The sequence below is a fragment of the Amycolatopsis thailandensis genome, assembly GCF_042723255.1.
Classification (GTDB): Bacteria; Actinomycetota; Actinomycetes; order Mycobacteriales; family Pseudonocardiaceae; genus Amycolatopsis; species Amycolatopsis thailandensis.
Window position 1 is genome coordinate 33827 of sequence record NZ_JBHXJK010000012.1, and the last position, 57671, is coordinate 91497.

A 57671-nucleotide genomic window follows, 5' to 3' on the forward strand; every position below is an offset into this window, starting at 1 on the left:
CTCGCTTTCTTCTTCTTTCTCTTTGTTTTTTTTTTGTTGGTGGGTGTGTTGTGGGGGGGGGGGGGGGGTGTTGGTTATTTGGGTACCTCTCCCCAAAAATCTACCACCCCACCCCGCACTCTGGGGGATAGACTGTGCCCCCGGAGGCCACTTCGTCCCGACACCTTTGCGTTACCCCTCAACAATCACGTTGCTCAAGGGAACGCAAGTGCTCGAGGTATGAGGTCACTTCCGGCTCGCCGGCGAAGCGCGCGCTGAGAATGCCGGAGAGGTCGCGTGCGACCGACATGAGCGATGGAAGCGACTTCCGCTCGCCGCTGAGAGCGCGACGGCCCCGCATGACAGCTTCGTCGAGATCACCTTCACGGGCGGCGACCACGCCGAGGGTGATGCTTGGGTCCAACCTCGCGCTTCGCGCATCGAGCGGACGCGTCCGGCCCATGACGGAAGGTCGTCTGTCATCGAGTTCGGCTCCCCTCGGTGGTCCTGCTCCAGTGTGGCTCAGGTCCGGCGGAACCACGGAAAGAATCGCCCCTACTGAATGTTAGAGGGCCCTGACTGTGAGCCAGCAAAAGGAAAGCCGCTTCAGTAAGAGTCCATTGTGGACCAGTCAAGAAGCCACTGCCGATGTAGGTAATTTTGCCGCGCTGCGATACGAATTCCTGATCGACTGACCGGTATTACGCCCGAAAGGGAAGCACTTCGGGGCGGATCGCTGCGTCGTTGGGCTGATTCCGTGCCGCCATTCGGGCCAATCCCCTTTTCCTGTGGGCTAGATCACTCCCAGATATGAACATGCCCCTTGCTCGGGTGGTGGGGCCCAGGTAATCATTGCTTCGATAGTTCGAGGAACCTAAGACTATCGAAACCTCGTTTGGGGCGAGGTTTCCATCTGGGGATGGGGGAAAATTGTCATTGGATGAAGCTGTGCCGCGCCTGCTCGACGGGCCGCCGCCGACCGGTGAAATTCAGGAATGGCTGGCGAAGGTCGACAAGATCGCACCCATTGTCGAGAAGTACAGAAATGACAACGAAGATCGGCGCGTGACGTCGGCCGAGACGCTCGACGCCGTTCGCGAAGCGGGCCTGCACAGAATGTGGGTCTCCCGGAAATTCGGTGGGGGGCAGGTGGACATCGCCACCGGCTCGGCCGTCATCCAGGCACTGGCGCGCCTCGACGCGTCGGTGGCCTGGCAGGTCGGCGTCCAGGGCGCGATCGGCAGGCTTTCGGACTACCTTCCCGAGGCGACCTCTCGCAAGCTCTTCGCCGAGAGCGACAAGCTGGTCGTCGGAGGGGTCAACCCCTCCGGGACGGCCGAAGCCGTCGAAGGCGGTTTCCGGCTCAGCGGGAAATGGTCCTTCGCCAGCGGTTCGGCGCACGCCGACTGGCTGGTGTGCGCGGCCCGCGTCACCGACGACGGGAAGCCGCGGCTCGGGGAAGCCGGTCCGGTCATCCGGATGCTGTTCCTGCCGCGGACCAGCGTCACCTTCGTCGACGACTGGCACACGCTCGGCCTGCGGGGCACCGGAAGCGTCAGTTACCTGGTCGACGACGTGTTCGTCGGCGAGGACCACACGGTGGACGGAGCCGCCATGCACGCGGCGCCGCTTCCGCGTGATTCCCGTGCCTACGCGATCAGCTACTACGACTTCGGGCCGTTCACGTCCTCGTCCACCGCCCTGGGAATCGCCCAGGACGCGTTGCGCACGTTCAAGGAGATCGCGCTCCGCAAGACGCCGACGGGCGCGTCGGGCACCCTGGCGGGCAGCCACGTGGTCCAGGACAAACTGGCCAGGATGGAAATGGCCGTGCACAGCAGCCGTCTCGTCCTGGCGCACGCGGCCCGGCAGGCGACCGAACACGGCGCGGACGGCGGCGACGAACTGACGTCGCTGATCCGGCTGACGGTCGCGACCGTCGCCGAGAACGCGTGCCAGGTGGTCGACACCGCCCATCAGTACGCGGGCACGAGTTCGCTGTACACGACGAGCAGGCTCGAGCGGAGTCTCCGGGACGTGCGTTCGGCGGTCAAGCACATCACGCTCTCGCATTCGCATTTCGAGATGGTGGGCCAGTACCTGTTGACCGGGAAATTGCTCATGCGCCGCTGACGCGCCTTTCCCGAGCTCGCTTGTTTCCTTTTACTTTTCCTGAGGGGATTGACGATGACCACCTCCGTGTCCACGACCACGGGCCGTTCGGGCATTCCGCTTCCGGCCACCATGAAAGCTTTTCATCTGACCGCGCCGAGGAAGACCGAATTGGCGACGGTGCCCGTTCCGGCCACGCCGGAGGACGGCCTGCTGCTGAAGACGCGCTGCGTCTCGATCTGCTCGACGGACATCTCGGTGTTCGAGGGGCACCTGTTCCCGCCGCAGTACCCCGTCGTCCTCGGCCACGAATACCTCGGCGAGGTCGTCGAGATCGGCTCGGACTTCGACCACGAAAGCGTCGGCCTGGAGATCGGCGACAGGGTCGTCTACTGGGGCCAGACGGACTTCGAGGGGCTGGCCGAGTACCGCTCGGTCCGGCCGATCTTCTCCGGACAGGTCAAACGCGACGTCTTCTGGACCGACCGGAACTTCCTCGACGACCGCCGGGCGGCCGCGGTGAAGATCCCGGCCGAGATGAGCGATCTGGAGTGCTCGTTCATCGAGCCGACCACGGGCGCGTTGCGGTCCATCCTGAGCAACCCGCCCCACATCGGGGACAAGGTGCTGATCCTCGGCACCGGGCCCATCGGGGTCATCGCCGGCCGGATCATCAAGCAGCTCTTCGCCCCCAATTCGGTGGTGTCGGTGGACCTCAACCCGAACCGGAACGTGTTCGCCGCGGAGAACTTCTCCGATCACGCGTACCTGCCGGACGAGCTCGACACGGCGATCAACGAAGGCACTTTCGACTACGTCTTCGACACGTTGCCCACCATCAAGAACGTCGACGAAGACCGTGACCCGCGGCGGATGGCGATGCGCAAGCTCAAGCCGCGCGGTCGTTATGTGCTCTACGGCGCTTCGCAGGAGATGCAGAAGTTCGACACGTGGCTGATGCTCGCCAAGGGCATCAACATCATGTCGGCGCCCTTCGACGTGTCCAGTTTCCCCATGCACCACAGCGCCAACGTCATCTACTCCGCGATGCAGATCCTGATGAGCGGTGTCGTCGACGGCGCGCGGCTCCTGTCGTCGGTCTGCCGGTTCGAGGACTACGACCAGCTGGTGTCGATCTTCGAGAACTACCGCAGCACCACCGACCTGAAGACCATCGTGGACTTCAGGGGGTGATTTCCCCGGGAGGGGGACAGCGGCGTCCCCCTCCCGGCGGCTCTGCTTCCTTGGTCGCCCTCATCGGGAGAGGTTCATGACCGATCGTTCGGAATTCGTAGTCGTCGCCAATCGTTTGCCGGCGAGCGTGCACCGCACCGGGACCGGGGCCGAGACCTGGCGCCGCAGCCCCGGAGGTCTGGTCAACGCGCTGGAGCCGTTGCTGCGCAAGCGGAGCGGCACCTGGGTCGGCTGGCCGGGTATCCCGGGCACGGTGACCCCGCCGGAATCCGTCGGCGGGATCCGGCTTTCACCCGTCTCGCTCGACGAACACGCCGTCGCCTCGTTCTACGAAGGATTCTCCAATTCCACGTTGTGGCCGCTGTACCACGACGTCGTGATGCCGCCCGCTTATCAACAGAGCTGGTGGGAAAGCTACGTCGAGGTCAACCGGCGCTTCGCCGAAGCCGCCGCGGAGGTCAGCGCGCCCGGTGCCACCGTGTGGATCCACGACTACCAGCTGCAGCTGGCCCCGGCGATGGTGCGCGAACTGCGCCCCGACGTCCGCATCGGCTTCTTCCTGCACATCCCGTTTCCGCCGGTCGAGCTGTTCATGCGCCTGCCCTGGCGGACCGAGATCGTGCGCGGGCTGCTGGGAGCGGACCTGATCGGTTTCCAGCGGCCGGGTGGCGCCCAGAACTTCCTCTGGCTCAGCCGCACGCTGACCGGGGCGGCGCAGGTGCCGAAACAGGTCGGCGCGGGTCCGCTGGGCGGCGCGATCGACCTGGGTCACCGGTCGGTGTCGGTGGGCTCGTTCCCGATCTCCGTCGACGCGGGCGCCTGGGACGCGCTGTCGAGGGATCCGCGAGTGCGGGACCGCGCGGAGCAGATCCGGGCCACACTCGGGAATCCGCGGCGGGTGCTGCTGGGGGTGGATCGCCTCGACTACACCAAGGGCATCGACGTCCGTCTCCACGCGCTGGGGGAGTTGCTCCGCGAGAAGCGGCTCCACGCCCGCGACACCGTCATGGTGCAGATCGCCATTCCCAGCCGGGAGCGGGTCGAGCACTACCGCCTGATGCGCCGCGAGGTGGAGCGTGAGGTCGGCAGGCTCAACGGCGAATTCGGCGCGGTGGGCCATCCGGCTGTGCACTATCTGCATTCTTCGATCGATCAGCGCGAACTGGCGGCGTTCTACCTCGCCGCCGACGTGGCGGTGGTGACTCCGCTCCGGGACGGCATGAACCTGGTGTGCAAGGAGTACGTCGCCAGCCGTCACGACCTGACCGGCGCGCTGGTGCTGAGTGAATTCGCCGGCGCCGCCGGGGAACTCACGGATTCGTTCCTGGTCAATCCGTACCACGTCGACGAGGTCAAAGAAGCGATCATGCAGGCCGTGAGCCTGCCCGCGGCCGACACGCGAAGCCGGATGCGACGGCTGCGGGACCACGTGCTCGACCACGACATCGATCATTGGGCTTCGTCGTTCCTCGACGAACTGGCGGCCGGGCACGTCAAGGTCGCTTCCTAGGCCTGCGCCTAGCCATCCGAACAGCAACTGGGGGAAAGATGCCTGTTCTCGCGGAAGACTTCACCCGCGCCATGACCCGCGTTCCCGGCCCGGTCACCGTGGTCACCACGGCCGACGAATCGGGGCGGCGCTGGGGTTTCACCGGAACCTCGTTCAGTTCCCTGTCCCTGGCCCCGCCGCTCGTGCTGGTGTGCCTCGCCAAGAAGGCCAGCACCCATCGCGCGTTCACGACGTCGGCCAGATTCCTGATCAACGTGCTGGGCCGGTTCCAGGAAGACGTGGCGTCGCGCTTCGCCACCTCGGGCGTCGATCGGTTCAGCGCCGGTGACGCGATCCCCGTCGAGCACGGGTTGCCCGGTCTGCCGCAGGCGGTGGCCCGGTTGTCGTGCTCCACTCATTCCATTCAGGACGGTGGGGATCACAGCATCCTCATCGGTCTCGTGGAGGCCGTGCACGTGGGCGACGGTGATCCCCTGGTGTACGTCGACCGGTCGTTCACCCGGCCGGAGCCCCGGTGACCCCGGTGCGGGTCGCGATCCTCGGGACCGCGCACCCGCACCTGGCGGACCACCGGGAGGCGATCCGGCGCGATCCCCGCGCCACCGCGGCTTCCGGACTGGATGACGCCGACGCCGTCATCATCGACTCCGTGACCGCTGATCATCCGCGGTTGCTGCGTGCGGCGATCGAAGCGGGAAAGCCCGCGCTGGTGGAAAAACCTCTCGCCGCGACGGTCCAGGAAACCGGCGAACTCACGTCGCTGATCGACGCCGCCGCGGTCCCGGTGACCACCGCGATGTTCCTCAGGTGCGCACCCGCTTTACGCGGGCTGCGCACCTTTCTTTCGGCGGGATCCGGCGGGCCGGTGACGTCGGTGCGGGCCCGGTTCTCCCATCCGGGGCTGCTCGACGGCTGGTTCCGCGGCCGGACCGCGTGGATGCTGGACCCCCGCCAGGGCGGTGTCGGTGGTCTCGCCGACCTCGGGATCCATCTGCTCGACCTGCTGCTGTGGCTGCGCCCGGACGCGGGCCTTCGTGTCGTCTCCGCGGTCAAGGACCGGGCTCCGGGCATCGCCATGGACGTCGGCGGAACGGCCCGGCTGGACTGGGACGGTGTGCCGGTGACGCTCCACTGTGGATGGACGTCGCGCCCCGGCGGCTTCGACGTCCGTGTCGACCGCGCCGGGGGATCGTGCACGGTGAGCGGTGGGCGGCTCGTGATCGCCACCGGTACCGGGCACCAGGCCGAGACGCACCCGCCACCCGACGCGGCCGCCGTCGTACCCGCCTGGCTCGACCAGCTCCACGGCGTCGCGACCTGGGAACCGCCCACCAGCGACGACATCGCCCGGTGCGCGCTGCTGCTCCAGGAGATCGACGCGGCAGCCGGCTGAGGGGCGGGGTCGCGGTGGGCCGGTCGCTCCGATCCGGCTCACCGCGACCCCAGGAGCGGCTACGGGACTCGCGCGGTCGCGGGCTCGCTCTCGCCGGACTTTTGGTCGCCCCCGGGGGCGGGCGACTCGGAAGTCCTGGGGTGGACGAGAGTGATCAGCAATCCCAGCAGCATTCCCGCGGCCGCGAGCAGAACGGCGACGAAGCCGCCGTCGGCCGAGGCGATCCGCGCTTCTTCACCGGAAAGTCCGGTGGTTCCGGCGTTGGCGACGGCGATCAGGACCGCGAGGCCGATCGCGTAGCCCAGGTTCAGTGTCGTGGTGGCCATCCCGTTGGCGACGCCCTGTTCCTCCGGTGCCACGCCGGACGACGCGGCGATGAACATGGCTGTCCACACGAGACCCTGGCCCACGCCGGAGATGACCAGGCCGGGCACCGCGACCAGGTAGGAGCTGTTCGCGTCGAAGCCGACGGCCAGCGCCGCGGTGCCGACGATGCCGATCCCGAAACCGATCCACAACGTCGGGCGGACCCCCAGCCGGGTCGCGATCTTGCCACCGAGCTGGGTGCCGGTCGCGATGGCGAGCGACGGGACCAGGAAGGCGAGCCCGGTTTCCAGCGCGGAGAACCGGTGGACGCCCTGGAACAGGGTCGTCAGGAAGTACGGCAGCGCGCCGAAGGTCCCCATGTAGATGAAGGTGACCGTGATGCCGACGAGGAGACTGCGGTTGCTGAACAGCCGCAACGGCATCAGCGGGTCCGAGCTGCGCGCCTCGATGACGGCGAAGGCGATCAGCAGGAGAACCGCCAGTACGGCCGCGACGACGATGCCGATGGAGTTCCAGCCGTCTTCGGGACCCTGGACCAGGACGTACACCAGGAGTGTCGCACCGATGGTGACCGTCAGGGCGCCCGGGAAGTCGAATTTGCGGGAGTCGGTCCGGCGCTCGTCACGCGGGATGAAGTACAGCGCGGCGAGGGCGACGATCCCCGCGAGCGGGACGTTGACGTAGAAGACGGCGGGCCAGCCGAATCCTTCGGTGAGGAGCCCGCCCAGCAGCGCTCCCACCGTGAGCCCGCTCGCCCCCGCGCCACCCCAGACGGCGAGGGCCTTGTTCCGGCGGGGGCCCTCTTCGAACAGGGTGTTGATCAGCGACAGCGTGGACGGCAGTAGCAGCGCGCCGCCGATGCCCTGTACGGCGCGGGCGACGATGATCATCGTCGGACTGGTGGCGAGGCCGCCGGCGAGCGACGAAAGCGCGTAGAGCGTCAACGCGATCACGAAGACCCGGCGGCGCCCGAACAGGTCCGCCGCCCGGCCGCCGAACAGCAGGAAACCACCGGCGAAGACCGCGTAGGCGCCGACGACCCACTGCAGGGTCTGATCGGTGAAGCCCAGGTCCGCGCCGATCTCGGGCAGCGCGACGAAGACGATGTTCAGATCGAGGGAGAAGATCAGCTGCGCCAGCGCGAGCAGCGCCAGGGTCCAGCCGAGCGAGCGGTGGCCCGCCGCTGTAGAGGGTGACGACATGGCACGCGACTCCAAGTTCAGGTCAGCAGAAGTACGACTGTACGAAATTTAACGTACTATCGAGCAAAGCGGAACCTGGACCCCGTGATCAGTTCGTGAGTCGACGTACTGTAGTCGGATGGCGACCGTACGATAGTGCGCGTCCGGCCGCACAATCGTCTACACTTTTCGGCATGATCGCCCAGCACCCCGAACGTGACCAGATCCGGCTGGAGAACGTGCTCGCGGCCTTGGGCAACCCCATCCGGCTCAACATCGTCCGGATCCTTGCCCAGCGCGGCGAGCAGGCCTGCGGGACCGTCGGCGCCGACCTCGACGCCACGATGTCGAAATCCACCCTGACCCACCACTGGCGGGTGCTGCGGGATTCCGGCGTGATCTGGCAGCGCCCGGCGGGCCGCGAGAACCTGCTCTCGTTGCGCACCGAAGACCTCGCCGAGCGCTACCCGGGCCTGCTGGCGTCGATTCTCGGCTGCGAACAGGAGACCGAGAAGACTTCGCTGGCCGCCACGGCGGGCTGAGGTGGTCGTGAGTGGCGACCACTCACGACCACCGAGGACACACCGGTCCTATCCGCTCACCAGGTCACCCGCAACGAGCGCACGCCGTACACGAGACTGAAGACGCGGAAGTCCACCTGGTCGTCAGTATCCGCCAGCGCGAGATCGGGGAAGCGCCGCAGCAGCGCCGGGAGGGCGATGCGCAGTTCCATCCGCGCCAGCGGCGCCCCGAGGCAATGGTGCGCGCCATGTCCGAAGGCGACGTGGCCGGTGGTGCCCCGGGTGATGTCGAGGATCTCCGGATCGCCGATCAGGGTGGGGTCGCGGTTGGCCGCCGGAAGAGAACAGAGCACGAGCGATCCCGCGGGGATGGTGTGCCCGGCGATCTCCACCTCCGTCGTGGTCGTCCGAGGTGGCGGCGTCTGCACGATGGACAACCAGCGCAACAATTCCTCGACGGCGGGTTCGACCAGTACCGGATCGTCGCGAAGCATCGCCAGCTGGTCCGGGTGCCACAACAGGGCCAGCGTGCCGAGACCGAGCATGTTCGAGGTCGTGTCGTGCCCGGCCAGCAGGAGAAGCCCCGCGATACCGGTCAGCTCGGCGGACGTCAGCTCCCGGCCGTGCTCGCGCACCAGCATGCCCAGCAGGTCCTCGCCCGGATCCGCCTGGGCGCGGGCCACCAGTCCCGCCATGTAGTCGTGGTCTTCCCGCTGCGCCGCGACGCGATCCTCGACCGGCAAAGAGGTGTCCAGGATGCGCACGGCGCGTTCGTGGAATCCGGCGCGGTCGGCGTAGGGGACACCCAGCAGCTCGCAGATCACCAGCGAGGGGACAGGCAACGCGAAGTGCGCCACCAGGTCGGCAGGCTTACCGGCGCGCTCCAGATCGTCCAGGGCCGTTTCGACGATCTCGGTGATCCGCGGCTGGAGCCTGCTCATGCGCCGGACGGTGAACTCCGGGGTGAGCAGCCGGCGCAGCCGCGTGTGTTCGGGAGGGTCGAGCGTGATCAGCTGCCCCGCCACACCGGCGTTTCCTTGCCCCGCGGCGGAGAACGGCGTCCCGGCGCTGCTGAACCGGGCCGTGTCCGCCAGCACCTGGCGGACGTCCTCGTGCCGGGAGACCAGGTACGCCGGTGGCCCGGCGGGCGTCTCCACCCGCACCACGCGCTCGTCGTCGCGAGCTTTCGCCAGTTCCCCGACCGGATCGATGCCGGTCCGCCGCAGATGAAGCGGCACTTCCCAGGTTTCGGTCATTTCGCGCCTTCCCGGGTGTCGAGCCACTCCGAGAACGTGGGACCCGCGAGCCTGGCGTGTGGTCCGGGCAGGAAACCGCCGGCCGCGGCGATCTCCGCGTCCGGTATGCCGCCGCCTTCGATGCCGACGACCTGGATGCCCCGGCGGGCACCGAGGAGCCTGGCCGCCTCGGCCATGTTCTCCTTGCGGGGTCCCGCGATCTCGGGGATCGGTGTCTCCGGCGCCTCGGGGGCCAAGGCGAGGTCGACCAGTTCCTCCGCGACGGTTCGGCAGGCCACGAGCTGAGTGGGCAGGGACGGGAGATGGGCGACGCCGCCCTGCTGCCAGTCCAGCAGCTGCCCGACGAACTCGTGGAACTGCGCGGCCCGCAGGATACGGACGGGGAGAGGGCCGGCCAGGAGGAGTTCCTCGTGCACCTTCTTGGCGGCGAGGAAACCGGCGGTGGCCCTGTCGACGCCGATGATGGACGCCGCGGTGATCCGGGCCGCCCCCGCCCGGCGGCCCGCGTCGTGCAGATTGCGTGCCGACGTCCGGAAGAACTCCGTCGCCGCTTCCTGTTCGGAGCCGTGCCACGAGGCCACGTCGATGATCACTTCGACACCGTCGAGGGCCTCGTCGAGACCTTCACCGGTGATGATGTCCACGCCGGTCGCCCGGGAGACGGGCACGATTCGATGGCCTCGTTCGGCGAGGACGTCGACGACGTGGACGCCCAGTCGCCCGGTGGCGCCCGCCACCGCGATCTTGCCGGTGCTCATGTTCTTTGCCTTTCGAGAGAGGATCGTCAGTCGGTGTAGTTCTGGCCGGGAGGCATCCCGGGGATCGGCTTGGCGATGAGCGCGGCGGGGGCGAAGAAGCCGATGTGGGCGATCGCCATGACGAGCGTCCACAGTGCTTTGGCGTCGTAGCACGCGGATGCCTTGGCGTACAACGAATCGGGGACACGCTCGCCGGACGGATTCGGGGTGAGGACGGCCTCGGTCAGTTGCAGCGCGACCCGTTCCGCGTCGGTGAAGCAGGTGGCGTCCCGCCAGGTCGCCACGGCGGTGATGCGTTCCTCGGGTTCCCCGGCCTCGCGAAGATTGCGGGTTTCGCGGATGGTGAAGTACGTGCTGCCGAGGATCTGCCCGGCACGGAGCTGTAGCAGGTGCACGGTCGTCAGGGGGATCGCGCCGTTCCTGAGAACCTTGTGCAGGCCGCCGGCGACTTCGGCCATTTCGGGCACGAAGGGGATCGGGTTGGGCATGCGTGACCGCGGACCCGTCGTCGTCATGGACATGGGTGGACTTCCTTCCTGTCGGCATCGCGTCGTCGTGCCCAAGAGATCCCGGCGATCCGCTCGGCGTGACAGGCAGGTCTTGTGACACAGGCCACGGGCTGCGGGTGTCACAAGGGGAGGGCGGCCGGGGTCGTATGGATCTGACACGTTCGCGGACGAGAGGACGGAACCGGCGATGAGCGAACGGGACGAACACGAGACGGACACCGCCACCGAGGCGTTCGTGACCCATCGCAACCTGCTCTTCACCGTGGCCTACGAGATGCTCGGCTCGGCCACCGACGCGGAGGACGTCCTTCAGGAGACCTGGTTGCGATGGGTGGGCGTGGACTTCGAAACGGTGCTGTCCCCGCGCGCGTTCCTGGTCCGGATCATTACCCGGCAGGCGCTCAAACGGTTGCGGACGCTCGGCAGGCGCAAGGAGTCCTATGTCGGTCCGTGGCTACCGGAACCGCTCCTGACCGTGCCGGATGTGGCCGAGGACGTGGAGCTGGCCGACAGCGTTTCGATGGCGATGCTGCTGGTGTTGGAGACACTTTCGCCGACCGAACGAGCGGTTTTCGTGCTGCGTGAGGTCTTCGCGCTCGACTACGAGGAGATCGCCGAAGCCGTCGGCAAGACTTCCGGCACCGTACGCCAGATCGCGCACCGGGCGCGGGCGCACGTCGCCGCTCGCAGGCCCCGCGGCACCGGTACCCCCGCCGAACACCGGGCCGCGCTTCAGGCCTTCCAGACGGCCGTCGAAACCGGCGATCTCCAAGGCCTGCTGGACATCCTCGCGCCGGACGTCGTCGCCCTCAGCGACGGCGGTGGAGTCAAACACGCGTTGCTGCGGCCCGTCGTCGGCGCGGACAAGGTGGCCCGGCTGCTGGCGGTCGGCTGGTGGAAACGCGAGGCGGAACGGTCGGTCGAGCCGGTTCAGATCAACGGCGGCCCGGGGCTGCTCATCCGTGTCGACGGCGAGATCGACGGCGTGCTGGCGGTGCGCGTGGAGAACGGGTGTGTCACCGGCGCCTATCACGTGCGCAATCCCGAGAAACTGGCCGGTGTGGAACGCGAGATCGTCGTGAGCCGCTGAAACCCGCCGCGCTCAACGCCTCTCGTACCTGGCCAGGACCACCCCGCCGGGAAACGTCCGTGTCTCCACCAGATCGAGCTTCACCCCGCTGTCCAGCGCGGTGTAGAAGGGCGTGCCGCCGCCAACCAGCGCCGGATGGGTGACGATCTCGTACTCGTCGACCAGCCCGGCCCGCATGGCCGCCCCGGCCAGCGTCGCGCCACCGACCCTCATCGGCCCGCCGTCCCCGGCCTTGAGCCGGGTGATCTCGGCGATCGCGTCGCCGGTGACCACGCGGGTGTTCCAGTCGGCCTCGCCGGCCGTCGTGGAGGAGAACAGCACCTTCGGCGTGTCCCGCCAGTTCCGCGCGAACTCGATCTCCGCCTGGCTGGCGCCCGGCTGCTGGTCACCGGTCGGCCAGTGGGAACTCATCGTCTCCCAAAGCCCGCGCCCGTACAGGAACAGGGTGACCGCCTGCTCCCGCTCGAGCCACCACTGGAACAGCTCGTCACTCTGCACTCCCCAGCCGAGGTCGCCGTCGGGCGCGGCGATGTAGCCGTCCAGGCTCAGGTTCATGCCGTAGATCAGTTTCCGCATGACGCCATCCTTCGATGTTCTATTTCTGGAATCCGGTCCCACTGCGACGGAGTCGCTCGCGAGCCTCATCCTCGGACAATGAGGTGATGGGCCGCCCGACCGTGGCCTGATACTTGGCGTCGTAGGCCCTGGTCCACACTCCGGCCGCCCACGACCGCTCCAGTTCGTCGGGGCTGAACTCCCGGCCGTACGCGTCGAGGAAACGTTCCGTGTCCTCGACGGTAGCCAGCTCGTCCACGCTGACGGTCGAATACAGCGCGGCCGCGAAGCCGACGAGTACGGCTTCGCTGTCGACGATCATGCTGTCCCAATCGTGCACCACCAAGAGTTCGTTTCCGTCCCAGCGCAAATTACCGGCAAGCCAGTCACAGTGACCGATCACGGTTTCGGACTCGCCGGCTCGCAGCCGATCGCGGGAACGACGCCCGGCGTCGTCGATCCACGCCGGACCGGCCACCTCGTTGAGGTCGGTGTCGGAATCCTCGGGACACGGCCAGAGTCCGTCTTCGGCGTGGTTCCAGGCCGCCCACGACGGTGCCGGGTCGAGCGTGGACACCTCACTTGGCCTTGGCGCGAGGTTGATGAGCCTCGCGAAGGCTTCGGCAAAGGCCCCGGCGGCGTGGTCCGCGTTCGGGAGCAGGGCGCCGCCGGGGACGTAGACCTCCGCGGTGGCGATTTCCTCGCCGAAAGGGACGGCGCCGGTGAGCGGCTGTGGGCACGGAAAGCCGGCCTGGAACACGCGGCGCTGGATTTCGACGCAGGCCGCCACTCGCGGAGAGTCGGGGCGCACCTTGACCACGACCTCACGATCGTCGGCCAGCCGGAGACCTATGACGGTGGAGAGATGCCCGGATCTGAAGATCTCCTCCGACGGCGGGCTGCCGAGATGCTCCACGCACCACCGAGCAAGGTCGGCATGAGGACGAGGTGACATCCGAGAATCCTCACACAGGCCACCGCTCGGATGAACGACATTCGGTCCGTGACCGCCTCAAGGCGGGGTTTCGTCGCCTGCCAGACCGTGCTCGTAGGCGTAAATCACCGCGTGGACCCGGGTGCGTAACCCCAGTTTGCCGAGCACCCTGGCGACGTGGGTCTTCACCGTGCCGGGTTCGATCACCAGGGTGTCGGCGATTTCGGCGTTGCTCATCCCTCGGGCGACGCTCCGCAGCACCTCGTGTTCGCGTGGGGTGAGCAGCTCCAGTTCGCGCGTCGGTGCTCGCGGGGAGAGCGCGGCGAACCGGTTGATCAGTCGCCCGGTCACCTGGGGGTCGATCAACCCTTGACCGGTGTGCAGCGCGCGCACGGCGTCCAGGAGCAGCTCGGGTTCGCTGTCCTTCAGCAGGAACCCGGCTGCTCCCGCTTGCAACGCGCCGAACAGGTAATCGTCGAGGTCGAAGGTCGTCAGCGCGAGCACGCGTGGCGCCGGCTCGGTCCCGGTGAGCCGTCGGATGGCGGTGATCCCGTCCAGGTGCGGCATGCGCAGATCCATGACCACGACGTCCGGTCGTCGCCACAGCGCTTTTCGGACGGCCTCGGCGCCGTTGGCCGCCTCGTCGACCACCTCGATGTCCGGCTCGCCGTCGAGCACCAGCCGCAACGCCTCACGCACGGGCTCCTGGTCGTCGGCGATCAGCACGCGGATCATGCCGGGATCCTCGCCCGCACCGACCACCCGCGCCGGGGCCGGGGGCCGACCGACAGGGTGCCGCCGAGCACGCGCACCCGCTCGCGCATACCGCGGATGCCGTGTCCCTCGACGGCTTCGGCGCCGACGGCCCCGTTGTCGGTGATCGTGATCTCCATGCCGTGCCGGTCGTGTCGGAGACAAACGTCGATCTCGGTGGCGTCGGTGTGCCGCACCGCGTTGGTCAAAGCCTCCTGTACGACCCGGTAAGCGGCGTGGTCGACGACCGGTGACAGTGGGGCCGCCGTGCCGAGCACCGTGATCCGGCGGTCCGCGGTGGACAGTCGGCGGACCAGGTCGCCGATGTCCGCCAGCCCCGGCGATCCATGCGACGTGGTCAGCAGGACACGCACCTCGCTCAGCGCGGACGAGGAGAGGTCGTCGATGGTGCCGAGCACGCGATCGGCGAGCGCGGGCGCGCCACCCAGCGCACGGCGGGTGGCCATGGCCTGCAACCGGATCGCGGTCAGGTGGTGACCGACGCTGTCGTGCACGTCTCTGGCCAGTCGCGCGCGTTCCTCGGCCGCCACGCGGTCCGCGTCGGCGAGGCGAAGCCGGACCGTCTGCCCGGCCCGGTCACGTTGCAGCCGCAGCGCGTATCCGACCACCGGGAGTGCGACGCCGAGAACGATCAGGTCGGCGGCCGGGCCCATCTTGCTGGACAGGATCCCGTAGCCGATCACCCACACCAGGGACACCGCCACGACCGACGACAGGCGCAGCGGCCGGTAGTAGGCGGCGCAGCACAACGTCGCCATGGCCACCAACCGGCCCGGCCAGCCGGGGATCAGGCTGCCGAGCAACGAGATCCCCGAGGCCAGTATCGCCGCGGTCAGCGGCAACCTCTTGCACAGTGCCAGTGGCAGGCAGACGGCGAAGCTGATCGCGGCGAGCGTCGGCAGGTCGGCCCCCGGGTTCTCCCATCGCGTGAAACCGACCAGCAACGCCGCGGTTCCCACCACGAGCAGCACGAGCTTCATGACGGCAACCCTAGGCACAGAACGTGTTCTCCGGTGGCAGCAGGCCGGTGGTCAGGTAACGGTGTACGTGAGCCCGGACGCAGGTGTTGCCGTCCACATAGACCGCGTGGTCGCCGTCCGCCGCGAGGTACCGGGCGCGGGGCAACTGAGCGGCGAGGTGTCGTCCCCACTCTGGCGGGGTGTTGTCGTCGTGCACGCCACCCACTACCAGGACCGGCGGGACCGCGGTGAAGTCACGACGGTGTGGCGGGAACGTGCCGTTGCCCGGCAGTCGCGCACAGGCCATCGCCCAGATCCACGCCTGACGCCACCCCAGCCGCGGCGCCACCGTGCGCAGGGACGACTCCACCGCCAGGACCGCTCGATAGTCGCCGGGGTAAGGGAAGTCGGCACAGGTCGGGATCCGCATCAAGGCGGGATCGGGTGGGAACACCGGTTTGGTGGCGAGTTTCGTCGCGTCGCCCGCGTGTGCCTCGGCAAGGGCGGTGGCGAACGCGGGCTAGCGCCGTTCGGAACGGACGTCGGCCCGGGCGACGATCTGCTTCGCGCTGACCGTGGTGCCCCCGCCGGGGATCGGCTGCCGTTCGGCCCGTTCGATGAGCTCGTCCCAGACGGCCAGGACGTCGCGGCCGTGCAGCGCGCAGCTCGGCTCAGCCGCGCACCAGCCGGCGAACCGGTGCAAGGTGCGCTCGTTCGCGCGAGCGCGCTGGCCGAGCCAGTTCCGCAGCGAAGGTTCGGTGTGGTCCATGACGCTGTCCAGATACATCCGGCCGACGCCGCCGGGGAACAGATCGGCGTACGCCTGTGCGTACACGGTGCCGTAGGAGTTGCCGAAGTAGTCGAGCTTCCGCTGACCGAGCACTTTTCGTATGGCTTCCAGATCGTGCGCGACCTGCCAGGAGTCGAGTTTGCCCGCCAGTGGGGTAGTGGCGCAGGCTTGGCCGAAACGGGCGTTCTGCTCGGCGTGCTCGTCGAAGGCGGCCTGGTCCGGGAACACGTAGTCCGACTCGGCTGGCGGCGGAAGCGGACAGGAGATGCCGCTACTCGCCTCGAACCCCCGAGGATCGAAAATGACGATGTCGAACCACTGCCTCAGCTCCGCGAACCGTGCTTGGAAGGCCGGTTGACGGAACGCGGAGATCTGCGCCTGCGGGCCGCCGAGGTTCATCAGCAGAACACCGTGTCCGGCGGCGGCGTTCGTGGCCGGCAGCTTCGCCAGCCCGAGTGTGATCGGCGCCTGACCGGGTCGGGCCCAGTCCGACGGCACGGCCATCGAGCCACACTGCAGGCCGTCCCCACAGTCCTGCCAGGACAGACCGGGTTTCGGCGTGGCGGCGGCGGATGTACCCGTCAAGCCACCGAGAACGGTGAGCAGGCACAGCCCACCGGCCACGAGCTCGCGTATCTTCTTCATGCTCGCCAGGCTGCTCGACCGCCGGCGCGCCGCGCGTCTGTCTTTCGGCAGATCTTCCCGCGCACGGCAGAATGGCACGGTGACGATCGAACAACGTGGCGGTCCCGGCGATGGCGTCGCTGAGCTCGCCGAGTTCATCCTTGACTTCGGAGCCGGTGGCTATCCGGTGACACGAGTGGCGGAGGCGGTGTGCCGGGACTGCACCGGCCGAGCGTTCCGGGTCGCCGTCGACGACGATGAGGGTTGCGCCCAACGCGTCTGTGTCGCTTGCGGAGCGGCGACGTTCATCGCGGACAGTGCTGAATACTGGGCCGAGGCCGATCCCGAGGAGTGCGAATGCCCCTGCGGTGGCGGCGAGTTCGCCGTCGCGGTGGGCTTCGCCCTGCGCGACGACGAGGAAGTCCGCTGGATCAGCGTCGGTCTCCGCTGTCTGACCGACGACACCTTGGGTGTCTACACGGACTGGAAGATCGACTACAGCCCTACGAAACACCTTCTCGACCAGGCTTGAGCTGTTGAACGAAAAAGCCGCTTGATTTGGACTCTCATCCAAATCAAGCGGCTCTTCGTTCCGGTCGGGCTGACAGGATTCGAACCTGCGACCCCTTGACCCCTTCTTCGTCGGCGTGCGATGGAGCTGAGGAGTGCGAGTCGTTGAAAGTGCGCCCTTCTTGCGGCGGCGGCTCGCTCTTGCCGGGTCGGGGCATCGAGAATGCCGTCAGGGCCAACCAGCCGCTCGAAGCGCTTCAACGCAGCCTGCCTAGCTGGTGCGGTACGGTGCTGCCGATTCTCGGTCGCGGTGCACGCGCAGCCCCTCGCGGTCCTCGGAGAGCCATTCGCGCAGACGCGGCCAAGACCGGATGAGGGCCTCGTGCGCGATTTCCACGCTGTCCTCGCCCAGCACGAGCAGCCGCGCGGTCGCCAGGTGCTCCAGTACCGACCGGACATCGCCGCCGAGCTGGTCGAGTTCGTCCCGGCTCGCCCGCCGCTTGGTGTCCTTGGTTCCCTCGCCGAGTGCGCACAGCCGCAGGAACACCTGCTGGGCGGTGCGCCGATGTCCGGGGGAAAGCGCGGTGAACGTGACCTCGGCCGTATGCGCGACGGCGTGCTCGATCCCGCCCGCGGCCTCATACCCCTTCAACGGTCAACGTCGTGCCACGACGACGTCGCCACGTCTCCATCAACACGTGGGAGACCAGTGGCAGCACGCCGTGTTGCCCGGCGGCGTCGGCGACGACCCGGGCGACCAGCGCGGTCTCCACCCGGCAGCCCACGAGCGCGGCGGGGCGGACGACCGCCTGGCGCAGCTCGTCGATCGTCATCGGCTCGACCGTCACCTGCTCTTCGCGCAAGGCGTGCGACAGCGCGGGATGCCCGACACAATCCCCGTAGAAGTCGGCGCGCACGCTCAGCACCACCCGGCAGTTGCTGTGCTCGGCGGTCCGCCGCCGTGAGCAACTGGTCGATGAACCGGATCCGCTCGGTGCGGTCGGCGCAGAGCGTGAACACCTCTTCGAACTGGTCGACGACCAGCACCAGTTCACCCTCTTCGGGGGCGATCCGCCGGACGACGTGGTGCAGTCCCCGCGGATCATCCGTCGGCCGTGCGACCGGCATGTCCGCCAGGCGCGCCAGCCGGATGAGGCACTCCTCGAGCGGATGCGGCCCCGGCGTCAGCACGACGGTGGGCCCGGCCAGTTTTGGTGTCACCCCCGCTCGCAGCACCGAGGTCTTGCCGGTGCCCGACGCGCCGACGACCACCACGCCCCGATGCCGGGTCAGCCGGTCGAGCACTTCCTCCACGAGCGCTTCCCGGCCGAAGAACTGAGCCGCGTCCTCGGCCCGGAACGGCGCGAGCCCGGTGTACGGCAACTCGTCCAGGTCCGGCGGCGCGGGCGGCTGCGGAGCGACCGACAGCTCGCGCCACCGACGCTCCCACTCTTCGGCGTCCCCGTCGCACGCCCGCACGTACGCCAGCGTCACGTCGAGGCTGGGGAGCTTCCGCCTCGCGGCGGCCTGCGACAGCGCGGCCTCCGAGTAATGCGCTCGCGCGCTGAGCACGCGATAGGTCGGCTTACCCGCTTTTTCGCGCAATAGCCGCAAATCTCGTGCGAACTCCACTAACGGCCCGTTCCCGGCGGCCAACGGGTTTTCCTCACGCGGCATCCACCCCACCCCCACCCGACATGGTCCACGACGCCGACCGCGTCATCCAGGTGAAGAATGCCGACGGCGTCGTGGTGATGCCCTTCGTCGAGACCGTCGACGTGCCAACGAAGTTGTCGCTAGGGTGTCCGGGAACACGTCGCGGTCAGGAATGAGGGATCTTGGCACTGGTGGTTGGCGTCCACGGCATCGGCAACGAATATCGTGGGGAAGCGGTCATGCATTCGAATTGGTTCCCCGCCATGCTCGATGGCTTGCGACGAGCGGGGGCCGGTCTCGAGCCGGCCGACCTGATCTGCGCCTTCTACGGCGATGTGTTCCGGCCGGCCTCACGGACCTTGTCCAGCGAAGTACCTTGGTATGAGGCTGATGACGTCCGAGACGAGATCGAACTCGGCCTCTTGGAGACCTGGTGGGAACACGCGGCACGCCACGACACCGCACTCGTCGGCCCGGACGAGCGGACGCTGGCCCGTACGCCCAGGTCGGTCCAACGGGCCCTTGACGCGCTGAGCAATTCGAAATTCTTTGCCGGGATCGCGGAACGAGCGATGATCTTCTCGCTCAAGCAGGTCAGAAACTATTTCACCGATGAACACGTCCGAAAAGCCGCTATCGAGCGAGTCGCCGACGCGGTCGGCACGGACACCCGGGTTCTGGTCGGCCATTCGCTGGGATCCGTGGTCGCCTACGAAGCACTCTGTGCTCACCCTGAATGGCCGGTGCACACCCTGGTCACACTGGGATCGCCGCTCGGCATCCGGAACCTGGTCTTCGACCGATTGCGGCCGCCTGCAGACGAACACGGTCTGGGTCGATGGCCCGGGTCGGCGGCGGGATGGGCGAACATAGTCGATGACGGCGACATCTTGGCACTGCGCAAGGATTTGCGACCCCTCTTCGGTGATCGGGTCTCGACGACGGTCGTCCATTGCGGGGCTCGAGCCCATGACGCCACCCGGTACCTGACGAGCGAAGCCACCGGCCGCGCGATCGCGGCGGCCTTCCGTCATGTCTGACCGGCGGCCGCGGCGGATCCTGATCGCGACCGGAACCACCCGGCACCCGCATTGCCCCGACCTCGGTGACCGACCAGAGCTTTCGGGAGAGATCGACCGGATGGTGCGGTTGTTCACGGCACCCGAGTCCGGGCTCGGGTACCGGCAGGCCCCCGGTTTCACGGCGGATATGCGTTTCGCGGATCTCCGCGCGGGGATCAGGGAGGTCGTCACCTCGAAGGCGATGACGTCCGAAGACCACGTCGTCTTCTACTACACCGGGCATGGCCAAGTGGATGACAGCGGCGAGTTCCTGTTCCCGCTCGTCGACACCACAGAAGATCTGGTCGGCACCGGGTTGCTGGCCGGTGACCTGGCCAGGTGGCTTTGGGTCGGCAGCCGGGTACAGCGACTGCTCATCGTTCTCGACACCTGCCACGCAGGCAAGGCGGGCGCGGAAATGAGCAGGTTCGGCACCGCCGCGCTGGGCAGGCTTCGCGGACTGGCGAACCAGCCGGGTTTCGAGATCTTGACCGCGACGCGGCCGAGCGAAGAGGCGCTGGCAGGGACTTTCACCCAAGCGCTGGAGCGCGCCATCACGCACCGCGGCAGCGGTGGTCACGACGTGCCGTTCCTCAAACTGGACACGGTCGTCTCGATGATCAACTCGGACCCTGACAAGGCACCGTCGCAACATGCGCAACGGCTGGGTGCGGGAGAAAGCGAGAGCAAGTTCCTCCCCAACCCGCGGTTCAACACCTGGCTTCGCGGCCTCGACCTCCGCACACAGTTCGACTACGAACGGCGGCAGGAACGTGATCGGGATCTGAAGGACCATGTTCTCCCCAGGGCACAGGGGCTGGACCGTCCGCAGGCCGACAAATGGTTGTTCACCGGTCGCCACGAGGCACTCAAGGATCTCTGCGACTGGTTGCGGGATCTCGATCGCGATGGCCGCAGCCGAGTGGTCCATGGCGCACCCGGCTCCGGGAAATCGGCGCTGTTGTCCCGGCTGACAGTGCTCGCGCATCCCCAGCACCGGCAGAAGGTACCCCGGTTGGACCAGCTGCCTCCTGAGACCATTCCGCCGCGCAGGGGAATCGACACCTTCATCCACGCCCGTGGCCAGACCAGCGCTCAGGTCCTGGCCAAGCTTTGCCAGGACGCCGAGATCGAAGCGACCACGCCGGGCGACCTGCTCGCCGAACTCGCGGATCGGCAACGCCCGTTCGTCGCCGTGATCGACGCACTCGACGAAGCGACCGACGCCGACGAACTCGTGATGCGGGTACTTTCCCCGCTTCTCCGTGGTGCGCCTCGCAGCAGGCTGCGGTTGCTGCTCGGTACCCGTACGCCTCTCCTCGGCAAGCTCGGCGGACCGTTCGAAGCGCTCGATCTCGACTCCGAGCGCTACGCCGATCCGGAGAGTGTCACTACCTACGTGAAGAGGTGTCTCCTCGACCTGGTCCCGGATTCGCCGTACCCCGCCGCTCCGCCGCATGTGCTCGATGCGGTCGCGACAGCGGTGGGAACGGCAGCCGGACAGTCGTTTCTGGTGGCACTCATCACCGGACGAAGTCTCGCGCTCCGCGAGGACATCCCCAATCCCTACAGCGATCGGTGGAGAGCGGCGCTTCCCCGCTACGCGGCCGAGGCAATGCGCTTGGACCTCGACGGGCGACTCGGAGCCGAAGCGGAAAAGGCACGTGACCTGCTGGCGCCACTGGCCTACGCGCGGGGTAGCGGTTTGCCATGGGAAGACATCTGGGCCGCGCAAGCCACGGTATTGGCCGGGCGGAGCTACACGATGGCGGATATCGATTGGCTTGTCGATAAAGCCGGCTTCTATGTCATCGAGGCCGAGGAACGAGAGCGTTCGGTTTACCGGCTCTACCACGAAGCGCTGGCTGAGCATCTACGAGAAGACCGGGACGAGCGGGCCTCGCATCAGGCCATCTTCGAGTTCTGGATCGACCGTGCGACGACAGCGAACGGGAAGGTCGACTGGTGGCGAGCGCACACCTACGCGCTGCGCCATCTCGCGACCCACGCGGAGAAGGCAGGGACACTCGAAAACCTGCTGGCCGATCCGGTGTATCTGCTCAATGCCGAGCGCGCCCCCCTGCTGACGGCCTTGGCCGCCGACGACGACACCATGCGAAGTCCGGCGGCGCAGGCCTACAGCAGGACGCTCAAACATCTGTGGAACAAACCGGTCGGTGAGCACGCCTCGTACCTCGAACTGGCCGCGCACTGTCATCGCGCCACCGTTCTGGCGAAGAACATCGCGGCGGAATGGCCGGAACCACCTTGGCGTACCTTGTGGGCGCAGTGGGTGCGGCGCAGCCGAAACCTGACTGTCAAAGCACATCAGGCGCGAGTGACGTCGATCGCCGTAGGTGATCCCTACGGTCATCCGGTCGTCGTCAGCGGTTCTGAGGACGGCACGATCAAGATGTGGGATCTGGCCACCGGGGTTCCGGACAAACGAGCGATCGAAACGAACAGGGGCGCGGTCTACGCGGTGGTGCTCGGGGAGCTGGAGAGCAAGCCGATCCTGGTCAGCGGCGGCGACGATATGCAGGTGCACGTCTGGGACTACGGCAGCGGGATGCCCATCGGCGCGCCGCTGACCGGGCACATACACCAGATCCGGGCGATGGCGTTCGCCGAGGTCGACGGAGTGCCCACACTCGTCACGGGTTCGTTCGACCGAACGGTCCGGGCGTGGGACTTGTCGACCGGACAAGCGAGGGCCTGTTTCGAGGGGCACAAGGACAGCATCACGGCGGTTAAGATCTCTACCAGGCTGCGGCCACTCGCGATCAGCGGCGCACTCGACGGCATGATCCGGGTCTGGGACCTGCTCAGCGGCCAGGCGGGTTCTCGCAAGTGGAACCGGGGAATGTCGTCGGTCGTCGCGATGGACACCGTCGAGACCGCCGAGCGCCTGATCGTCGTGACGAGCAGCTCGGACGGCTCGATCGGCGCGTTCGATCTGATGACCGGTGAGGTGGTCGGCAGAATCATCGACAGCCGCAGCAACCCGGCCCGTGCCGTCGCCGCACGATACCTGGATGGGCGGCTCATCGTGGTCTGTGGCCACACCGACCGGAAGATCCGCACCTGGGACCTGAACACCGGCTCCGAGTTCGCCCACTCCTTCGCGGGCCACGAAAGCAGTATCCACGCGGTGGGTTTCGGCGGGCTCGACGGCCAGCCTCTGGCGATCAGTGGCGGCGACGACCGCACCGTCCGGGTACACGACCTGGCCGTCCACAACGGCGACAAATCTTTCGAAAGCAGCCATCTCCGGGGCCTCCGGTGCATCGCGATCGCCAGGGTCCGTAACCGGGTGGTCGTCGTGAGCGGTAGCGACGACGCGACGATCCGGTTGTGGGACGCCGAAACCGGGAAACCGTTCGGTGAGCCGCTCGAGGGGCATTCGGCCGAAGTACGCGCGATCGCGGTGGGCAGCGTCGCGGGCACGGCGATCCTGCTCAGCGGCAGTGAAGACGGCGTCATCCGCATCTGGGACCTGGAGACCGGCGAGGCGCGAAGGAGACAGTTGAACCACGGTCATCCGGTACGGGCGGTCGCCTGCACGATCGCCGACAAGCAGCTGGTGGCTGTCAGCGGTGGCAGCGACGGCTCGGTCGACGCGTGGAATCTCGAGACCGGTGCTCGGATGACCAGCCCACTCGTCGGCTATCTCTATCCGATCTTGGCCGTCTCGGTCGGACGGGCGACCGGCCGGGTCGAACGTCTCCCCATCGGTTCGGAAAGTGAACACGGTGTCCTGTGGGGCCCTGTCCGCGGTTCGTTCACCGAAGCGAAACCGGAATCGGCGGTGGCCGTATTCGCCAGGGTAGACGGCAGGAACGTCCTGGCCGCAGGTGGTCAGGACGGTGTTTTCCGCCTGTGGACGCTGGGGAACGGGAAAACGAGTATGTTCGGTCTGCGGGTGAGTACCGGGTTGAGCCTGATCGAGGAAAGATCCGGCAAGGAGAGCATAACCGCGATCGCCTACCACGCGCGCCGCGGCTTCGCCATCGCGCGCACATACTTTGTCGAAATCGAGGACCTGGACGGCAAATCTCGTACGGTCTACCTCGATGCCGAGATCAAGGCGCTGGCGTTCGCGGCGGCCGACAGGCTGATCGTCGGGACCAATCAAGGAATTCTCGCACTGCGGATCTGAGTTCAGCGAATCTTGCGCGCGGCCTTGGCTGCTTTGTCCCTGAATTTCTTCGGCACCTTTCGGTCCGCCTCGATCAATTCGAACCCGGCTCGCGCCTCCTTGGGGCTCAACGAGGTGAGTCGGTCCGCGGCCTCCAACCGGTCGGAGGCATCGAGTTTGGCGTTGCCGATTCGCTCGTTGTACGCCTTGATCTGCCGTGGCTTGCTGAGCTTCGCCAGCTTGTCCAGTTCGCGTGTGCTCGTGGGTGGCGCCGCTGAAGCGTTCGCCTGCTTGGACCGGAGCGCCATGGCTTCCCGGGGGCTGAACTGCCCCAGTTGTGTCAAGGCGGCCGACCGCTGTCTCTGTGTCGCTATCGGGGAGTCCACGATCCTTCGCACGGCCGCGATCGCCGCTGCCTTGTCGTAGCGTGCCAATAACCTGCTCAGCCGAATCCTCGTGTCGACGGGGAGCCGCAGGTCGTCCACCAGCAAGCCGTATGCCGCCTTCCCGTCGCCGCGATCGAGTTTGGTGAGTTCCGCGGCCGCCTTTTCCCTTGTCTCCAGCTGAGCGAAGCTGCGGATGATCGCCCAGAGCACGTCGATGCCTGCCTGCTGGTCGACCCCGGCCAGCGCGACCGCCGCCGCGAGACGGTGATGTCCGCCCCCGGTCTTGGCCAAGCGTGTTAGCACTGCCGCCGCGGCCGCCTTGTCGAATTCCACCAAGGCCAGCCCGGCACTTCGCCGTAGTGTCACGTCGTTCGCCTGATCATCGGCGAGTCCGGCCAGTAGACCGGCTGCGTGGTCCCGCTCTCGGCGGCCCACCGCTCGTGCCGCCGCGATCCGGCTGTGACCCAGTCGCGGATCGGCGATGAGATCCAGCAGCATCGGAAGTCCACTGTCCGGTCTGAGCCGGAAGTGGAGCTCGGCGGCCGTGCAGCGGATGGCGGCTTCGACAGTGCTGTCCGTCGCCAAGATGTCGAGTACGCGGACGGCTCGATCGTCATCGCCCAAGTGCTCGCACGCTTTGATCCGGATTTCCGGGTCAAGCCGGTCTTCGCCGGCAAGATGGGCGAAGAGCCCGGCTCCATTGTCCGGGAGGCGGGGCATGGCCACGACGGCCGCCGCCAACCGCACTTGTGGCTCGATGCCTTGATCCCGAGTGAGCTGAGACAGCTCCGCGGTGCCCAGGTCAGGATCGAAAGACATCAGTAACTGGGCTGCCTGTAGTCGTTGCGAGTCCCGGACGGCTGTGGCGATCTTCTCCTGCAGAAGAAGAATACCGTGCTCGCGATCGAAGGTGCTGACCACCTGGACGGCCTCGGGCCAGACGTCATCCGGGCCATTGCGCACGAGAAGCGTCAGCCAATGCATTCCTTGTGCGGCGTCCGCGTCATACAGCATCCTGGCGAAAATCAGCTTCTGCCAGGCGTTTATCCTGCGGTCTTTGCACTTGGAGAGCAGGCTCGAGACAGCCAGGGAAGGTGCGTGCTTCAGCAGGATATCGATCGCTTCGTAGGCACGCGCGTCCTCTGGCTGCAATCTCGCGAGCGTCTCGTACACTCGGATGGCGGCGCTTTTGTCCAACCGGCGGAGTATCGCTCCCGCTTCTCTCCGCTCGGTATGCACCGCGCGCACACTGGCGACTCGCTCGGAAAGCCGTTTGCTCAAGGTCTTGCGAACGGTGGGTGGAAGGGATATTCCCTGGCTGGGGAGATCGGCGACGAATCGATAGGCCGCGACCGGGTTCCGGCGTTTGAGCAGACGCAGCAGGGGTCTGGCGATGTTCTTCTCTTCAGCGGCCCAGATGCCGACAAGGAACGCCTTGACCGTGCCGAGGCCGCCCGACGTATCCAGGACTCGGCTTGCCTTGAGACGACTCGGATTCGGGTGCTGATCCGCGAGGCGGCAAGCCGTCAGGTAGTCACGGACCGTCTCGTCGGTGAAGACCACGCTGCCTGCCTGGCGATCGACCAGGAACTCGTTTTGAACGTCGGCTATCAGTCCGCTGCTGGTCAGAAGGTCGTGCACGAGGTGCGGCCACCGTCTCGTGGACAGGGCGTTCTGGTCGAAATCGTCGTTGGCCGGAACAGACAGACGACCCGGTTCTGGGCCCGCGCAGGCGAGTTCCTTGAGCACCTCGACGATGGGCTCGAGCAGGTACTCCCGTCCAGGCAGCCGGCGTTCGAGGAGTAGGCCGATGAACGCGCCGTAGAGTGCAGCTTTGTTCTGTGGCAAGGCCCGGCCCGGCTCCGCCGTGTACAGGACGGCGAACATGGTCGCGGGTAACGGCAGCGCGGCCAGCTCACTGGCCCCGGCTTCGGCGACGCGTTCGAGGAATCCTGTTGCCGAGGCCGCTCCGCGGGGTACGTCGAGCTCGCGCAGCCACTTCTCGGCCAGTGACAAGAGCTCTCCATCGCCGAGAGCACCGAGCGCGTACGTCGGATCTCGCCCGTCGCGGGAGATGACGTCCAGCTCGTGCCGGCTCAGCGAATCCGCCGCCAGAAGGAAAGCGTACTTGCCGTCGTCGCGCTCTCGCCGGATCCGCTGCAGCACCATGTTCGACCATTGGGGGTCGCGCACCTCCGAGAATCCGTCGACGAGGACGAACCATCGGCCGCCGTCGAAGGGTGGTTCCGCGAACAAGGCGGTCAGCGCGTCCAGGCTCAGATCGAGATCGGCACCGTCGGCCACCCCTTTGGCGAGAAGCTCGGGCACCGTGCCGTGGGTCGCCAGTGCCTTGGCCTTCACCGGAACGGGCACGAGGTCGCCTTCACCCTGGATTCGCTGACCTGCCAGCATGACCGTGAGTTGCCGGAGCATGCTGGATTTTCCCGCGCCCTTGCCGCCGACGAGCTGGGCGTCCGGATGGAGAATCAGGTGGTCCTGCTGGACCTCGGTGACCGAGGGATCCCGTCGGTCATCGGAGCGCAGCCGGATCTTCACGGCTGGTGCGGTCACCCCGAGCATGTCTCCGAGCAACGGTCTCGCGCCAGACCCCGCGATCGCTGTTTGATACTCAGCCAACCGAGACGCGCCGGGGCGTCGGCTTCGTAAAGCCTCACGCTGCTCGTCGTCGAGCAGTTCCAGCCATCGATGGGAAAAGCGCGGAGCAGGACAAAAGCCGGGGAAGCGCTGGAGCATATCGCTGATCGGCATTACCCTGGCGGTACCGTTCTCGTACCGCGCCACGCCGCATACGGCACCTGTTCGCTCGTTCACCACCGGTCCGCCGCTGAAGCCTGCTTCGATCCTCCCGTCCACCACGGTGAACTGGGAAGGCTCGGACAATCGGAGAGACGCGGTGAGGAGCTTCCTGGGATCGCCGACGGCGAAGCCGAAGACCTGAAGAGTGTCGCCGACAGCGACGTCGTCTGACAGCGCCGCGTACGGTTCCCTCTGCCGGTCAGAAGCACGCAGTAGCGCGAACTCCTCATCAGCGGGATCGCTGATGAGGTCGAAGTCGGCGGCTTGGGGCACGGTCCGCAGGAAGAGGTCGTCATCGACCAGGGGGAGTCCCTCCGCGATGACATCTCCACTGGTGAGAAGCAGGCCTGGGGCCACGAAGAATCCGGTGCCCCGTCCCGCACCGGACGGTGTCACGAGCGGCAGGCTGAGCAGCTCGACAGTGGCCCACGTCGAAGCAAGCACCTGCCACCTCCCCTGAAGGCGCACCATTATCGCAGGTTCGACGTCGAACTCCAGGCCGTGGCCAGAGCTGTTACCCAATGGCACGAACCGGCATGTGTGGGCTGACGATCACAGTCCCGGAACGAACCGCGCTGTCGAACATGCTCGACCGATGCTGACGCCCGCCTCGCACCCTGCGGTCGCCACGGAAGCCTAGGACGGTCCCGGCTCAGCCTGGCCCGTGTCCTCAGGGCGTGCCCGCCGTGGTCGTACACGGGCCAGTGGGCTGCCCAGTGGGCTGCCCACAAGCATCGAGGAAGGTGTTCTCCGCCGTCACCAGGTCAGTCCAGCCACAGGTGTGCGACCAACGGGTCCGCTCAACCACATTCACCGCGACATCGAAGCGCATTCCTGCTCGCCAGAAGGGGGCGACGGGCCGGACCGCTACAACTGAGCGCTTCAGTTGCCAGGGGAGATGATTGTTGGCAAGTTGCACTCAAGTTGCCCTGGACGTTCAGCCATTCAACGCTCCGGCACGCCGATCGACGGGATTGCCGTGGATGGAAGAATCCGATTTGTGGATGAAGTGGTCACGAAGATGCGAGCTGACTCCGACGTGGAGGTGGCGATCCGTGCTGTCAACGCCGCGTGCGAGGTGATCCGGCGTTCCTATGGAGGCGCCGTCAAGCGATTCGAGAAGGGCGACAAAGATTTCGCCACTGGCGTGGACCTCGCCGCGGAGCGCGTGATCCGGAAGGTCCTGAGGGAGGCGTACCCGCGCGATGTGATCCTCGGTGAAGAGTACGGCGCGAACACAGGGAACGGGTCGCGGACCTGGCTGGTCGACCCTCTGTGCGGCACCGTGAACTACGCCGCGCAGACGCCGCTGGTTGCGGTCAACATCGCCCTGCGCGCAGCACGCGACGTAATAGTGGCCGTGTCTGCGGACCCACTGTTCGGTGAGGTCTTCTGGACCAGTGGCTCCGGCGCATTCCTCCGCCGCGACGGCCGCGACGAGCCCCTGGTGCCTGGTGCGGGCGACCGCCTCGTGGATGTCAATCTCGATCCATCTTTCCCCAATGCCGTGTCGTTCCGCGCAGCACGGATGCTGGTGGACGGTGCCTTCACCGATGACTTCCGCCCCCGTGTGGTATCCACAACACTGGCTTTGGCCTGGGTCGCGGCCGGACGGCGGGCCGCCTACATCACCGACGGGCACTTGCGGGACAGCGTGCACTTCACCAGCGGCATCGCCCTATGCCAGGCAGCAGGCTGCGTGGTGACCAACCTCGCCGGGCAAGCAGTGCACACCGGCATCCAAGGACTGGTCGCGGCATCCGATCCCGAGACCCACCAAGGCTTGATCGACCTCGTGACACGCCACCGCAAAGACTGAGCGGCCCCTCATGCACGTTGACTGAGGCTCGGCCATAATCTCCGAGCAACAACACTGACGGCATCTGACCGTCACGCTGTACAACAGCCACGCTCAACAGGCCTACAGAGGAGCTCAGCCACTGCGGTGTGCTGCTTGCAGGCTATGTCTCCGCGTAGTGAACATGGCTCGATGAGCGGAATTTACCCGTCTAGGACAACAATGCGTCTTCCTGCGTCGCGTCGAGTGCCTTCAGGAGGCGCACGTATGACTCGTCCTCCCCGACGCCGGTTGTATCCAGCTGGATCACGCGCGGACGGCTGGTAAGACACTCATCAAGGTGACCGCGGATCCTGTCGGCCAGGTCAGAATCGGGACCTTCCAGCATCGCCTGGAGATGTGCCTCGACATCGTTGACTGGGCGTTTGCCACGCAGGCGTTGCCGATATGCGCGGTCGTCGATGACGAGAGCCACTTCGATGTAAGTAGCCCCAGCCCCGAGGGCCACTGCCTCGAAGGCCGGATCCGGATCCGGATCGCGGTCATGAACGGTCACCAGCTGCGGAAGTATCACGTCATATCCTTGGCGTAGGTGCCTCAAGGCTAGCTCCCGGCCGTGGTCCCGTGCCATCTCCAAGGCCGCGAAGAAGTTCTCCTTCCACCCGCCGATGAACCCCGCCAGTACATCCAGATCGAGCGCAAGGGTTCCCGGATGCTCGTTGGCATAGCGGCGGGCGAGAGTCGACTTTCCCACGCCAGAAGGACCATTGAGGTGGATCAGACGAGCCATAACGTCACCCTACGTCCAGTACCCGAGCCGTTTCAGACATCTCGTGTAGCCGCATGTCGCGCGCTCGGCCTCATCTACGGCTCCATGCAGCATCGTCAGCTATGCGGGTTCACCTGTGCGACCTCGACGCGAGAGAGCGCCCACTGCGGCTGAGTGTCACCCTGGCCGACTTAGGCCCAGTGACGACCCCCGACCACGGTGACAACTAGCGTGGTCAGTCAGTGACAACAACCGTGATCCGATGCGGACAAACCCGCAAGATCGCATCCGCGACCGGTGACAGGTATCGCGGTTCGTCACAGGTCACCGACGGCCGGTTCGCGTTGCCCCTGGGGTGCGATCTGTCGGTGGCCGGGGCGATCACGGGCTACTCGCATTGGTATGGGACGACCTCGCACGTCTGCACCGCGTGCCGGACCGCCGGTGGCCCCGAGGCGGGGGAGTGGATCACGATCAACCTGTCCGTGTCGGCGCAGCGGCGCCCGGACGAGGTCGACGGCCTGAAGATCACGCTCGTGATCGTGCCGCCGACGCGCCCGGCCGGGACCGGGCAGATCCAGGTGATCAATCAGGGCGAGACCTACGGCAAGCGCGGTGAGTCGGGACAGTCTGGCTGACCTAGCGTGTTCGGAAACGATCGCCTCCCGGACTAGGACCTCGTCGTGGCAGCCGGCGGGCGTTCCGCCATGTCGCGGTGTTCGGAAACCCGCACGTTTATTGGGAGGCTCGATCCAGGTTCACGAACGCGTTTCCGAGCGAATCGAGGCCGAGATGAGCACGGGGAAGCGGCTGCGACGCCGTGGCCGCCGAGATGGCCCGGCTCGGCGCGTTGCTCGCGGGTAAGGTTTTGACGCCCCGATCAGGTCGTGACGCTCCTGCGCGACGAGGTCCAGACAGGCCTGGCCGACGCCGTGCGGCGAGTCGAAGCCGACGTGAAGGTCGACGAGATCGAGTTCGGTCTGCAGCTAGGCCAGGCCTTGGTCAGCGGCGTTGCCACCATCGTCGGCGAGCAGGGGCGGTCAACTCCGTCATGCCACGGACTTGACGTCGTATGTCGCGTAGCGCGGTTGAGTATTGGCGTTCCTCGGCGGGCGGAAGGTCTGGGCGGCGCCGGTCGAGTGCGGCGGTGCGTTGCCGCCGGAGGCGGTGGTGGGCGTGCTGGGTGTGGTTGAGCAGGGCGCCTCTCCACCATTGAGGGTAGGGAATCCCGGCGCCGAAGCGTCCGCGGGCCAGCGTGATCTTGGTGGGGCATCCAGCTGTCAGGGTGAGCCCGACACGGCAGTGGCCGGCCACGGTGACGGCGAACTTGGCGACGCGTGACGGCCCGTTTTCCGACCACAGGGTGCCCTCGCCAAGGACGTGGCCGCTGTCGAGATCGATCAGCTTCCAGTCCACCGCGGTGTAGGTGGAACCGATGCGGTCTGGGCGCAGTCCGGCGACCCGGGGTACGCGCAGCCTGCCGGTGAACGTCGTCGTGGCCGGGTGCGCGTCGCCGTGGATCCATCGGTGCAGTGCAGTGCTACAGCGGGAGGCGGGGCGAGGCTGGAGCACTGCGAGGCATTTCTCGTCCTCGGCCAGCCACCACACCGTCCGGAGGGGCCGGGCCGTCGCGGCCGCGGACGGGGCGCTGACGAGGTGCTGCACCAGCGACGTCGTCATCACGCGGTAGATCGACCAGGAGAACAACCCCAGGGCCACCACGCTGGCCACTACCACCGCCCACACCGGCCAGCCCAGCCACACCACGCCACCCGCGGCCGCTGCGAACAGCATCGGCAACACGATCAGGCGCAGGTCCCATCCCGCGCTTCCTACGGATTCGTGCTCGGGCAAGAACCGCAGCCGCTGCAGCGTGGCCTCGTCGACCAGCGTCGGGGCGTCACCCTCGGGTGCGACGACCGCCTCGACGGTCGGAGCTTCCGGTGACCTAGTGCGGTGCTGACGTTCCCAGTGAAGGTCTTCGGTGAGCTGCCGATTGGTCGCCACCAGATCGCGCACGATCTCGACGACTGTCGAGTCACCGGACGTAGGAGAGTCGACGTCCGCGCGCTGCAGGGTACCGGTCTTCTTAGCCTCTTGGGCGCGCACGGCGTCGTCGTGTAACTGCTTCAAATCCGACAGCACGGTGCCCTGCAGAAGATTCGGTTCAGCCAGCTCGCAGCACTCAACGACTGTCTCGATCTCATGGAACAGCGGCAGCACAGGGCGACCCAGTTTCGTCGTCAGCGTCCGGCCGACCCGCTTGTTGTTGTCCTTGGCGAAGGTCTCGAACCGGGTGTATGAGCCGAAGACCTTCCGGATCAGCTCGCCGACGGTCGCGCACAGGACAGCGACTTCTCGCACATTGGTCATCGTCAACAGCTTCTGCAGGTCGTTCGGCGGCCGACCGCCCTGTGGCCCCTTCGTCGAGACAAGCGGCTGCTCACCCGGTTTCCGCGGAGTATCTGACATCGCCAAGCCCTCTCTGACCTGCGTTTACGACACTTCCGAGGTTATCGATGGTTCCGTGCCAGAGTCTGGCGCGGAAACCGGATCACCCGTGACGCTGCAGGAAGTGGGCACCAATGCCCGCGCATCGCCACTGTCCGCTACCGAATTTCCCCGGCGGACCACCCGGAAGGAACCTGCCATGTCACGCCGTCGTACCCGCCGCCCTCGCCCTGCCGGTTCCAGCACCGATCCCGACACCCTCACCGCCTTGCTCTTCCGGCTCCTCACCGGCACCGCCACGCCCCTGATCAAACTGTTGATCAGCATCACCATGCTGCTCGCGCTCGCAGCCGGCGGAATTACCCTTCTCGGCGCCACCGAACTCCACATCGGCCCCGTCAGCATCGTCACCGCGCCTGACGCCGAACCACGCCTAAGTCGGTGAAACTGACTGATCCGCAGGTTCGGAAAATGACCGGTTTCTGGCCTGTGCTGCCGGTCGATCGGATGGCGCATCCTGGCAATCAGCGTGTGGTCATCGGTTGGCGACGCAGGCGGCAGAGATCGCCGTATCCCAGACCGCCGACCGCCGTCGCGCCGCCGGCGACCTGGAGGATCGTGTTCGCGAACAGCCGGTGCAGCAAGGGGGCGGCCCAGCCGTCTCCGATACCTGGCTGCCGGTCGGGCCGCACCCCCGACCTACGCCGACGGCGAGGCACTCATCACGGCCCTGCGCTCCGCCTGGCACTGGACCAGAGACACCGGGCGGCCCGAAGCCACCGGCGGAGATCCGGGCATAGCTCCCTATCTTGTGTGGTTCCGCAGTTGGAGCCAGCCAGTCAGTGTTGGCGGGCCTGTTGGGCTGCTGGTCGCAGGTTTCGACGTGCCGGTTGGTTGCGGCGAGGTGCTCCACAGCGTGTTCTGCCGTTGGAAGTCCGAGGTCAGCGTGAGCGAACCGGTGCCGACGTTGATGTTGACGAGTCCGCCGTACTGCTCCAGTACGCGTTCGGCTGAGGCATCAGGAGGTATGCCGTCCGCGCGAGCCGCGTCGACTGCGGCGGCAAGGTCGGCGAATCGCATCGAGACCTCCGCCGCCGGGATCTGACTGTGCCGCAGCTGGGAGCTGGTGGGCGAGGTTCGTGCACCGCCCTGGTCGTGAGCGGGGAAGACACCGCTGGCGCCGAGAAAGCCGATCACCACGGGACCTGCGCTGAAGGCGATGGCGAGTGCGAGCACGATCGCGGCGATTGCCAAAGCCGTCAAGTGTGTCAGCTGCATCGGCACGTACCGGAAGGGGCCGGCCGGCTCGGTCTCGGTCGACTGCGTGACGGTCTCCTCCACGGGCTGTACTGGCGCAGGGCGCGGCGCCGTATCTGGCTGAGCCGAGACCGTCCTCTCGAGCCGGTCGTCGACGTCCGCGGTGTCGGCTGGCGGCGTCGTTACCGCCGGACCGGGCAGGAGAAGAGGCAGCCCGGCGCGGCGGCGCTCCCGCAGCAGCAGCCACTGGAGCAGGATCACCTCGATCTGACGACGAGGCGTTCGGCATGCCTCCAAGCAGGCCAGCAACTGATCGTGGGTGCGCGGCAGCGCCTCCCGCACCGGATTGCTCAAGTGGTACACCTGGCTGCGATGGATGTGCGTTCTGACCGCGATCTGCCCTGGCCCGAGCCCGGCACGCGTCATCATCAGTTTCAGCGCACCCGCGACATCACCCGGCGTTCTGATGCTCAACTCGTCGAACTCCAGCGAACCGCCTGATGACGGCCGCTCCGCGCTCGCGGCAGTGATCGCCGTGGACAGCAAGCGCCGCAATCGCGGGTCGTCGCAGTCGAAGTCCGTCTTGGACGCGATCTTGACGATGGTTCCGACCAGCGTGACTGTCTGCTCCGGAGCATCGGCCAGCCAGAACAGGCGAGGGTCGGTACGTGCGAAACGGCCCATCTCCTCGGCGGTCTCGCACGAAGGACGAGGAGCTTGGGTGTAACGGGCGGATGGACTCTGCCGTCCTACCGTCGTGTTCATGACTGCTGTCCCAGCGCGCGAGCGACCCGAGTGATCCCGCGTGGCACGTAGGCCAGCCCACTGCCGACAGTGACGCTACCACTAGAGATCAGCAGCGCGACGTGGCAGCCGAATCCGCGGCTGATCATCCACCCGGTGAAGGTAAGAACGATGCCGGACAGCAGGACCTGTGGCATCGTGATGGCCTCGGCCGGCGGCATCGGGTGCCCGCAAGCCGGATCTACGGAAGATGGTGTCTTGGGCATGTGACTCTCCCTGACGGGGGAAAGGAGCCGCTCGGTGTGCACGAGCGGCGTGGGCGTACTGCGGTCCGGCCGGAGACTCGTAGCCCGTCCTTCGACACGGAATTGGCCTTCCGTTGACAAGGACGTCCTCCGCCTCGAGACGCACCGGCGAAGACAAGAGCAATCGTAGAACTGCCAAGGGAACGTACGGGAGCGAATTCCGGTTCAAATCCGCAGATGGCGAGAACCCACAGAATTATCTCAGGAACACCCTCCGGTGTCACAGGATTCTTTCAGGTTGGACATTTTCGTTTCTCAGAAATATCTCAGGTGTCGAAATCCAATGAGACGCGACTCGGCTGAACCGGTAGAGGGGTAGCAAATGTCCTGCTGGGCGGCGTCTTTCCGGGTTTTCCCAGGTGGAACATAGTTTTAGACAGCGGCGAAGTGTCGAAAATCGCAACACTGGACGCTTCGGGGTCAGGTATCGTAGGTGTTGTCGATCTAGTAAATATGGATACTCCCCCTGGCGCGGGCAAGGTTCGGCCGGAGCACGGGGGCGATGATCATCGTTGGCCCGGTGATCATCAACGGAAGCCCCGGAGAGTTGATCTCCGGGGCTTCGCTGTATCTGTGGAACTTTGAGTGTCGAAGATGTGGCTGGCGAAGCGGCCAATCCGATTTTCCGGATTAATTCACCAGGTGGGTCTTCCGGTAGAAACCTTTTTCCTGGCGCTCTGCTGGAGCGTGCACAGGAACTTCAAGATCTTTTCGCGGGGCCACGAGGGCCACTGGTGACCAAGCCGCTGACCTGTATCTTGGACTCGTCTCATTGAGGACCGACTCGGCCGACGGCGCGGACCCGTTCGGTGCTCAGCTCGCGCTCGCCGACCGACACGAACCCGCGCAGGTAGTCGGCGACCCGGCTCGTCCCGAAAACGATCAGTGACGGCGAGTTCATAGTTGTAGCGGGTCGTGTGAGGACGGTTCGCTGCGCGCAGGCCGCGGTCCCACTCCTCGACGTAGGAGCGCCACACGTCATCCTTGGGCCGTGGTAAACCCTGTTTGGTCAAATTCGTGGTCATGAGGAGAGCCCTCCAGTCAAGGTGTCACCGAGCGCTGTGCTAGACCAGAACGACACCTCTGACCACATGAAAAAGCGGGCCCCCGCAGCTGGTGAGCTGCGGAAACCCGCTTCGTCCGTCGGGCTGACAGGATTCGAACCTGCGACCCCTTGACCCCCAGGAGTATGGGGCAGTCCTGACCTGCAAAAACAGTGACCTAGGTTGACTCTGGAAGGTCGTCAGTTGCGGTTTCTTCTGGTGTTGCTGGTGTGTTGGTCCACAGCTGGTCCACGGGCACTCCTGCCAGAGTTAAGGCTTTGGCGGTCTTGGAACAGGAGGGATGTTTGGAACCCTGGCCGATGGCGACCTCCCGATAGCGATTGGTTCGGCGGAAGTCGAGGCCTCGGGCTCTCCTAGCACCCTCGCCCTGGCGTCCATGTGCCGCTGCGCGACACCGATGAACAGGCAGTCGATGACGGTCAGCTGCGCGATGCGACTGGCGGTCGCACCGGAACGGAACGTCGTCTCCCGCGCGGCCGTGGTCAGCACGTGGTCGGCGACCTCGGTGATCGGCGAACGCGGGAAGTTCGTCACGGCGACGGTGATCGCGCCGTGCTCACGGGCCACCCGCAGCGCCTCGACGGTGTCCGTGGTCGCGCCCGTGTGGGAGATGCCGATCGCGACGTCTCCGGGGCTCAGCACGGCGGCCGAGGTCAGCATGATGTGCGTGTCCGACCAGGCGAAGCTCACCCGCCCGATGCGGTGCAGCTTCTGCTGGAGATCCGCGGCCACGAACGCGCTCGCGCCCACGCCGTAGACGTCCACGCGGCCCGCGCCGGCCACGATGTCGATCACGCGCTGTAGCGACGGGACGTCGAGCTGGTCGGCGGTCACCTCGACGGTGCGGGCGTCCGCGAAGCTGACCTTGCCGATCACCGCGGCCAGGTCGTCCTCCGGCCCGATCTCGCCACCGAGGTTGCGGCTCGACCGCGCCTCGGAGCGAGCGGTGTCAGCCGCCAGAGCGATCCTGAGCTGCGGATATCCACCGACGCCGACCGCCTTGCAGAACCGCGTGACGGTGGTTTCGCTGGTGTTGGCCGCGAGCGCGACCTCGGTGATGCTGCGCCGCGCGACCTGCGCGGGGTCGTCGAGGACGACCTTCGCGACACGCTGCTCGGCCCGGGCAAGCTCGGGCAGGAGACTGCGAATCCATGAGAGTAACGACGCGCTCGGATGCTCATGTTCTGAAGGAGCCGGGACTGTCGCCTCAGCAGTTGGACGTTGCTCGTCCACGGCGACAATCTGATCGGAGGTTACGTCTGGTGCGATGCTTGATTGGTCTGGCTTGTTCTGACCTGTTCTCGCGAAAAGGAAACCGGCGCCCGTCATGCCTGCGATCGAGACTACGACTGGCGGTGTTTTGCGCCCGAGCTTTTTGTCTAGGACGATCCTTAGGCGAGCGGCTGATATCTGCGCGTCAGTAATGTACATTTGTCAACCCAAGTCGCCATCGATTTGAGCGCTCAAGACGGATTCAAGTAGTCTGCCGTGAAAGACGTCTAAAAGAAGGCAATCATCATGTTCAGCGAGGTCGGACTTTGCGAGGGTTACAAGCAGTTCAAGTCCAGCAGCTTGTCGCGATTCGGAGTCGTCGAGGGCTAACGTCGCCGCCCATGTGAAGCGCCGCCACCACTCCTCTCGGCGATGGTGATTTATCGCGCGATTGGCGCCGCCGACGGTCATTCGCACACCGAGCCATGAAGCCGTGGCAACGACTAGCCCTACAAGGGCAGTGGTGCCTGCTTGTATCCACGGGTTCATACGGTTCCAGCCTGGGTTGTTGGCGCGAGCAGCTGCCAATCGGACAGCGTGCTGGTTGAGTCGCGTGTGTCCAGGCGACCGTTACGCGACACCAGCGCGATATCCGACTGTTGAGATGTCGGTGGGGCTCGACGTCGGCCCGCGTGATGAGATTCGAAGGTCGTGGAACCTAAGACCTCCTCTCAGGCAGTCTCCGTTAAAGCACGAGTTCGCCGTGTTCGAGGTAGAAGGTTGTCTGCTTTTTGTGCGCTTCGTATGCGCGAGAAAGCCGACGGGTTAAGCGGGGAATCAAGTACTCGGAAAGTTGTTGAACTGCGACCCACTCCCAATGGTCCAGTTCCTTGCCGTCGAGCGCAATTCGTTGCTCGTCGTCTCCAAGGCGGCCGCAAGCGAAGACGTAGAGCAGTTTATCCCCCTCCTTTTCGTTGGGCGCCCAGTCTTGGACGAGAAGGCGAACCGGTGTGCGGTCGATCGCGAGCTCCTCGCGCAACTCTCGCCGGCACGCCGCAGCAGGCGACTCTCCCCGGTCGACGTAGCCACCCGGGATATCCCAGCGGTTGCCGTACGTCTTGCGGACGAGCAGCACTCGATCGCCGTCAACGAACAACGCCCCGGAGGCGACCCGGGGCGTTGCGAACTTCTCAGATGGATCGGTCACGTCTCCTACCCTACGACGTGCATCCTCCGCGCAAGTTGGTCCAGTTCGAAGGCGGGCTTACCGTGCGTGTTGCGGACCCAGTTCAGGACCAGTTGCCTGCTCAGGTAGTGGTGCCGTACCTGGTCGGGCGCCATTCGCTCGGCGTCGAGCACTGTGGCGACTGCGGCCTCGCTCCGCCCGGAGGTGTTGTATGCCCGCGCGACGTCGAGGAGGTGGCGGACCCGTCGTTCAACGGGAAGGGGGCTTGTATCAAGACCGGGGCCGAGGTCAAGGGCGATTTGTACGTCGCCCAGCTCCATCGCGGTGTTGACCCGGTGGATCGCCACGTTTGTCGGCCCGAACGCCGTCCACAGGTGGTTGCCGTCGACGCCCAGCCGATGGGCGGCGTCCTCAGCTTCGGCAAGGTACGAACGGGTCGTCGAGCGGTCGTCCGATCGCGACGCTGCCATCGAGCCAGCGAGAAATAACATGCCATACGCCGACAGCAGATCGCCTCCGCCTTCGCCGAGGTGAGGTTGGAGATATGCGGCGCCGGCTTCGGTGAGGCTCATCGCTGGCTCGTGTCGACCTGTCGAAAGCAGCGCGAACGCAACAGAACGGAAGAGGGAGCCGGTGATCGCGGGGTTGCCTGTTTCTTGTGCAGCGGCGAGACCGCGCTCGGCAGCCATCCAAGCGAGGTCGGCTTCGCCCAGCTTCGTGAGTACCGACGCCGATACCTGGTAGCTCAAGGCGAGTAGCTCATGCGCACGGACCCCGTCTTCGCCGTCGTATTGGTGCGCGGCGAGTAGTGCGTCGGCGAGCAGCAGCGGCGACCGACCGGCCGCGAAACCGAAACGCGAGTTTTGGTACGCGTCAAAGACGGTCCGGAGCTCGTCCGCGAGCTCGTTCAAGTTCGGAGGCTCCGCGTCCGACGTGGGCGCACTGAGAATCGGGGTCAGCTGTCGGTAGTCCATCAAGGCGGCCCGAAGGGCAGGGACGGTCGAAGTGCCACTGTCCGGTGTCCAGTCCAGCAGCGTGGGTTCACCGATCAAGTCGCCCAATGCGACGTCGAGGGCATCGGCCAATCTGCGAATGACAGACAGTCGATCGAGCTCGGCGCGATTGTTCTCGGCCTTTCGCAACCACTCGCCAGTGCGCCCAACGAGGCCTGCCAACGCCTCCTGGGATATGCCGCGGCGGCGGCGATACCAGGCGACACGCTCGCCAACGGTCAGGTTCTCGCTCATTCCTCGCATGAACTCCACCCTCCCTGCTCGCAAGAAACGTACCGGGAAAGTTTTTCCCGGGGGGACCGACAAACCGGCCCCAGGCTGCCCTTATGCGAAACCAGCGACGTCAGGTGGCCCCAGCGGCCACCGTACGCAGCGTGACGCTCGATGCTTGGAGCGACGCCAGCGAAACGAGTTCACGACTCATTGACGCGAGCTTCGAGCTGTGCAAGGCGCTCCTTGACTCCGGCAAGCTCAGCGCGGAGTGCATCGACCTGGTCGGCGATTCCCGCCGACGGCGGAAGACTTGCCGGAGCGTCGTCTGCGCGTTCGCTGACGAACGATCCTTTTCCTTGGCGCGACACGATGACGCCGCCTGCGCGCAACAACTCGAGGGATCGCTTGATCGTCTCGACGCCGACCTCGTATTGCTCTGCGAGGGCGCGCATGCTCGGCAGCTGGTCACCAGGCTTCAGGTCGCCCAATTGGATCTGATCACGGACCAGGGTTGCGATCCGGAGGTAAGCCGGGCGGGGGTCGCTGAGGTCGTAGCCGTCCATGGGCCTGAGTCTACGGATAAAGCCAGCATAGCCGTCTTTGCTGGTACCACAGCCTTGCCTAGGCCAGCTAAGACGGCTAAGCTGGCTATGTTCTCAAGTTTCGCGGTATTCGCCGCGATTTCCCTGCAACTGCAGGAAACCCCGACCGGTGTTGGAGCACCGGCCGGGGCGCGCATCGAAACGTTGGGAGAAACGATGCAGGTGGAGCGTACCCGGCTGTACCGGGTCCAAGCGGTCGCGGAGGCGTGCGACGTCTCGGCGGCAACGATCTACAGGGCAGTGGAGTCCGGTGCGCTACGCGCCAAGCGGATGGGCACCGGCAAAGGCGCGATCAGGATCTCAGGCGAAGCGATCGAGGAGTATCTCGCTGCCTGTGAGTCGGCTGCCGCGACGCGCGTGGTCCCCCAGGACGAGTCCTCGGGTGAGTTCGAGTTCGCGGCTGGGGGTGCGGCCTGATGCGTACTTTCGGGGCTCTTCTGACGGCGGTCGTGTTGATCGCGCTGGGGAATTTGCTGAGCGACTGGCATGTGAGGGCCGCTGTGGTGTGGCCGTGGTTCGTGGTCGCGGGTGTGGCGGCTGCCGTGTTCGGTCTGGCGGAGCTGGTGCGGGGGAACGCGGCACGGCTGGTGACGGTCGCGGCCGGGCTGACGGGTTTGTCGGTCTGGTTCGCGGGCTGGGTTCCCGAGGTGACGCCGGGCTATGACGTGTGGCCGTGGGGTCTGCTGTTCGGCGGCCCGGTGCTGGCGGTCGCGGCGTTCCTGGGTCTGCGTGGCCGGATCGGTTCGGCGGGGTTGATCGGGAAGTGGTCGCGTCGTTCGCGCCGGAATGGTGGTGTGGCGTCGCGCTGGCAGATCTGGCGGGTGGCGTCGAAGTCCGCGATGCGGCGGAAGGCGAAGGTGCTGAAGCCGCAGCTGCGCACGTCGATATGGTGGACCCGTCGCCGGGTTCCGGTGACCGAGTACGCCACGGCGGTGGCGCGGGTGGGTTTCCAGCAGATCTGGTCGCCGGTGGAGGACGTGACGTTGCGGCTGGGTGGGCCGCGGTCGGGGAAGACGGGGGAGCTGGCGTGCCGGATCCTCGACGCCCCGGGCGCGGTGATCGCCACGTCGACGCGGACGGACCTGATCGATTTGACCGCGCGGCTGCGTGAGCAGCACGGCCCGGTGTTCGTGTTCAACCCGTCGGGGTTGGGGAAGCTGGACTCGACGATCACGTTCGACCCGCTGGCCGGGTGCGAGAACCCGGTGACCGCGACGCACCGCGCGTCGGATTTGCTGCCGGATGGCGGGAGTGACGAGCGGGAGCATTGGGTGTCGCAGGCTCGCCGCGCTTTGGCGGCGTTGATGCACGCCGCCGCTCTCGGTGGGCTGGACATGGTGGATGTGCAGTCGTGGGTGGCGGATCCGGAGGGTTCGGCGGATGAGGTGCTGCGTCTGCTGCGCCGCTCGCCGGAGCCGGCGTTCGAGACCACGGCGCGGCAGTTCCTGACCACGAACGACCGGACCCGGTCGTCGATCACGACGACGATCATGCCCGCGCTCGGGTGGCTGACCGACCCGACCGCGCGCGCCGCGGCCACGGGTGGCGCGTTCGACGTCGCCGATCTGCTCGACCAGCGCGGCACCGTCTACATGCTCGGCGCGGAGGAAGGCCACACGGCTCCGCTGGTGGCGGCGTTGACCGCGCACATCGCCCGCGAGGCCCGTCGCATCGCGTCGGAGTCCCTCGGTGGGCGGCTGGACCCGGCGTTGACGTTGGTTCTTGATGAGGCGGCGATCATCGCGCCGGTGCCATTAGACGCCTGGACGGCGGACATGGGCGGCCGAAACGTGACCATCCACATCGGAGCGCAGTCGCGGGCGCAGCTGCGGAAGCGTTGGGGCGACACGGGTTGCGCGGCGATCATGACGAACTCGGCGACTGTGCTGATCCTCGCGGGTGCCCGCGACGCCGATGACTTGCAGGCGTATTCGCTGCTGACCGCGGACCGGCACGAGATGGTCGCCACCGAGGACGTCGACGGCCATGTGACGGGGCGGACGCCGCAGCGGGTTCCGGTGCTCTCGGCGGGGCAGATCGCGCAGCTGCCGGAGCTGCACGCGGTGATCGTGCGGCGGGGGATGCCCGCCGCGATCGGACGCTTGCAGATGGGGTGGAAGCGGGGCGACGTGAAGTCCGCCGAGCGCCGTGAGCGGTATGTCGAGCTGCTGATGCGGTGGGACGAGCGCCGCGAACTGTGGACCACCAGGGCCGGGGCGTTCGTGGACGCGCTCGCCGACCGGGTCGAGCCGTGGGTGGCCCGCGCCCAGGACTGGGCCGCCAACCGCCGCACCGGTCATGGCGCGCCGGTGGTGCCGCCGCAGGCCGAGCACGAGGCCGGTGCGGTCCGGGTCGAGGCGGTGCGCATGGACACCACCCTGGCCGAGGAGAAGCGCGGCGCGACGCCGGCGGATCCGCTCGCCGCGCTCGATGCCGAGCTCGACGCGCACATCGCCGGAGCGAGCGAAACCCCGGGCAGCGACGAGCGCGGGGAGGGCCGGACCCGATGAACCCGAACCAGCCCTTCATACCGGTCGGCACGTTCCGGATCACCGCCCTGATCGAGCAGCTGGCCCGCGAGTTCGCCGAACACTCCGGCGAACCGGTCCGTCTGGTCGCGATGCTGGTGGAGATCATCGCGTGGCGCACGGTCAACGGCCTGTCCGCCGAGCAGATCACCGCGTTCCTCAACGCCCACATCGCGCCCGGTGTGCGCGAGGACTTCGTGGCCTGGGTCGTGTCCGAGACCGGCCGCCGCCTGCACTCCGCCCCGGGCGGTGGGCGATGACCGCGATCGAGTCGACCTTGCACGCGTTGCTCAAGACCGGGCACGCGGTGGTGAACGCCCGCTACGACACGACCGAGCCCTACGCGGTCACGTTCGGATTCCCCGGCGCGGAGTGGGTGATCAGCCGGGAACTGCTCGCCGAGGCGCTGCACTGCGGACAGTCCGGGATCGGCGACGTCCGGGTCACCGCCCGCGGCGACCTGATCACCGTCGGCCTGACCGGCCCGGACGGGTCCGGGTGGGTGGTGTTCCGCCGCGACGACCTCGCCGAACTCGTCGCCTCCACCTTCGACGCCGTCCGCCCCGGAACCGAGGCCGACGCGATCGACTGGTCGGCCGCCGCCGAGGTGTTCCCGGGGGTGAGTCTCCGATGAGCGCCCCCACGGCACCGCGTGTGTGGCTCGCCGCCAGCGTCGCCGACAAGCCCGCCCCGGACGACGGCCCGGTGGTGCGCGACGACCTGATGCACCTGTGGTTCCCCGGCGAGGACGGGCTCTGGCACACCGCCGACAACCGTCACCACGCCGCCTGGACCGAACTCCATGCCCGGTTCGACCTCGTGGAGGTCCCGCGATGAGCACCAACGAGAAGAAGGAGCCCGAGTTCGCGACCACGGCCGCGGTGGCCGGTCTGGCCCGTGAGGTCGAGGGCCTGCGTCTGACGCTGGAAGCGGTGACACCGCTGCCGGAGCAGGTACAGACCCTGCACGAGGTGGTCGAGCCGTTGCCGGAGCAGGTCACGAAGCTGGCCAAGGTCGTGAAGACCCTGGTGGAGCAGCTCAACGACGAGGAACCGGGAACGAAGACCCGCCCGCTGTCGTGGCTCGACCTCGCCGACGGCGACGACATCGACGGTGTCGACGAGGCGCAGATCGTGCTGACGGAGCTGTCGTTGTGGCTGTCCCGGGTGTATCTGCGCTACCACGGCGCGGAGCTGCCGGAGTGCTGGTGGTGGCACCCGGACGTGGTCGAAGAGCTCGTCGCGCTGATGCGCTCCTGGCTCGCCGCCTACGTCGACAAGGACGCCACGGTCGCCCGCGCGGCGGATTGGCATGACCGGTACCGGCCCGGTGCGGTGAAGCGGATCAAGGCGGCGACCGGGAACTGTTCGCTGGAGAACCACCAGGACGGCGGCAGTCACCACGTGCCCGCGCCGCGTGTTCCGTCGGGGACGGCGCTCGCGCCGATCGCCGGATGGTGGGGCACCGCCCGCACCGACACCGCACCCGAGCCGGACGCCGACACCGTCGCCGACGCCCGCGCGGCCGAGGCCGCCCGCCGCCGTAGCGGGGGTGGTCGACGATGAGCGAGAACCTGATCTGGCAGTCGAAAATCGAACGGGCGCGCAGTTTCGAGCAGTTCCAGCGGGCCGCCCGCGACACGCTGCGCGTGTATGTGGGGTGGCGCCGCGACCAGGAACGGCCGAACGAGCAGGCGATCCGGAGCCGGGTGAGCCTGGCGCCGCCGGTCGGTGCGCTCGCGGCCGAGGTGTTCGAGCGGCTGACCGGCGCGGGCATGGCCGAGGAGCAGGCGACCACGGTCGCGGCCGAAACGGCCGCGTCGGTGATGGTCCGCCGTCAGGCCGGGGCACCCGAGCAGGCCGACATGGTGATCGACTCCTCCGCCGAACTCATCGACCAGGTCGCCCAAGGACGAGACGAATCCGTTGCGCTGGCGGACTTCCGCGAGGAGATCGTGGGATGGCGCGGTGACGGCGCCGGCGGGCGGCTCGGTCAACCGGTGCTGGTCACCTTCGACGACGGCACCGTCGTACCCGACGGCGTCGAGGTGGTGCCCGGGATCCGGGAGACCGGGCCGCGGCACAGCATCCTCGTCCCACAGGTGCAGGCCGGGATCGACGACTATCTCGCCGCTCGCGCTCTCGGGGTGGAGGTCTCCGAAGCGGTCGAGAGGGTCGGCGACGCGCCGGGTGTGCGGGACGCGGTGGCCGAGTACGCCGACCGGACCGAGTACGACCCCGACGCCGATCCCGCGGCGATCCGGGACGAGGTGGTCGCCGGAACGGTCGCCGACGCGGCGATCGGGCAGTTCCTGTCGCTACGCAACGCCGGGATGGACACCGGCAAAGCTGCCGCGACCGCCGCGGGCGGTGACCCGGTGGCGGTCCACGCGATCGGCGGATTCGTGGCCCATGTCCGTGACGGGGTCGACGAGTACGTGGCCGAACCGTACGCGGCATCGGCGGCGATCGCCGCCGCCCGCCAGGGCGAGCGCTACACCGGCGGCCTCATCGAGGGCATCGACGTGCCCGGGTTCGACGAGGCCAACGCCGCCGCCCGCGCCGCGCTCGACGCCCACCGTTCCGGCGACACACCCGCCGAAGAAGAAGCCGGCGATGTGGTGCGCCGCTACGACTGGTTCACCAGCCAGGGCATGGACCCGGACACCGCAGCGCGGCTCGCCGCCGCCGACACCGCCGCACATCTGGCACTGGAGCGCGCGAACGAGGGCTACGCCGCCCTCGACGACGCCGAAGCCGTGATCGCGAACGTCGGGTCCGATCTCGACCTCGCCCGCACTGTCGAGGAGGACACCGACGGATTCGAGCCAGACGTGCCCGACCCCGCCGCCGAGGAGGGCGAGCAGCTGGCGTTCGACCGCAACGAGCGGATCGGGCGGGAAGCGGCCGAGCTGTTCGAGAAGGCCCGCCAGGACGGACGCAGCGAGGACGACGCCGTCGAGGAGGTGCTGGGCACCTTCCCTGTCAAAGACGTCCCGGTCGCCGACACCGCGCTCGGTCACTACGTGGAATACCGCCGGGACGGGTTCGAACCGGCCACCGCCGCCGACCTCGCCGCCGAAGTCGCCGCCGACGAGCTGACCCCCTTCGAGTTCGGACACGAGCCCACGGTGGACGACACGGACGCCGCTGGCGTCGAGGACCCGGACGTGGTGGTGATCGACCCGGACGAGCTGATGCCCGCCGGGGAAGCGATGCGGAATTACTTCGTCGCCGAGGACGCGGTGGGCCGCTTCGCGCAGCTGCGTTCCGAGGGCTGGGACGACGAAGCCGCGCACCGCCGCGCGGTCGAAGCCAGCCATGACGACCCCAGGCTCGCGAACGCGGCCGTCCTGTCCTACCGCTGCCAGATCGCCGCCGGCCAAGACCACGACGCTGCCCGTTCCACGGCGGTGAGCGACACAGCCACCACCTTCACCTCTCGCATCAGCGCCGAGCAGGCCGACCAGGTCCGCGCCGCGCTCGCCCACCCCGCCGATGCCACCGAGCACGCGTCGGCCCACGACACCGGAGAAGAGTCCACTGTGGATACCAACAGCCCTGGAATCTCCGCGCAGGCCGCGGCCGCCGCAACCCGTCGGCGCAACGACGAGGAGCTGTACCAGTCGCAGGTCGAGCAGCGCTATCAAGCCCTGCTCAGGGACGGGGTCGACATGGTCACCGCCCTGCGCCGGGCGGAGGACGAGGCAGCCCAGAACTGGCAGGTCGAGCCCTGGTCGGCGGTCATGCCGCGCGGAACCCGGCCAGTGGCCGACACCACTACCGCCGAGGAGCCGGATCTGCTGGCCCAGGCCGCGACCCGGCTCGCCGCCGAGCGATACCGCCATGTCGCGTCCCTGCGTTCCACGGCCGCCGCCAGCGCCACCGACCCGGAGGTGCGCGCGCGGTTGGAACGCGAAGCCGCCGAGGCCGCCGCCACCGCCGACGGTCACACCGCGCGAGCCGCCGAGATGGCCGCCGGCAACGAGCCGTGGGAGGAACGGGAGATCCAGGGGTTGGTGGATCAGCCTCACGTGGCCACGAACCACGACGTCCTCGACGATGCCGACAAAATCGAGGCACCGGAGGCTCCCGAGCAGGCCCCGGAGCCGGGGGGCTGGATCGAGCGGAACCTGCCTGCCCGCGACAGCACCGTGCCGGAGATGGATCTGCGGACCGCGATCGAGCTCGTCGCTGACGACAGCCGTATCGAGTCCGGCAACGAGGCCCTGACCGCGCGCGAGGCCGCCGCCATGGCACGCGAACTGACCGCGGAGGAGATTGTCGGCGTGGTCGAGAGCGACGCGACCCGGGCCGCCTATCTCACCGTGCTCGACGCGGCCGACGCCGACGTCGACCAGACCCTCGCGCAGCTGTCGACCGAACCGTCCGACGAGAGCCAGGCAAGCGAGTGGCCGGCCCTCGACCAGGACGAGGTCACCGACGATCTCCCTTTTGACGCGGCGCATGAGCGGGACGAGGGCGATCGGTCGCAGGACGACGAACTCGACCACCGTGACGACGCCGAGGACACGGATTCCGTGCTGGACCGCATCGACGCGGTGCTCGCCGACGAGGACTCCGAGCCCCCGCCGCTGGCGGAACGGGTCGCGGAGTGCGAGCAGGCCGTGGACGAGGCCGAGGACGCCGTGGAGCGCTGGACCGCCGACAACGAGGACAGCGGCGACGGCGACGTCGTTTCCTGGCCGGTTGAGGACGTCGACGACGACGCCACTGAGGACACCGACTACGACGGTGCCGAGCAGGGGATGGGATGAGCGTGGACGAGGTGACGACGCGGCGGGAGGAGGCCCGGGCGGACCGGGCCGCGAACGCGGAGCAGCGCCGCGCGGACAAGGCCGCGGAGCGGGCGGAGGAGCGGGAGGACCGGCGGCTGGAGTTCGAGCAGCGCGCCGCAGCCGAGGCCGCCAGGCAGGAAGCTCGGGAGGCGAAGCGCGCCAAGCGAAAGGCAGGTCGGATCCGGTTCGCGAGGGCGTTGGTGGCTGCGAGCCGGAAGCACTCGCTGGATCTGTTGTTCGTGCCGGTGATCCTGGTCCCGGCGATCCTGGCGTGGTCGGCGATGGCCGAGTACGGCAAGCAGGTGTTCGGTCCGGTCGGGGTGCTGTTGCCGTTGTTCAGCGAGGCGGCGATGTGGGCGTTCGCCGCGGCGGTGACGATCGGGGTCCGCCGGGGCGAGCTGACCGGCTGGTTGAAGGCCGGGGTGTGGGTGTTCGCCGCCGTCGCGGCGGGACTGAACTTCCTGCACGGCTTTTCGACCGGACACCATTGGGACACCGGTGTGGTGATGGCCGTGGTGTCCATCGGCGGTGTCGTCGTCCACCAGTTGATCACCGCCCGCCCGTCGACAGCGCGGGCGAAGTCGGTCCCGGCGGACCGTCCCGCTTCCGCAAGCGTCCAGCCGGAGACCGTTCACTCGGACCGGCCGTCGGCGGTGTCCGTCCAATCCGTTCCCGTTCAGTCGGACCTGTTGAACGCGTCCAGTGCGCCCGCCGTGAGTGAACGTCCAGTCGCGAGTCCGGGATCTGTTCAGCCGGACGAGGCGGGGGAGCGCGGCGCGGACGTGCAGACGCGGGAGCGTCCAGTGCCGTCGCCGTCCTCGCCGAAGCGAGACCGGGCTCTGCACGAGGCCCGCAAGCACCAAGCGCTGCACGGCGCTCTCCCGACGGTCGATCAGCTCTCCGAAACCGCCCAAGTCTCCCGGGGCACCGCCGGAACCGTCCTCAAGGAACTCCGGGAACAGCCCCATCACCTTCACGTCATCACGAACCACAGCACCACCCAGGCCAACTCATGATCACCAAGTCACCCAGCAGCACATCACCACCCAGCAAGCCACCAAGTCAGCCCAAGACACCCATCAGCCACTCACCCAGCAGCAACTCACCAACCAAGAAATCAGATGCACACCTATGCATCACGATCTGTCGGGCCGGTGCACCCTGTCGGGCGCCCGGGAACACGACCGCCGTTGTTGATCTTCAAGCCGTGCGTGTTGATCTTGGGGAGGGGTCGGGATGCTGACGTTGTCGAACGGATACTCGGTCTCCTACCTCACCGACGAGGTCGCGAAAGGCCGCGAGAACTACTACACCGACGCAGTCGCCGAGGGCGAGCCCCCGGGCCGCTGGTACGGCGGCGGTGCCGAGAAACTCGGTCTCACGGGGCTGGTCGACGAGCAGGATATGCGGGCGGTCTACGAGCAGTTCGTCGATCCCCGGGACGAGTTGTTCACCGATCCAGCGCGGTGGGCGGAAGCGTCCACTCTCGGCCACACCGGCCGGAACTATCCAACGGCGGACGAGTTGTACGCCGCTGCGTTGGACAAGGAACCCGGGGCGACGGGTGAACGCCGCGAGCAGTTGCGGCTGGAGGCGAACAAGTCCGCGCGGAAGAACGTGGCCTTTCTGGACGCCACGTTCAGCGTCCAGAAGTCCGTCACCGTGTTGCACACGGCGTTCGAGGCGCGGCAGGTTCAGGCTGAACGGACGGCTGAACGGCTGTCGGACGCGCTCGCCGCCGCGATGGCGGCGGGCGCGTCTCCGGCGGAGCTGGCCGAGATCACCCGGCAGCGCCATGACGCCACGACGGCGGCTGAGTCGTGGCAGACGCACCGCGACGCGGTCGAGGATGCGATCTGGGCCGGGAACCGCGCGGCGCTGGACTACCTGTCCGAGCACGCCGGATACTCCCGTGTCGGGCACCACGGCGGGGCCGCCGGGAGGTTCATCGACGCCCACGACTTCGTCGTGGCGTCGTTCTTCCAGCACGACTCGCGTAACCACGACCCGCAGCTGCACATCCACAACGCGATCCTCAACCGCGTCGAAGGCACCGACGGGCAGTGGCGCACCCTCGACGGCCGCGCGCTGTACGCGCATCGGGGCGCCGCGGCGGCGGTGGGGGAGCGCACCACCGAGGAGCACCTCGCGAAGGCCCTGGGTGTCCGGTTCGCCGCGCGCCCGGACGGGAAGTCCCGCGAGGTCGTCGGGATCGATCAGCAGGTGATGGACCTGTTCAGCTCGCGGCGCCGCGCGATCACGACGAAGACCGCCAGCCTGGTCGAGTCCTTCGAGGCGAAGTTCGGGCGGGAGCCGAACTCGCTGGAGCTCGATCGCCTGCAGCGGCAGGCCACGTTCGCGACACGCAAGGCGAAGTCGCACGATGGCGAGACCACGGAGGCGCGGTTGGAGCGGTGGGACCGGGAGTTGCGCGCGGAGGTCGCCGACGGTCTTGCCGGCGTCGCCCGCGACGTCCTCGACCTTGCCCACGGCCCGCGCGAGGCTGTGCAGTGGTCTCCGGAGGGGGTGCTGAAGACCGCGCTGGCCGATGTGCAGTCCACGAAGGCCGGGTGGACCGCGCCGGACCTGACGCGCGCGATCTCCGACGCGCTGCCCGATCAGCTCGGTGACCTGGATGGTGTCCAGGTGACGCGGCTGCTGGACACGCTCACCGCCGAAGGCGTGAAGCTCGCGACCCCGCTCGCCACCGCCCGCCCCGGTGTCGCCGTCTTGCCGGACGCGCTGAAGCTGGCGAACGGCGAATCCGCCTACGAGGGCCCGGGCCGCCGTCTGTACGCGACTCCGGAGCATGTCCACACCGAACGTGTGCTCGCCGCGGCCACGGCCCGGGGCGGTGCCCCGGCGCTGGAGGTGTCCGAGGTGGACGGGTTCGTGGCCGCCCTGGCGGATGAGGGCTTCGTGCTGGGCGCGGACCAGGCCGCCGCGGTGCGGGGTGTGCTGACCTCCGGCGCGGCGGTCGAGTCGCTGGTCGGCCCGGCCGGGACGGGGAAGTCCTTTGTGGTCGGCGCGCTGGCGAAAGCGTGGCAGGACAACACGTTCTGGGGCGGGCAGTCCCGCCGCGTGGTGGGGTTGGCGTCGAGCCAGGTCGCCACCGACGTCCTCGCCAGTGAAGGGCTCACCGCGCGGAACATCGCGCGGTGGCTCGGTGTTCAGGAGAAGCTCGCCGAGGGCTCGACCCACCCCGAACATGCCGAATGGCAGCTCAACCCGGGTGACATGGTCGTGGTCGACGAGTCCGCGATGGCCAACACCGCCGACCTCGCCCGGATCCACCTCCACGTCGAGCAGGCCGGGGCGAAGCTGCTGCTGACCGGCGACCACCGGCAGCTCGCCGCGGTCGGCGCCGGGGGCGGCATGGACCTGATGGCCACCGCCGGCGCCGCCTACGAGCTGACCGAGGTCCGCCGCTTCCACGCGGAGTGGGAACGGTCGGCGTCGCTGCGGCTGCGCGACGGCGACGAGACCGCGCTCGGCGACTACCACAAGCACGGCCGGATCCTCGACGGCGGAACCCGCGAACAGGCCGAGGCCACCGCCGGAAAGGCGTGGCTCGCCGACACTCTCTCCGGGAAGCATTCGATCCTGATCGTGGACACCAACGAGCAGGCCGCGCACCTGTCCGCCGAGCTCCGCAACGAACTCGTCCGCTTGGGGAAGGTGCAGGAGTCCGGGGTGCCGCTGGGGATGCAGGGCACCTACGCCGGCGTTGGGGACCTGGTCCAGGCCCGCCGCAACGGCTGGGACCTCATCGGGTTCGACGGGAACCCCGAAGCGCCGATCAACCGCAAGCAGTACCGCGTCCTGGACACCATCGAGGACGGCGGCCTCATCGTCGCCCGCGTGCTGGGCCGCGAAGACGGTATCGGCGAAGTCCTCGGCGAGCGGATCACCCTGCCCGGCGCCTACGTGTCCGAGCATGTGGCGCTCGGCTACGCCTCGACCGTCCACAGTGCACAAGGGCTCACGGTCGACACGTCGCACTCGGTGGTGACCGAGGCGACCGGGCAGGAAGCCCTCTACGTCGGCCTTACCCGAGGCCGCGAGGGCAACACCGCGCACGTCACCACGGCCACCGCCTATGAACTGGCGTCCCGGGTCGGCGAGGCCGACCAGCCGCACGGCGGGCTGATGGTGCAGGTCGACACCCCGACCGGCGAGGTTGTCGACGTCGTGCACAAGTCGCCGCTCGCTGTGCTCGCCGGTGCGTTCGAGGGCGCGGGTCCGCAACGGTCGGCGCTGCAGGAGGCGGCCGAGGCCGCCGCCGACAACGACGCGATCCGCACTCCTGCCGAACTTCTCGCCGACGCCACCGAGCTGGCCACCGCCGGGCGCACGCAGCGGTGGCTGGACGAGCTTGTGGAAGAGGGGAAGCTCACGGAGAACCAGCGCGCGAGGATCGCCGCCGAGGACGGCGGACCCACGCTCGCGCGGCTGCTGCGCCGCGCCGAACTCGCCGGGCACGACCCGCGCGAGGTCCTCGACCACGCCGTGACCGCCCGGACCTTGTCCGGGTCGCGGCAGCTGACGAACGTGCTCCACCACCGCATCACCGACACCGTCACCCTCGACCCCGTCGGCGACTCCTACGTGGACTGGCTGCCGAAGGTCGACGACCCGCAATGGGCCACCTACCTCCGCACGCTGGCCGAAACCGCTGATGCTCGCCGTCTGGAACTGGGAGAACAGCTGGCGGCAGAGCCGCAGCAGTGGGCGATCGAAGCTTTCGGACCCGTACCGGAGGATCCCGCCCTGCTGAAGGAGTGGAGCAAGCGGGCGGGAATGGTCGCCGCGCACCGCGAACTGACCGGGCACGAGGATCCGGAGACCGCAGTGGGCGCGGCGCCGAAGTCCGGGCAGGTCGAGGTTTACGCGTCGTGGCGCTCCGCCTGGCGAGTCCTCGGGCGTCCGGAGTCCGGGCGGGACGAGCTGGAGATGTCCGACGGGCAGCTGCTGGTGCGGATGCGGGCGTGGGAGCGGGAGAAGGCGTGGGGGCCGGAGTTCGTCGGCCAGGAACTCGCCGGAACCCACCAGGCCCTCGACGCCCGCCGCCGGGACGCGGCGATGCGCCGCGCCGAGGCCGACGCTGTCGCTGATGAGGCCGAGCGGGAGCGGATGTTGCAGGAAGCCGCCGAGGCCGAGGCCCTCGCCGACACCCTCGCGAGCCGTGCGGCGGAGCTGGAAGGCGCGGACGAGGCGCGGGCCCTGTGGTACGCCCACACCGCCGAGACCCGCGCCGCCGCCGACCGTGCCAGTGCGGAGATCTCCGCCCGCAACCTCGACACCACCCCTGCCCCGCTGGTGACGTCGGAGGAGTGGCTCGACGCCCACAACGCCGACCTGGCCGACGAGGACGTCCACCGCGAGGTCATCGCGGACCACGACCTCAGCGACGTGGTCCGGCAGCGCGCCGACGACGTCGACACCGTCACCGCTGCGGACACCGAAGGTGATGTCGGCGAGGTCGGTGTGCCCGATATCCGTGAAGTCGCGGCCGATGAGGAACCTGTCGCCGAGTCTGACGAGCTGCGGGTGCCGTCGGCGGAGGAGACGGCGGGATCGGTCGACCTGGCGCAGCGCGCGCTGAAGGAGATCGCCGCCCGCCAGGCCACCGAGGAACGCCACGCCGCTGAAGAAGCCCAGGCGGCGGAGTTGTATCGCCGCAACACCGACGACGCCGACACGGCCGAGCAGGCCGACGCCGACGGCGCGGTGTACGGGCGATGAGCAGATCAGCCCTGGGAGTGGGCGGGGACGTCCAGCGGCGGAACACCGCTGCGATGCCACGCCCACTCCAGGGTGGCCACGATCGAATCGAGCCAACCGGGCCGGTTCGCGAGGTAGCCAGGAACTGGCCGGCGCAGCGCGAGACGCTGAGCGGCGAGGCATTCCGCTTCGATGGTCTCCTCGTGCGCGAGCCCGGTTCGCTCGGTGATCGGGGCGTAAGCGAGGAACGGGCGGCCGGTTTCAAGCCTGACGGTCGCGCAGGCGATCCAGCGACACACGTCGACCACACCAAGCGCCGCCCAGGAGCGCTCGCGCTCGTACTGACGTTCGGCGGCGAGCCACAGGCGCGCGAACTCCACGACCGGGACCCGCACGTTGCCGTGGGGGATCCGGTCGAAGTCGCGTCCGGTCAGCTCCATGGAATCCATGGTGACACGGGACCCCGACAGAAACCGTCCACCGACCGGGCCCATTTCGCCGGCGTCTGGTTCGTCTTCACCGATGACCGCCCTCTGCGGGCGGAACAAGGTCCGCGCAAGCGCGGACTGTGTTTTTGAGCTTCGCAGCCCGGCTTAGCACGGCCCCAACCTCACGGTAAAGGGGCGCATTCCGAAAACTTTTCGAGCGCGAAAAGCGTGCGCCCGAAAACTTTCCGGCCTGACCCCTTGACCGCGAGCCTCTGGGGCCGCGCGGTGCGCCGAAAAGGGGCAGCGGCAGAGCCGACGCCCCGCCCTACGGGCAGCGAAGAAAGACCACCCGGCACACCAGCCGATCACCACACGCAGAGGGAGATCGCCATGGGAGCAATGGAAAAGAAGAACCAGGAAATCGGCGACCTTGCGCTGACCGGCGACCAGTGGCGGCGCGCCAAGACGCAGATCGCGTACTACCTCGACCAGGTACTCGGCGGCGAGGCATGGGCACAGACCGGTGCCGAAGCAGCCGACGTCATCACCGAAATCCTCCGCCAGGAGGCCAAGTCATGAGCTGCACACATTGGAGCTTTTACGTCCTGGCCGGAATCGCGACCTGCCTCGACTGCGGCCACCAATGGCACATCTGAGAAAGGCGAATCCGACTATGCCTCGCTTGATGTCCGTCGCGTTCACCGAGGACGCGGTCCGCAACCGCAGCAAGACCGTGACTCGCCGCAAGGGCTGGCGTTCCCTGCAGGCCGGCGACCGGGTCACCCTGTGCCGCAAAGTCATGGGCCGCAAACCCGGTGAGCCACTCGTCCGCGTCGCCGAGGTCCGCATCGTCAGCGTCCGCCGCGAACCGCTGGAGCTGATCACCGACGACGACCTCGTCCGTGAGGGATTCCCCGACCTGAGCCGGGACGAATTCATCCGCCGCTACTTCGTCGACGCCCAAGGCATCCAGCCGCACGACCTCGTGACCCGCATCGAATGGGTCTACACCGACCAGGACACCGACACGTCCCAGCCGCGTGTACTGGTCACCGGGTCCCGCACCTGGACCGACACCACCGCGATCCGCGACGCCCTCGCGAAGATCTGGCAATGGCGACCGGACACCGTCCTGGTCACCGGCGGCTGCCCGCGCGGCGCCGACCGGCTCGCCGAACAGTGCTGGACCCAGTGGGGCGGACAGATCGAGCAATGGCTCGCCGACTGGGACCGCCACGGCCGCGCCGCCGGATTCCGCCGCAACGAGCACATGGTCGCAGCCGGAGCCGACTACTGCCTCGCCTTCATCCACGACCACTCCCGCGGCGCCACCCACTGCGCCGAGGCCGCCCAGCGCGCCGGAATCCACACCGTCATCCACCACACCACCGCTGATGTCCTCGCCGACGACGACACCACCGCGGCCGGGCTCTGAAACCGAACAGTCACTCAGGAGGAATCCGTGTCGCAGTACCTCGACAAGGCCGCCGACCTCATCGCCAAGGCCGCCGTCAGCAACGAACATCACAACGGTCCGACGGCATCGTGGCCCCAGCCCGCTGCGTATCAGGAAAACGCGATCCGGCTCGCCGACGCCTACGCCGCCCTCGCCGCGATCGAGCACGGCGTGCTCCCGGCCGCCCTCGTGCAGCGCGTCCTCGACGCCATCCCCACCGACGTCAACCACTCGTGTTGAGGAGAACCCCGTGAGCAATCCCCGTGACGAGCGCTGGTTCGAGCGCGAGCAGCAGATGTGCCGCGCCCGCGTCTTGGCTGACCTCCTGGTCGCCGCCGAGCAGGCCGAGATCCCGCCGCTGCGCTGGAGCGTCAGCACCGCCGCCGGATCGTGTCTGCACGGCGAGATCGACGACCCGTTCGACACGAACCCTCAGGCCACGTTCGACGCCTGGACGCGGTTCCTCGGACTGCGCGTGCACAAGCAGGGCGACCGCGCCAGCGGCACCTGGAACAACACCGTGATCGGCATCTACAACCCCCGACACTCTTCGACCACAAAGGACTGATCGCCATGACCGAGCCGCAGCCCACCTACACACTGCCCCCTCCTTTCTCCGCCTGTTTCGAGGGCTGGACCCCCAACCCGGAGGATCTGGAGCAGTGGCCCAACAGCGTCCGCGTGGAGGTCGTCGAGGGCTACGACCCGACCTTCACCGGCGAGCTCACCGATGAGGACCTGGAGTACGCCGACTACGGCGAAGAGCGCCACCTCGTCGAGATCGACACCAACTACAAGCCCACCCGCGACAGCGCGTACCCGGTCCGGCTGACCCGCAGCGACGCCGTCAAGCTCGCCGCCGCGCTGCTCGAAGCCGTCGAAGACACCTTCCACTACTCCCGCTGCGGACGGCTCCGCCCCGCCGAGGCCAAGGACCTCCTCGACGCGATCCGCGACACCGAGCACCAGCTCACCGAGCTGCGCGACCACGCCTTGAACGACCTTCTCGCCGGGACCGGCCTGACGGAAGACCCGCTCGCCGTCAACAAGGAGAACCAGCGATGACGAACCCTCCCGTCGACCTCGTGTGGACCGATGAGCAAGGGCTCTACCTGACCGAGCACGACGACACCGTCTGGGCCTTGGCGGCCCACAGCGTCCACCGCGGCAAAAGCGGCTGGTCCGGCACCGACGAATGGCACCTCCACCGGGCCTACGCCGACCCCGCGAACGTGGGCTGGACGGCCGGGACGATCCCGCTCGACCACGGCCGCTGGCTCACACACCCCGGCCGCCGGAACCTGGCCCGCGCGAAGCAGATCGCCGCGTGGATCATCGCCAACCCCGACACCGCCGACCGGATGATGCACCACGAGATCGTGCAGGCCGCCGGGGAGGAGGCATGAGCCGCACCGCGACGCACCGGCCCGCGAAGCGCCGCCGGCGTTCCCGCCACGACGACCCGGTCGCCGTGGAGCTGTTCTCCGGGTTCGGGGGCCTGACGCAGGGAATCAAACTGGCCGGGTTCGAGACGATCATGGCCGCGAACCACAACGAGTTCAAGGTCGAGGTACACGAGGCGAACCACCCGGAGGCCGAGCACTGGATCGCCGACCTGGTCGACCCCGAGTCGGGCGACTACCACGACGCCCGCGACCTGCCCGCCGGAGATCTCCTCTCCGCCGGGGTGAGCTGCGTCAACCACTCGATCGCCAACACGATCAAGGCCTATGAGCAGGGCCTGACGTTGTTCTCGATGACCGATCCGGAGTTCGAGGAGCGGGTGAGCCGCTCGGAGCGGGACCGCGCGACCGCGAACTGCGTGCTGCACTACGCCGCGGTACACCACCCCCGGCTGATCCTCGTCGAATGCACGACCGAGCTGACGTCGTGGGGACCGGCGATCCCAGGAAAGGCGAAGGTCGGCGACGGCTCCACCTACCGGTGGTGGCTCAAGCAGTTCGACACGCTCGGCTACGACCACAAGATCATGTACCTGAACAGCATGTTCTTCGGGGTGCCGCAGTCCCGCGACCGCTACTATGCCGCGTTCTGGGACAAGACCCTGCCCGCCCCGGACCTGGAGCACCGGCCCGAGTCGTGGTGTGCGCGCTGTGACACGACCGTCGAAGCCGTGTGGTCCTGGAAGACCGGGGTCCCGCCCACCGGGTCCGTGCGCTACGGCAAGCAGTACAACTACCGGTGCCCGCGCTGCCGGGCCGAGGTGTTCCCGCCGATGACCCCGTCGATCCAGGCGCTCGACCTGACCAACCTGGGTACCCGCATCGGGGACAAGCCGGTCAAGAAGCAGCGGGACGGGTCGGTCGGGCCGCTCGCCGCGGCGACGATGGCCCGCGCGGAACGCTGTCGCCAGCGCTTCGGCGACTTCCCCGCCGTCCTGATGCCCGCGAAAGCCGTCCACGGCACCGAGAAACACCCGTGGCAGCCGATGGCGACGCAGACCAGCCAGCAGGAGACCGCGATCCTGTCCACGGGCGCGCTCATGGTCGCCGCTGGCAACACCTTCGAGCGGCAGGGCTCCGACTGCCGTACCCGGGACCTGGGGCAGCCGTTGTGGGCGCAGACCGCGACCAACGGAACCGGGCTCCTCACCCCACCGGTCGCGGTCGCGACCGGGTCGGTGATCGCCGCGCACCGCCACAACGGCGACGGCCAGCACATCACCCGCCCGATGGACACCATGACCTCCACCCACGAGAAAGCGATGCTGCTCGCGGTCGCGAACTACCAGGGCGCACCGCGTAGCGCGAATGAGCCGTTGCCGACGCAGGCGGGGTCGGAGACGCTCGGCATGGTGTCGGCCGGGATCGTGCCGTTCCGGCAGAACACGATCCCCACCGTCCACGCCGAGGCCATGCCCACCGTCACCGCCGACCAGATCCCCGGACTTCTCAGCGCGGCCGGAACCGCCCAGTTGGAAGCCGAGTGGCGTGCCACGCTCGCCGAGATCACGCTCGATGACTGCTACTTCCGGATGCTCGGCAAACACGAGATCGGCCGCGGCTGCGGCTTCGACGTCGACTTCCCCGGCTACCAGGGCACGTTCGTCGTGTGGGGCACCGCCCGCG

Annotated in this window: 52 protein-coding genes and 1 pseudogene (1 of these 53 cut by a window edge); 29 read left to right on the forward strand and 24 right to left on the reverse strand. The window is 67.7% G+C overall.

Annotated elements, in window-relative coordinates:
• Positions 1-915: 915 nt before the first annotated feature.
• The 5 genes from ACFWMR_RS07165 to ACFWMR_RS07185 all read left to right on the forward strand — a co-directional run bounded on the left by ACFWMR_RS07165 (position 916) and on the right by ACFWMR_RS07185 (position 6188).
• On the forward strand, positions 916-2112 hold the full coding sequence (locus ACFWMR_RS07165; RefSeq protein WP_378377714.1) for an acyl-CoA dehydrogenase family protein: 1197 nt from the start codon (positions 916-918) through the stop codon (positions 2110-2112).
• 54 nt (positions 2113-2166) lie between these two features.
• Positions 2167-3285, forward strand: coding sequence for a zinc-dependent alcohol dehydrogenase (locus tag ACFWMR_RS07170; RefSeq protein ID WP_093938501.1), 1119 nt, complete (start codon positions 2167-2169; stop codon positions 3283-3285).
• Between the two features lie 76 nt (positions 3286-3361).
• Positions 3362-4795 carry an alpha,alpha-trehalose-phosphate synthase (UDP-forming) gene (locus tag ACFWMR_RS07175; RefSeq protein ID WP_378377716.1) on the forward strand — a complete coding sequence of 478 codons (1434 nt, stop codon included), beginning with the start codon at positions 3362-3364 and terminating at the stop codon, positions 4793-4795.
• A 38-nt stretch (positions 4796-4833) separates the two neighbouring features.
• Positions 4834-5313 carry a flavin reductase family protein gene (locus tag ACFWMR_RS07180; protein WP_378377718.1) on the forward strand — a complete coding sequence of 160 codons (480 nt, stop codon included), beginning with the start codon at positions 4834-4836 and terminating at the stop codon, positions 5311-5313.
• Positions 5310-6188 (forward strand): Gfo/Idh/MocA family protein, encoded by an 879-nt coding sequence (locus ACFWMR_RS07185; RefSeq protein ID WP_378377720.1) that lies wholly within the window; start codon positions 5310-5312, stop codon positions 6186-6188. The genes ACFWMR_RS07180 and ACFWMR_RS07185 overlap by 4 nt, the downstream gene beginning before the upstream one ends.
• Before the next feature lie 59 nt (positions 6189-6247).
• On the opposite strand, the gene ACFWMR_RS07190 is transcribed toward ACFWMR_RS07185, so the two are convergent.
• Entirely contained in the window at positions 6248-7717 is a 1470-nt protein-coding gene (locus ACFWMR_RS07190; RefSeq protein ID WP_208635856.1) for an MFS transporter, read from the reverse strand.
• Between the two features lie 173 nt (positions 7718-7890).
• Here ACFWMR_RS07190 and ACFWMR_RS07195 point away from each other — a divergent pair, with 173 nt between their 5' ends.
• The gene (locus ACFWMR_RS07195) at positions 7891-8238 is read left to right on the forward strand and encodes an ArsR/SmtB family transcription factor (RefSeq protein WP_378377722.1); all 348 of its coding nucleotides are present in this window, start codon (positions 7891-7893) and stop codon (positions 8236-8238) included.
• Between the two features lie 56 nt (positions 8239-8294).
• Here the strand turns inward: ACFWMR_RS07195 and ACFWMR_RS07200 are convergent, their stop codons facing one another.
• The 3 genes from ACFWMR_RS07200 to ACFWMR_RS07210 are packed head-to-tail and all read right to left on the reverse strand — an operon-like array spanning position 8295 to position 10752.
• Positions 8295-9473, reverse strand: coding sequence for a cytochrome P450 (locus ACFWMR_RS07200; RefSeq protein ID WP_378377724.1), 1179 nt, complete (start codon positions 9471-9473; stop codon positions 8295-8297).
• On the reverse strand, positions 9470-10231 hold the full coding sequence (locus ACFWMR_RS07205; protein ID WP_378377726.1) for an SDR family oxidoreductase: 762 nt from the start codon (positions 10229-10231) through the stop codon (positions 9470-9472). Before ACFWMR_RS07205 ends, ACFWMR_RS07200 begins: the two co-directional genes overlap by 4 nt.
• 26 nt (positions 10232-10257) lie before the next feature.
• Positions 10258-10752: a carboxymuconolactone decarboxylase family protein gene (locus tag ACFWMR_RS07210; RefSeq protein ID WP_378377728.1), complete on the reverse strand. Its 495-nt coding sequence runs from the start codon at positions 10750-10752 to the stop codon at positions 10258-10260.
• 175 nt (positions 10753-10927) lie between these two features.
• On the opposite strand from ACFWMR_RS07210, the gene ACFWMR_RS07215 reads away from it, so the two are divergent.
• The gene (locus ACFWMR_RS07215; RefSeq protein WP_378377730.1) at positions 10928-11830 is read left to right on the forward strand and encodes an RNA polymerase sigma-70 factor; all 903 of its coding nucleotides are present in this window, start codon (positions 10928-10930) and stop codon (positions 11828-11830) included.
• A gap of 12 nt (positions 11831-11842) precedes the next feature.
• Here the strand turns inward: ACFWMR_RS07215 and ACFWMR_RS07220 are convergent, their stop codons facing one another.
• The 6 genes from ACFWMR_RS07220 to ACFWMR_RS07245 form a co-directional block, all read right to left on the reverse strand.
• Complete coding sequence (locus ACFWMR_RS07220) at positions 11843-12406, reverse strand: dihydrofolate reductase family protein (protein ID WP_378377732.1); 564 nt, start codon at positions 12404-12406, stop codon at positions 11843-11845.
• 19 nt (positions 12407-12425) lie between these two features.
• Positions 12426-13340, reverse strand: coding sequence for a phosphotransferase (locus ACFWMR_RS07225; protein ID WP_378377734.1), 915 nt, complete (start codon positions 13338-13340; stop codon positions 12426-12428).
• Positions 13341-13397: 57 nt separating this feature from the next.
• Entirely contained in the window at positions 13398-14054 is a 657-nt protein-coding gene (locus ACFWMR_RS07230) for a response regulator (protein WP_378377735.1), read from the reverse strand.
• Positions 14051-15073 (reverse strand): sensor histidine kinase, encoded by a 1023-nt coding sequence (locus ACFWMR_RS07235; protein WP_378377736.1) that lies wholly within the window; start codon positions 15071-15073, stop codon positions 14051-14053. Before ACFWMR_RS07235 ends, ACFWMR_RS07230 begins: the two co-directional genes overlap by 4 nt.
• A 10-nt stretch (positions 15074-15083) precedes the next feature.
• Positions 15084-15482: an alpha/beta hydrolase gene (locus ACFWMR_RS07240; protein WP_378377737.1), complete on the reverse strand. Its 399-nt coding sequence runs from the start codon at positions 15480-15482 to the stop codon at positions 15084-15086.
• A gap of 90 nt (positions 15483-15572) precedes the next feature.
• Positions 15573-16487, reverse strand: a complete 915-nt coding sequence (locus ACFWMR_RS07245) for an alpha/beta fold hydrolase (RefSeq protein WP_378377738.1) — start codon at positions 16485-16487, stop codon at positions 15573-15575.
• A 79-nt stretch (positions 16488-16566) separates the two neighbouring features.
• Between ACFWMR_RS07245 and ACFWMR_RS07250 the strand changes: the two genes are divergently transcribed.
• Positions 16567-16998, forward strand: a complete 432-nt coding sequence (locus ACFWMR_RS07250; RefSeq protein WP_378377739.1) for a hypothetical protein — start codon at positions 16567-16569, stop codon at positions 16996-16998.
• Positions 16999-17247: 249 nt separating this feature from the next.
• Here ACFWMR_RS07250 and ACFWMR_RS07255 read toward each other — a convergent pair whose 3' ends face one another.
• From ACFWMR_RS07255 to ACFWMR_RS07265, 3 genes and pseudogenes are all read right to left on the reverse strand, one after another.
• Positions 17248-17628, reverse strand: coding sequence for an nSTAND1 domain-containing NTPase (locus ACFWMR_RS07255; protein WP_378377740.1), 381 nt, complete (start codon positions 17626-17628; stop codon positions 17248-17250).
• Entirely contained in the window at positions 17615-18082 is a 468-nt protein-coding gene (locus tag ACFWMR_RS07260) for an nSTAND1 domain-containing NTPase (protein WP_378377794.1), read from the reverse strand. The genes ACFWMR_RS07255 and ACFWMR_RS07260 overlap by 14 nt, the downstream gene beginning before the upstream one ends.
• A pseudogene (locus tag ACFWMR_RS07265) lies at positions 17985-18653 on the reverse strand (nSTAND1 domain-containing NTPase); the annotation flags it as partial. The gene ACFWMR_RS07260 and the pseudogene ACFWMR_RS07265, both read right to left, overlap by 98 nt.
• A 161-nt stretch (positions 18654-18814) precedes the next feature.
• Here ACFWMR_RS07265 and ACFWMR_RS07270 point away from each other — a divergent pair.
• Entirely contained in the window at positions 18815-19672 is an 858-nt protein-coding gene (locus ACFWMR_RS07270; protein WP_378377741.1) for an alpha/beta fold hydrolase, read from the forward strand.
• The gene (locus ACFWMR_RS07275; protein WP_378377742.1) at positions 19665-23852 is read left to right on the forward strand and encodes an AAA family ATPase; all 4188 of its coding nucleotides are present in this window, start codon (positions 19665-19667) and stop codon (positions 23850-23852) included. The genes ACFWMR_RS07270 and ACFWMR_RS07275 overlap by 8 nt, the downstream gene beginning before the upstream one ends.
• 2 nt (positions 23853-23854) lie before the next feature.
• Here the strand turns inward: ACFWMR_RS07275 and ACFWMR_RS07280 are convergent, their stop codons facing one another.
• Positions 23855-27478 (reverse strand): trypsin-like peptidase domain-containing protein, encoded by a 3624-nt coding sequence (locus tag ACFWMR_RS07280; protein WP_378377743.1) that lies wholly within the window; start codon positions 27476-27478, stop codon positions 23855-23857.
• 556 nt (positions 27479-28034) lie between these two features.
• Here ACFWMR_RS07280 and ACFWMR_RS07285 point away from each other — a divergent pair.
• Positions 28035-28853, forward strand: a complete 819-nt coding sequence (locus ACFWMR_RS07285; RefSeq protein ID WP_378377744.1) for an inositol monophosphatase family protein — start codon at positions 28035-28037, stop codon at positions 28851-28853.
• Between the two features lie 190 nt (positions 28854-29043).
• Here the strand turns inward: ACFWMR_RS07285 and ACFWMR_RS07290 are convergent, their stop codons facing one another.
• The gene (locus ACFWMR_RS07290) at positions 29044-29622 is read right to left on the reverse strand and encodes an AAA family ATPase (RefSeq protein WP_378377745.1); all 579 of its coding nucleotides are present in this window, start codon (positions 29620-29622) and stop codon (positions 29044-29046) included.
• A 221-nt stretch (positions 29623-29843) separates the two neighbouring features.
• Between ACFWMR_RS07290 and ACFWMR_RS07295 the strand changes: the two genes are divergently transcribed.
• Entirely contained in the window at positions 29844-30239 is a 396-nt protein-coding gene (locus tag ACFWMR_RS07295) for a hypothetical protein (RefSeq protein ID WP_378377746.1), read from the forward strand.
• A gap of 364 nt (positions 30240-30603) precedes the next feature.
• Here ACFWMR_RS07295 and ACFWMR_RS07300 read toward each other — a convergent pair whose 3' ends face one another.
• Positions 30604-31974: a hypothetical protein gene (locus ACFWMR_RS07300; protein WP_378377747.1), complete on the reverse strand. Its 1371-nt coding sequence runs from the start codon at positions 31972-31974 to the stop codon at positions 30604-30606.
• A gap of 187 nt (positions 31975-32161) precedes the next feature.
• Here ACFWMR_RS07300 and ACFWMR_RS07305 point away from each other — a divergent pair, with 187 nt between their 5' ends.
• The gene (locus ACFWMR_RS07305) at positions 32162-32497 is read left to right on the forward strand and encodes a hypothetical protein (protein WP_378377748.1); all 336 of its coding nucleotides are present in this window, start codon (positions 32162-32164) and stop codon (positions 32495-32497) included.
• Between the two features lie 359 nt (positions 32498-32856).
• Here the strand turns inward: ACFWMR_RS07305 and ACFWMR_RS07310 are convergent, their stop codons facing one another.
• The 7 genes from ACFWMR_RS07310 to ACFWMR_RS07340 all read right to left on the reverse strand — a co-directional run bounded on the left by ACFWMR_RS07310 (position 32857) and on the right by ACFWMR_RS07340 (position 39609).
• The gene (locus ACFWMR_RS07310; RefSeq protein WP_378377749.1) at positions 32857-33993 is read right to left on the reverse strand and encodes a hypothetical protein; all 1137 of its coding nucleotides are present in this window, start codon (positions 33991-33993) and stop codon (positions 32857-32859) included.
• Between the two features lie 77 nt (positions 33994-34070).
• Entirely contained in the window at positions 34071-34319 is a 249-nt protein-coding gene (locus ACFWMR_RS07315) for a hypothetical protein (protein ID WP_378377750.1), read from the reverse strand.
• Positions 34320-35127: 808 nt separating this feature from the next.
• Complete coding sequence (locus ACFWMR_RS07320; RefSeq protein WP_378377751.1) at positions 35128-35259, reverse strand: hypothetical protein; 132 nt, start codon at positions 35257-35259, stop codon at positions 35128-35130.
• Between the two features lie 412 nt (positions 35260-35671).
• Positions 35672-36655 carry a MurR/RpiR family transcriptional regulator gene (locus tag ACFWMR_RS07325; protein WP_378377752.1) on the reverse strand — a complete coding sequence of 328 codons (984 nt, stop codon included), beginning with the start codon at positions 36653-36655 and terminating at the stop codon, positions 35672-35674.
• A 724-nt stretch (positions 36656-37379) separates the two neighbouring features.
• Positions 37380-37841, reverse strand: coding sequence for an NUDIX domain-containing protein (locus ACFWMR_RS07330; protein ID WP_378377753.1), 462 nt, complete (start codon positions 37839-37841; stop codon positions 37380-37382).
• A gap of 5 nt (positions 37842-37846) precedes the next feature.
• A complete protein-coding gene (locus ACFWMR_RS07335) occupies positions 37847-39067 on the reverse strand; it encodes a helix-turn-helix domain-containing protein (protein WP_378377754.1) in 1221 nt (406 codons plus the stop codon).
• Positions 39068-39246: 179 nt separating this feature from the next.
• Positions 39247-39609 carry a GntR family transcriptional regulator gene (locus ACFWMR_RS07340; protein WP_378377755.1) on the reverse strand — a complete coding sequence of 121 codons (363 nt, stop codon included), beginning with the start codon at positions 39607-39609 and terminating at the stop codon, positions 39247-39249.
• A gap of 87 nt (positions 39610-39696) precedes the next feature.
• Between ACFWMR_RS07340 and ACFWMR_RS07345 the strand changes: the two genes are divergently transcribed.
• From ACFWMR_RS07345 to mobF, 9 genes are all read left to right on the forward strand, one after another.
• Positions 39697-40065 carry a helix-turn-helix domain-containing protein gene (locus ACFWMR_RS07345; protein WP_378377756.1) on the forward strand — a complete coding sequence of 123 codons (369 nt, stop codon included), beginning with the start codon at positions 39697-39699 and terminating at the stop codon, positions 40063-40065.
• Positions 40065-42158, forward strand: a complete 2094-nt coding sequence (locus ACFWMR_RS07350; RefSeq protein WP_378377757.1) for a type IV secretory system conjugative DNA transfer family protein — start codon at positions 40065-40067, stop codon at positions 42156-42158. Before ACFWMR_RS07345 ends, ACFWMR_RS07350 begins: the two co-directional genes overlap by 1 nt.
• Positions 42155-42436, forward strand: a complete 282-nt coding sequence (locus ACFWMR_RS07355; RefSeq protein WP_378377758.1) for a hypothetical protein — start codon at positions 42155-42157, stop codon at positions 42434-42436. Before ACFWMR_RS07350 ends, ACFWMR_RS07355 begins: the two co-directional genes overlap by 4 nt.
• On the forward strand, positions 42433-42810 hold the full coding sequence (locus tag ACFWMR_RS07360; protein WP_378377759.1) for an SsgA family sporulation/cell division regulator: 378 nt from the start codon (positions 42433-42435) through the stop codon (positions 42808-42810). Before ACFWMR_RS07355 ends, ACFWMR_RS07360 begins: the two co-directional genes overlap by 4 nt.
• Entirely contained in the window at positions 42807-43013 is a 207-nt protein-coding gene (locus tag ACFWMR_RS07365) for a hypothetical protein (RefSeq protein ID WP_378377760.1), read from the forward strand. Before ACFWMR_RS07360 ends, ACFWMR_RS07365 begins: the two co-directional genes overlap by 4 nt.
• Positions 43010-43741, forward strand: a complete 732-nt coding sequence (locus tag ACFWMR_RS07370; RefSeq protein WP_378377761.1) for a hypothetical protein — start codon at positions 43010-43012, stop codon at positions 43739-43741. Before ACFWMR_RS07365 ends, ACFWMR_RS07370 begins: the two co-directional genes overlap by 4 nt.
• Complete coding sequence (locus ACFWMR_RS07375; protein ID WP_378377762.1) at positions 43738-46953, forward strand: hypothetical protein; 3216 nt, start codon at positions 43738-43740, stop codon at positions 46951-46953. The genes ACFWMR_RS07370 and ACFWMR_RS07375 overlap by 4 nt, the downstream gene beginning before the upstream one ends.
• Positions 46950-47990: a hypothetical protein gene (locus ACFWMR_RS07380; RefSeq protein ID WP_378377763.1), complete on the forward strand. Its 1041-nt coding sequence runs from the start codon at positions 46950-46952 to the stop codon at positions 47988-47990. The genes ACFWMR_RS07375 and ACFWMR_RS07380 overlap by 4 nt, the downstream gene beginning before the upstream one ends.
• 220 nt (positions 47991-48210) lie before the next feature.
• The gene (gene mobF, locus ACFWMR_RS07385; RefSeq protein ID WP_378377764.1) at positions 48211-52719 is read left to right on the forward strand and encodes a MobF family relaxase; all 4509 of its coding nucleotides are present in this window, start codon (positions 48211-48213) and stop codon (positions 52717-52719) included.
• 5 nt (positions 52720-52724) lie between these two features.
• Here mobF and ACFWMR_RS07390 read toward each other — a convergent pair whose 3' ends face one another.
• On the reverse strand, positions 52725-53138 hold the full coding sequence (locus ACFWMR_RS07390; RefSeq protein ID WP_378377765.1) for a hypothetical protein: 414 nt from the start codon (positions 53136-53138) through the stop codon (positions 52725-52727).
• A 378-nt stretch (positions 53139-53516) separates the two neighbouring features.
• Between ACFWMR_RS07390 and ACFWMR_RS07395 the strand changes: the two genes are divergently transcribed.
• From ACFWMR_RS07395 to ACFWMR_RS07425, 7 genes are all read left to right on the forward strand, one after another.
• Entirely contained in the window at positions 53517-53705 is a 189-nt protein-coding gene (locus ACFWMR_RS07395) for a hypothetical protein (RefSeq protein WP_378377766.1), read from the forward strand.
• Between the two features lie 106 nt (positions 53706-53811).
• Positions 53812-54561 (forward strand): SLOG family protein, encoded by a 750-nt coding sequence (locus ACFWMR_RS07400; protein WP_378377767.1) that lies wholly within the window; start codon positions 53812-53814, stop codon positions 54559-54561.
• Positions 54562-54588: 27 nt separating this feature from the next.
• Positions 54589-54822 (forward strand): hypothetical protein, encoded by a 234-nt coding sequence (locus ACFWMR_RS07405; protein ID WP_378377768.1) that lies wholly within the window; start codon positions 54589-54591, stop codon positions 54820-54822.
• Positions 54823-54832: 10 nt separating this feature from the next.
• Complete coding sequence (locus tag ACFWMR_RS07410) at positions 54833-55150, forward strand: hypothetical protein (protein ID WP_378377769.1); 318 nt, start codon at positions 54833-54835, stop codon at positions 55148-55150.
• Between the two features lie 5 nt (positions 55151-55155).
• A complete protein-coding gene (locus ACFWMR_RS07415; protein ID WP_378377770.1) occupies positions 55156-55647 on the forward strand; it encodes a hypothetical protein in 492 nt (163 codons plus the stop codon).
• A complete protein-coding gene (locus tag ACFWMR_RS07420) occupies positions 55644-55988 on the forward strand; it encodes a hypothetical protein (RefSeq protein ID WP_378377771.1) in 345 nt (114 codons plus the stop codon). Before ACFWMR_RS07415 ends, ACFWMR_RS07420 begins: the two co-directional genes overlap by 4 nt.
• On the forward strand, positions 55985-57671 hold the 5' portion of the coding sequence (locus tag ACFWMR_RS07425; RefSeq protein ID WP_378377772.1) for a DNA cytosine methyltransferase. It continues 101 nt past the right edge of the window; only the first 1687 of its 1788 coding nucleotides appear in the window; its start codon is at positions 55985-55987; the stop codon falls past the right edge of the window. The genes ACFWMR_RS07420 and ACFWMR_RS07425 overlap by 4 nt, the downstream gene beginning before the upstream one ends.

Coding starts and splice junctions, on each gene's coding strand:
- ACFWMR_RS07230 (WP_378377735.1), bottom strand. CDS start 14,054: ATGATCCGCGTGCTGATCGCCGACGACCAGGAGCCCGTGCGTGAGGCG.
- ACFWMR_RS07370 (WP_378377761.1), top strand. CDS start 43,010: ATGAGCACCAACGAGAAGAAGGAGCCCGAGTTCGCGACCACGGCCGCG.
- ACFWMR_RS07190 (WP_208635856.1), bottom strand. CDS start 7,717: ATGTCGTCACCCTCTACAGCGGCGGGCCACCGCTCGCTCGGCTGGACC.
- ACFWMR_RS07205 (WP_378377726.1), bottom strand. CDS start 10,231: ATGAGCACCGGCAAGATCGCGGTGGCGGGCGCCACCGGGCGACTGGGC.
- ACFWMR_RS07235 (WP_378377736.1), bottom strand. CDS start 15,073: ATGAAGCTCGTGCTGCTCGTGGTGGGAACCGCGGCGTTGCTGGTCGGT.
- ACFWMR_RS07220 (WP_378377732.1), bottom strand. CDS start 12,406: ATGCGGAAACTGATCTACGGCATGAACCTGAGCCTGGACGGCTACATC.
- ACFWMR_RS07180 (WP_378377718.1), top strand. CDS start 4,834: ATGCCTGTTCTCGCGGAAGACTTCACCCGCGCCATGACCCGCGTTCCC.
- ACFWMR_RS07210 (WP_378377728.1), bottom strand. CDS start 10,752: ATGTCCATGACGACGACGGGTCCGCGGTCACGCATGCCCAACCCGATC.
- ACFWMR_RS07170 (WP_093938501.1), top strand. CDS start 2,167: ATGACCACCTCCGTGTCCACGACCACGGGCCGTTCGGGCATTCCGCTT.
- ACFWMR_RS07400 (WP_378377767.1), top strand. CDS start 53,812: ATGTCCGTCGCGTTCACCGAGGACGCGGTCCGCAACCGCAGCAAGACC.
- ACFWMR_RS07195 (WP_378377722.1), top strand. CDS start 7,891: ATGATCGCCCAGCACCCCGAACGTGACCAGATCCGGCTGGAGAACGTG.
- ACFWMR_RS07390 (WP_378377765.1), bottom strand. CDS start 53,138: ATGGAGCTGACCGGACGCGACTTCGACCGGATCCCCCACGGCAACGTG.
- ACFWMR_RS07225 (WP_378377734.1), bottom strand. CDS start 13,340: ATGTCACCTCGTCCTCATGCCGACCTTGCTCGGTGGTGCGTGGAGCAT.
- ACFWMR_RS07240 (WP_378377737.1), bottom strand. CDS start 15,482: ATGCGGATCCCGACCTGTGCCGACTTCCCTTACCCCGGCGACTATCGA.
- ACFWMR_RS07245 (WP_378377738.1), bottom strand. CDS start 16,487: ATGAAGAAGATACGCGAGCTCGTGGCCGGTGGGCTGTGCCTGCTCACC.
- ACFWMR_RS07310 (WP_378377749.1), bottom strand. CDS start 33,993: ATGGGCCGTTTCGCACGTACCGACCCTCGCCTGTTCTGGCTGGCCGAT.
- ACFWMR_RS07415 (WP_378377770.1), top strand. CDS start 55,156: ATGACCGAGCCGCAGCCCACCTACACACTGCCCCCTCCTTTCTCCGCC.
- ACFWMR_RS07315 (WP_378377750.1), bottom strand. CDS start 34,319: ATGCCCAAGACACCATCTTCCGTAGATCCGGCTTGCGGGCACCCGATG.
- ACFWMR_RS07320 (WP_378377751.1), bottom strand. CDS start 35,259: ATGAACTCGCCGTCACTGATCGTTTTCGGGACGAGCCGGGTCGCCGAC.
- ACFWMR_RS07275 (WP_378377742.1), top strand. CDS start 19,665: ATGTCTGACCGGCGGCCGCGGCGGATCCTGATCGCGACCGGAACCACC.
- ACFWMR_RS07300 (WP_378377747.1), bottom strand. CDS start 31,974: ATGACCAATGTGCGAGAAGTCGCTGTCCTGTGCGCGACCGTCGGCGAG.
- mobF (WP_378377764.1), top strand. CDS start 48,211: ATGCTGACGTTGTCGAACGGATACTCGGTCTCCTACCTCACCGACGAG.
- ACFWMR_RS07175 (WP_378377716.1), top strand. CDS start 3,362: ATGACCGATCGTTCGGAATTCGTAGTCGTCGCCAATCGTTTGCCGGCG.
- ACFWMR_RS07345 (WP_378377756.1), top strand. CDS start 39,697: ATGTTCTCAAGTTTCGCGGTATTCGCCGCGATTTCCCTGCAACTGCAG.
- ACFWMR_RS07380 (WP_378377763.1), top strand. CDS start 46,950: ATGAGCGTGGACGAGGTGACGACGCGGCGGGAGGAGGCCCGGGCGGAC.
- ACFWMR_RS07375 (WP_378377762.1), top strand. CDS start 43,738: ATGAGCGAGAACCTGATCTGGCAGTCGAAAATCGAACGGGCGCGCAGT.
- ACFWMR_RS07420 (WP_378377771.1), top strand. CDS start 55,644: ATGACGAACCCTCCCGTCGACCTCGTGTGGACCGATGAGCAAGGGCTC.
- ACFWMR_RS07355 (WP_378377758.1), top strand. CDS start 42,155: ATGAACCCGAACCAGCCCTTCATACCGGTCGGCACGTTCCGGATCACC.
- ACFWMR_RS07350 (WP_378377757.1), top strand. CDS start 40,065: ATGCGTACTTTCGGGGCTCTTCTGACGGCGGTCGTGTTGATCGCGCTG.
- ACFWMR_RS07215 (WP_378377730.1), top strand. CDS start 10,928: ATGAGCGAACGGGACGAACACGAGACGGACACCGCCACCGAGGCGTTC.
- ACFWMR_RS07335 (WP_378377754.1), bottom strand. CDS start 39,067: ATGAGCGAGAACCTGACCGTTGGCGAGCGTGTCGCCTGGTATCGCCGC.
- ACFWMR_RS07290 (WP_378377745.1), bottom strand. CDS start 29,622: ATGGCTCGTCTGATCCACCTCAATGGTCCTTCTGGCGTGGGAAAGTCG.
- ACFWMR_RS07395 (WP_378377766.1), top strand. CDS start 53,517: ATGGGAGCAATGGAAAAGAAGAACCAGGAAATCGGCGACCTTGCGCTG.
- ACFWMR_RS07365 (WP_378377760.1), top strand. CDS start 42,807: ATGAGCGCCCCCACGGCACCGCGTGTGTGGCTCGCCGCCAGCGTCGCC.
- ACFWMR_RS07200 (WP_378377724.1), bottom strand. CDS start 9,473: ATGACCGAAACCTGGGAAGTGCCGCTTCATCTGCGGCGGACCGGCATC.
- ACFWMR_RS07260 (WP_378377794.1), bottom strand. CDS start 18,082: ATGATCCGCGGGGACTGCACCACGTCGTCCGGCGGATCGCCCCCGAAG.
- ACFWMR_RS07360 (WP_378377759.1), top strand. CDS start 42,433: ATGACCGCGATCGAGTCGACCTTGCACGCGTTGCTCAAGACCGGGCAC.
- ACFWMR_RS07340 (WP_378377755.1), bottom strand. CDS start 39,609: ATGGACGGCTACGACCTCAGCGACCCCCGCCCGGCTTACCTCCGGATC.